Below are 56871 nucleotides of genomic sequence, written 5' to 3'. Positions count from 1 at the left end.
TCATTGTTCAGGCTAACACATATATAGCCTCTATTTTGGCGATTACTGCAAATAATTTAAAACCTGTTTTGGTTGAACCCTCAATAGAAAGTTATAACCTCAGCAAGCAAAACATACTTGATGCGATAACTGAAAAAACAAAGGCTATTTTACCTGTACATTTATATGGGCAAATATCACCAATGGAAGATATTATGTCCATTGCAAAAAAATATGATCTTATAGTACTCGAAGATTCTGCACAGGCACATGGGGCATCTATCAATGGCAAACGAGCAGGGGGCTGGGGAAATGCCTCTGGTTTTAGTTTTTATCCAGGAAAAAATTTGGGCGCTCTAGGTGATGCCGGTGCAATAACTACAAATTGCGATGAATTCAATGCTGTGATCAAGGCGCTGCGAAACTATGGTTCTAATAAAAAATATCATAACTTATATGATGGAGTGAATAGTCGTCTTGATGAAATACAAGCGGCAATACTAAACGTTAAACTGAAATACTTAGATAATGAAACTAATATTCGACGGGAAATTGCTAATTATTACATCAATAATATTGATAATAAAAATATTATCATGCCGTCTTTAAAAAACGAAGAAAATCACGTTTGGCATTTATTCGTTATTCGATGTAAAAAAAGAGAGTTGCTGATTAAACATTTAATTGAAAATGGGGTTCAAACATTAATTCATTATCCCATTCCACCTCATAAGCAAAATTGCTTTAGGTCTTGGAATAATTTAGTTCTCCCTATTACTGAGATGATTCATGATGAAGTTCTGTCTATTCCATTAGATTCAACATTAACACAAAAGGATGTCGAAAGAATAGTTTCTTCAATAAATTCTTTTAAATCATGAAAAAAATACTAAGCATTTCTTTACTTTCCGGTATCATGACACTTATAAAAATGGTTATGGGGTTTGCTATTTCAAAAATAGTTGCAGTGTATGCAGGAACCAGTGGAGTTGCTCTTCTAGGACAAATGCAAAGTGTTATTTTAAGTTTAAACGGGATTATAAATTCACCCGTAGGTAATGGGGTTATAAAATTCACATCAGAAAATAGTCATGATTTTGAAAAATGCTCGCCATACTGGCGAGCATCAATCTTATATGTTATGTGTTTCTCTACAATTATAATTATAGTCGGATGTTTTTATGCGCAGGAGATATCCTTACTTCTTTTTGGACATAGTGATAATTACTGGATCGTTTTATTAATGGTATTTGTAGCTCCTATAACATCTATAGGGACGCTAATTAATTCAATATTGAACGGTTTAGAAAGCTACAAGCAGTATGTTTATACAGGCATTATAGCTTCTGTACTTTCAGGTCTAATAATGATCTTTGTGATTGTTAATTTCGGTATAGTTGGCGCGTTAGTTGGTGCTTCACTTCAATATGCTTTAATAGGAATTATATCTTTCATTATTAATATATATCAGCCTTGGCTGAAGATTGGCTATTTAATAGGTAAAATTAGCACAGATGTTAAGAAGAATATAGCAGAATATATATTTATGGCTATAGTTAGTGCTGTATCGTTACCATTAGGTATGATTTTAATTAGAGGCTTTTTAATAGAATATACCGGTTGGAAAAATGCTGGGGAGTGGCAAGCTGTTTGGAAAATATCTGAGGCTTATTTGAGTGTAATTACAATGGGGCTATCAGTTTACTATCTTCCAAGACTCAGTTCTTTATATGATCATAACTCTTTGGTTCGTGAAGTAAAATCTGTCGCATCAATTGTATTACCAATAGTTTCATTGATGGCTGTTGCGGTATATATCCTAAGGGATTTCTCAATTTCATTATTGTATACTGAACAGTTCAGAGAGGCAAGGGAGTTATTTAAAATCCAATTAATAGGTGATGTTATAAAAGTTATTAGCTGGGTATACGCCTATCCAATGATAGCAAAAAAATCAACAAAACTATTTGTATTTACCGAGATTGTGTTCACCATAACCTTGGTTCTTTTAAGTTATTTTTTTATAAAAAAATATGGCGTACATGGAGCTAATTTAGCATATGTACTAAATTATATATTATATTTCATATGTGTATATATTCTACTGAATAAAGCTATAAAAAATTAATCTTTATTATTGAAGGGGGGGCTGTGATAACCTTAATAGTTTTATCGTATAATCATCGCGAGTTTATAGTAGAAACACTAAACTCTGTATATAATGTAAATTTGCAAAAAAAAGTGATCATTATCGATGATGGGTCATCTGATGGATCATGCGAGATTATTGAAAAATATATTGAAAGATATAATTATCAATCTATCACTAGGTTTTTCAGAAAGGAAAATGCCGGTTTAGTAGACTCTTTAAATATGTCGCTTAAGCTTATTGATACAGAGTATGCATTCTTTATCGCATCAGATGATATTATTAACCCTTATGGATTCACTTCAATGTTTCAGACAATGCTGGCACATGAAAACATGAATATAGCAATTGGAAATGCTTACGTGTTATATACTGGAAAAACACCCGAGCAAAAAGTTTATGGAAAAGAACATTTTGACTTCTTCTCTAAAAAAGATAGCGAGATCAGGAAGGATATTTTTATAAATTTCCCCAAACCGTTGCTGTTACAAAGCACTATTTTTAAAACGGCTTGTTTGAGAGATGTTGGAGGATGGGATTCCAAGCTTGTATGGGATGATTATCCGATGTTTGTTAAATTATTTATGAGAAATTCTTTTGATAGGGGGAATATATTTTTTTTTGCTGATCTTGTTGTTTCTTTCTATCGGCAGCATCAGTTTAATACATACAAAAATTTATTAAAACAATTGTCTATGGTTGAAGAAACATTTAAATCAATAGTCCCACTAAAGTATTATAAAGATGCGATTTCAAACCAGTATGCTTTCTACTTTTTACTATCTTTACGCGAAAAAAACAATAAAGCAATAAAGAAAATAATTAAAGTTATTGTTTGTGAAAAGTTATTTTTTTATTTTGCAAAGTATTTCTTCGTACATATAATTAAGTGGATTTCTCGGAGATTATCAAAGTGAGGGATTATCTCTTTTTTGATTTCTTATTCGACAATAGCTTGGAGTTCTTGATATACTTATTCACTATTTGTATATTGTTATTTCTTTTATCAAAAAAGACAGTGGGTTATATTCTTGATCCTTTCCATTTTTATTACACATTTACATTTGGCACATCATACGCAGTTATTTTACTTTTATACATACATGACTATATTCCAGACGATTACTTTTCATATCTATTAATCAGCAATGTTGTTTTTTTTGTGAGTTATAGTCTATCATCAATAAGAAGAAGTAAGCATGCAGGACTATTTATTAGATTGGGTTATTCCATCCGATATAATGAAAGGTTTATACTTCAGTTATTGTGGTTTATATATTTCGCTATGCTGCTGATTTACTTATCAAAGGTATCAATAGCTGGTCTCCTATTGTCACGATTTGACGCGAATAAAGGTCTTGGCCCAATTGTGAGAATAATGGATGCCTTGAGACTAATAATTGCAGCGTGGATGTATATAAATTACATTAGGCTTGGGAAAAAGAAGTACCTTATTATTGCATTAGTTTTTTCTTGTGTTTCGGCATTTTTTTCTGGCGCTAAGTTTGCTTTGCTTGAGCAAATGTATGTTATGTTTGTTGCTGGTTTTGTTGGGGAAAGGATAAAAATTAAATTACATTTGAAAACTATAGTGCTGGCTGGTGTATTTTTGGTTGCGTTATTTTTATTTATTTTATTTATGTTGCAAAAATTATCAGATGGAATAGGCTACCAGAATTCGCAATATATTCCAGGTGCGCCTGTTACATTAGAACTTTTTATATTGCGCATCTTGGCGAATGGGGATTCCTACTATTTATCTCTTACCCAGCGGGTTCTTGATGATATAAATATCAATTTCCCTGTGCTTCAGTTTTTTTCCAATGTTTTTGGAAATTCATTTATGAGCCGATTATTTGGGCAAGATTTCTCAAATGGAGATATTGGTCGCCAAATATGGCTATATTGGTACCCGGATGATGATATAATGCGTGGTCCCACTGCACATTTCGATATAGCGGGGCTTGTTTATTTTGGTTATATAGGTGGCGTGATTTTTTCTATTGTTATAGGCGTGGTTTTAGGTTCGCTTAATAAATTAAAATATTCTTGCTATCATGCGCCGACTGTAATTGTTGCTTTTGTATCTGCGTTATATTGTCGCTCATTACCTTTAATGCTTAATCCATCTGTTGGGTTAGCGTATATCGTTGACATATATATGCTGTTATTTTTATTATTAGTTCTTTCAACATTATCTCGTAAAAGGATTGGGTAATGAGTGTTCTAGCTGTGATTGTTACGTATAATTCTGATTTGCAGAAGTTGAAAAAAATTTTTAATATAGTATGTATTGATGCTGATATAATAGTGTCTGATAATTCAACAGAACAGAACACACGTGAAAGAATACAAGAATTATGCGAGATTCATTCAGTTAAATATATATCAATGGGCGGCAATGTAGGTATAGCAAAAGCACAGAATGATGGTATTAAATTAGGATTAAACATGGGCTATGAGGACATATTGCTTCTTGATGATGATAGTCTTCCTCATCCGACTATGATTAGTTCGCTTTTAATAGTTAGGGGTTTTGTTACTGAAAATATTAAATGTTTGCCTGTAATATGTGCAAATCCTTGTGATGCAAAAGGAAACTCTTTAGCAAAATATGATAAGAAACTTTTTGATTTCATATATAATTGCCGTGATGTTACAAGTTCGGGCACTTTGATAAATAAAAGCCACTTTGATTTAGTTGGTTTACACGATGAAAAATTATTTATTGACTGTGTTGATTTTGAATGGGGCTGGCGCGCGATATCAAAGGGCGTGCAAATAGTACTGTCTCAAAAGGCCATATTAACACATCAACTTGGTACTGGGAGGTTAAATATAATAAATGCTGGTTATGGCGCACCTATCAGACATTATTATCAATTTAGGAATGTGCTTAATATGTGCATTCGTGAATATACCCCTTTCCCTTGGAAGATATCGCAGATTTTCAAACTTGGGATAAAATATTTTATTCTTATTCCTTTTTTCTTTGATAATAAGGTGTTAAGATTAAAATATGCTACGCGGGGGGTTCTAAGTTTTATTCGCGGGAAATATGGTCCAATAAATTAGATTATTATCTTATTAGGGATACTCATGAAAATTAAAGCAAAAATAATCTATGGTTATACTATTGACTTGGTTAATGCTTGTGAAAATGATGCCGAATTTATTCTTTCGTTACGTACAAATATCTCTAAGTCAAGATTTTTATCAAAAACAAGTACGGTTTTAGAGGACCAAAGAAAATGGCTTGCTACATATAGCCGCGATAACAAACAGGCCTACTTTATTATAAAAAACAAGAGAGGGGAGGATATTGGGACTGTAAGGATATATGATTTGCAGGGATTATCGTTTTGTTGGGGGTCATGGATACTCAGCGACAAGGCACATTCTAATGCCTCGATTGAGTCGGCTCTTATAATATACCAATACGCGTTGATGCGTGGATTTAAATCCGCCCATTTCGATGTGAGAAAAGGGAATAAATCGGTTTGCAAATTTCATGAAAGATTTGGGGCATTTAAAGTTGGTGAAACTAAAGACGATTTTCTTTATGACATAGATGAAGATAATATTATACAATCTTTGCATCGTTACAAGAGGTTTTTGCCTAATTCTATTGTTTTTGAGGAACTGTAATTTCAAGCTGTATTTATTTTAGTCATGCGCATTCATTATTTGTATATTCAGATTATTAATCTCCCCCCTGACAGGAGTAAACAATGTCAAAGCAACAGATCGGCGTAGTCGGTATGGCAGTGATGGGGCGCAACCTTGCGCTCAACATCGAAAGCCGTGGTTATACCGTCTCTATTTTCAACCGTTCCCGTGAAAAGACGGAAGAAGTGATTGCCGAAAATCCAGGCAAGAAACTGGTTCCTTACTATACGGTGAAAGAGTTTGTTGAATCTCTGGAAACGCCTCGTCGCATCCTGTTAATGGTGAAAGCAGGTGCAGGCACGGATGCTGCTATTGATTCCCTCAAGCCATACCTCGATAAAGGTGACATCATTATTGATGGTGGTAATACCTTCTTCCAGGATACCATTCGTCGTAACCGTGAGCTTTCTGCCGAAGGTTTTAACTTTATCGGTACCGGTGTCTCCGGTGGTGAAGAAGGCGCGCTGAAAGGTCCTTCCATTATGCCTGGTGGCCAGAAAGATGCCTATGAACTGGTTGCGCCGATCCTGACTAAAATCGCCGCAGTGGCTGAAGACGGTGAGCCATGCGTTACCTATATTGGTGCCGATGGCGCGGGTCACTATGTGAAGATGGTTCACAACGGTATTGAATACGGTGATATGCAACTGATTGCTGAAGCCTATTCTCTCCTGAAAGGCGGCCTGAATCTCTCTAACGAAGAACTGGCACAGACCTTTACCGAGTGGAATAACGGTGAACTGAGTAGCTACCTGATCGACATCACCAAAGACATCTTCACCAAAAAAGATGAAGACGGTAACTACCTGGTTGATGTGATCCTGGATGAAGCGGCTAACAAAGGTACCGGTAAATGGACCAGCCAGAGCGCGCTTGATCTCGGCGAACCGCTGTCGCTGATTACCGAGTCTGTGTTTGCACGTTATATCTCTTCTCTGAAAGAGCAGCGTGTTGCCGCATCTAAAGTTCTCTCTGGCCCGCAAGCGCAGCCAGCTGGCGACAAAGGTGAGTTCATCGAAAAAGTTCGTCGTGCTCTGTATCTGGGCAAAATCGTTTCTTACGCTCAGGGCTTCTCTCAGCTGCGTGCGGCGTCTGAAGAGTACAACTGGGATCTGAACTACGGCGAAATCGCGAAGATTTTCCGTGCTGGCTGCATTATCCGTGCGCAGTTCCTGCAGAAAATCACCGATGCCTATGCCGAAAATCCGCAGATCGCTAACCTGCTGCTGGCTCCGTACTTCAAGCAAATTGCCGATGATTATCAGCAGGCGCTGCGCGATGTCGTCGCTTACGCAGTACAGAACGGTATCCCGGTTCCGACCTTCGCCGCTGCGGTTGCCTATTATGACAGCTACCGCGCCGCTGTTCTTCCTGCGAACCTGATCCAGGCACAGCGTGACTATTTCGGTGCACATACTTATAAGCGCATTGATAAAGAAGGTGTGTTCCATACCGAATGGCTGGATTAATCTGATTTAACCAACAATAAAATTGAGGCCCGGCGTATATTGCCCCGGGCTTTTTTTTTGCCAATTATCTTATAGACTAATTTTCACTGCTTAATATTAACTTAATAAATATCAGCTATTCTTATAAAGAAAATCTGAATTGTTTTTCGTTGCGTTGACCATCGAACAACGTAGCGTTAAAACTTTTAGCTCTTATCAGGATGCTAAAAACATCATGATTCACAGTTAAGTTAATTCTGAGAGCATGAAATGAAAATCACCATTTCCGGTACTGGCTATGTAGGCTTGTCAAACGGGCTTCTAATCGCTCAAAATCATGAGGTTGTGGCATTAGATATTTTACCGTCACGCGTTGTTATGCTGAATGATCGGATATCTCCTATTGTTGATAAGGAAATTCAGCAGTTTTTGCAATCAGATGAAATACACTTTAATGCCACATTAGATAAAAATGAAGCCTACCGGGATGCTGATTATGTCATCATCGCCACTCCAACCGACTATGATCCTAAAACTAATTATTTCAATACATCGAGTGTAGAATCAGTAATTAAGGACGTAGTAGCGATAAATCCTTATGCGGTTATGGTCATCAAATCAACGGTACCCGTTGGCTTTACCGCAGCGATGCATAAGAAATATCGTACTGAAAATATTATTTTCTCTCCGGAATTTCTCCGTGAGGGTAAAGCCCTTTACGATAATCTCCATCCTTCACGTATTGTCATCGGTGAGCGTTCAGAACGTGCAGAACGTTTTGCTGCGTTGTTACAGGAAGGCGCGATTAAGCAAAATATCCCGACCCTGTTTACCGATTCGACCGAAGCAGAAGCGATTAAACTTTTTGCAAACACCTACCTGGCGATGCGCGTGGCATACTTTAACGAACTGGATAGCTACGCAGAAAGTTTAGGTCTGAATACTCGCCAGATTATCGAAGGCGTTTGTCTCGATCCGCGTATTGGCAACCATTACAACAACCCGTCGTTTGGTTATGGTGGTTATTGTTTGCCGAAAGATACCAAGCAGTTACTGGCGAACTATCAGTCTGTGCCGAATAACCTGATCTCGGCAATTGTCGATGCTAACCGCACGCGTAAAGATTTTATTGCCGATGCCATTTTGTCACGCAAGCCGCAAGTGGTCGGTATTTATCGTCTGATTATGAAGAGTGGTTCAGATAACTTCCGTGCGTCTTCTATTCAGGGGATTATGAAACGTATCAAGGCGAAAGGTGTTGAAGTGATCATCTACGAGCCAGTGATGAAAGAAGACTCATTCTTCAATTCTCGCCTGGAACGTGATCTCGCCACCTTCAAACAACAAGCCGACGTCATTATCTCTAACCGAATGGCAGAAGAGCTTAGGGATGTGGCAGATAAGGTCTACACCCGCGATCTCTTTGGCAGCGACTAACATCTTGTTATCAGGGCTATTTACGCCCTGATTGTCTTTTGTTACCTCCGCAATAATTCATTATTTTTATCGCTTATCCTATAGCATTCACGGGGATTATCGCTAAACTATGCGGACTTGGAAATTTCCGTCAGTTAGGGTAATGATGAGAGTAGAAAATAATAATGTTTCTGGGCAAAACCATGACCCGGAACAGATTGATTTGATTGATTTACTAGTGCAGTTGTGGCGTGGCAAGATGACAATCATCATTTCCGTCATTGTGGCTATTGCCCTGGCTATTGGATATTTGGCAGTAGCGAAGGAGAAATGGACGTCAACAGCAATTATCACTCAGCCCGACGTGGGGCAAATTGCTGGCTATAACAATGCCATGAATGTTATCTATGGTCAGGCTGCGCCGAAAGTATCGGATTTACAGGAAACGTTGATTGGTCGCTTCAGTTCTGCCTTCTCTGCATTAGCAGAAACGCTGGATAATCAGGAAGAGCCAGAAAAGCTTACCATCGAACCTTCTGTTAAGAACCAGCAATTACCATTGACTGTTTCTTATGTTGGGCAAACTGCAGAGGGCGCACAAATGAAGTTGGCCCAATACATTCAGCAAGTTGACGATAAAGTGAATCAAGAGCTAGAAAAGGATCTCAAGGACAACATTGCTCTGGGACGGAAAAACTTGCAGGACTCTTTAAGAACGCAGGAAGTGGTTGCGCAGGAGCAGAAAGATCTGCGTATCCGTCAGATTCAGGAAGCGTTGCAGTATGCGAATCAGGCGCAGGTGACAAAGCCGCAGATTCAGCAGACACAGGACGTAACCCAAGATACTATGTTCCTTTTGGGGAGCGAAGCGCTGGAGTCGATGATTAAGCACGAGGCGACTCGTCCGTTGGTGTTCTCATCAAACTACTATCAGACTCGTCAAAACCTGCTGGATATCGAAAGCTTAAAAGTTGATGATCTTGATATTCATGCTTACCGCTATGTGATGAAACCGACGTTACCTATTCGTCGCGATAGCCCGAAAAAGGCAATTACCTTGATTCTGGCGGTGCTGCTGGGCGGCATGGTTGGCGCGGGGATTGTGTTGGGGCGTAATGCTCTGCGTAATTACAACGCGAAGTAATCTTTGCAGCTTTAAAGAAAACGGGCAGGGTGGTGACACCTTGCCCGTTTTTTTTGCCGGATGCGACAACAACATCGCATCCGCTTACCCCGCAACTCACTGATGCCGTTTACGCAGGTTCTCAATTACTGTCGTTAAATCCAGATCCTGATCCTGCAACAGCACCAGCAGGTGATACATCAAATCAGATGCCTCGTTGGTCAGCTCAAAGCGGTCATGTACAGTCGCGGCCAGTGCGGTTTCCACGCCTTCTTCGCCCACTTTCTGCGCAATGCGTTTGGTGCCGCTGGCATACAGTTTGGCAGTGTAAGAGGTTTCCGGGTCGGCAGATTTGCGTTCGGCGAGCAGTTGTTCCAGTTGATAAAGGAACAGCCACTGGTGAGCGGTGTCGCCGAAGCAGCTGCTGGTGCCTTTGTGGCAGGTCGGGCCGATGGGATTCGCCAGCAACAGTAACGTGTCGTTGTCGCAGTCCGGCGCAATACTCACCACATTGAGGAAATTGCCAGACGTTTCGCCTTTGGTCCACATTCGCTGTTTAGTGCGCGAGAAGAAGGTGACTTTGCCGCTTTCGATGGTTTTATCTAAGGCTTCCGGGTTCATATAGCCCAGCATTAACACTTCGCCGGATACCGCGTGTTGCACAATCACCGGCATCAGTCCGTCGGTTTTTTCCCAGTCCAGTTCGCGACGTTGTTGTTCTGTTAACATATCCTGATCTCCACGCCCTGTGTTGCCAGGTACGCTTTTAATTCACCAATATTGATTATTTGTTTGTGGAATACGGAAGCTGCCAGCGCGCCGTCAACGTCGGCATCACGGAAGGCTTCGAGGAAGTGTTCCATGGTGCCCGCGCCACCGGAGGCAATCAGCGGGACGTGGCAAACTTCACGCACTTTTTTCAGCTGCTCGAGGTCGTAACCGTTACGCACGCCGTCCTGATTCATCATGTTGAGGACGATTTCTCCGGCACCGCGTTTTTGCACTTCCTGTACCCAGTCGAGCGTTTCCCACTGAGTGACGCGGGTGCGGCTTTCATCGCCGGTATATTGATTCACATGATATTTCCCGGTTTCGCCGTCGTACCAGGTATCAATACCGACCACAATACACTGCACGCCAAAACGATCCGCCAGGCGAGTAATTAACGTCGGGTCCGCCAGCGCAGGAGAGTTGATGGAAATTTTATCCGCGCCAAAGGAAAGAATTTTCGCGGCATCTTCCAGAGACTTAATCCCACCCGCCACACAGAACGGAATGTCGATGACTTCCGCCACGCGAGATACCCAGCTTTTATCTACCACACGGCCATCGCTGGAAGCTGTGATATCGTAGAACACCAGTTCGTCTGCACCTTCTTCAGCGTAGCGTTTTGCCAGCGGCACGATATCGCCAATGATTTCATGGTTGCGAAACTGTACGCCTTTCACCACCTGACCATCACGAACGTCGAGACACGGAATTATGCGTTTTGCCAGCATGCGATGGCCTCCTTCACGGTGAATTTACCTTCCAGTAATGCACGACCAACTATTACGCCGCGCACGCCAGTACCACGCAGGGCAGCAACATCGTTAATGTCGCCAATACCGCCGGAGGACTGAAATGCCACCTGCGGGTATCTGGCGCACACTTCTTCATATAAAGAGACGTTAGAGCCTGCCAGCGTGCCGTCGCGCGAGATATCGGTACACAGCACATGTTTCAGGCCGACGGGCAGATAGGTTTCCACCAGTTGTTCCAGCGACACACCCGAATTCTCTTGCCAGCCGCTGACCGCTACCTGCTTGTTGCCTTGCTCGTCAATACGGACATCCAGCGCCAACACTAAGGCATCGGCACCGAAACGTTCAAACCAGCCTTTCACCCTTTCTGGTGATTTCACCGCGGTGGAACCGACCACCACACGCGCAACGCCCGCTTCCAGTAACGCCGCCACGTCATCTTCGCTACGCACGCCGCCGCCAACCTGCACCGGAACGTTAACGCCCGCCACCAGAGTTTTAATCAGCGGGATTTGACGTTTAGCCGGATCTTTTGCCCCGGTCAGATCCACCAGATGCAGCACTTCGGCACCGTGCGCGGCGTAATCCTGTAAGCGCGGCAGCGGGTCGTTACCGTAATCGCGCTGTTTGCCGTAATCGCCCTGATGGAGACGCACCACGGTGCCGTCGATTAAATCTAATGCCGGAATAATCATCACATCTCCAGGAAGTTTTTCAGCAACTTAGCGCCAGCGGCACCAGAACGCTCCGGGTGGAACTGCACGCCGTAGAAGTTATCTTTTTGTACCGCCGCGGTGAACGGTTCGCCGTAATTACACTGGGCGATGGTCCACGGATTGACTGGCATTGCGTAGCTGTGAACAAAGTAAAAGTACGCTCCGTCTTCAATCCCCTGAAACAGGCGGTTGCCTGCCTGCGGGTAAACGCGGTTCCAGCCCATATGCGGCAGCGGTAGACCAAAGTCGGTCATTTTCGGCACATCTTCGTCGATGATGCCCAGCAAATCGACGCCGTTGCTCTCTTCGCTGCGCCGCCCCAGCAGTTGCATCCCTAAGCAGATGCCCAGCACCGGTTGGGTACAGGCTTTGATGAGATCAAACAGCTCGCGCTCACGCACCTGATCCATCGCTGCTTGTGCAGTGCCAACGCCGGGTAAAAATAGTTTATCGGCCAGCAACACGACGTCCGGGTCACGGCTGACTTTGGGTTCATAACCGTGACGCGCAATGGCAGACTTCACCGAGTTCAGGTTGGCGCAGCCAGTATCAAGGATCACCACGTTCATTACAGCACTCCTTTTGACGAGGGCAGGGTGTCGCCTTCCACGCGGATGGCCTGGCGCAGGGTGCGACCAAAGGCTTTGAACAGGCTCTCTACACGGTGATGATCGTTTTTACCTTTGGTTTTCAGGTGTAGCGTCACGCCCATGGTGTATGAGAGCGAACGGAAGAAGTGCTCGATCATTTCAGTGCTGAGATCGCCCACGCGCTGGTAGGTAAATTCAGCTTTATATTCCAGGTGCGGGCGACCAGAGATATCCAGCGCGCAGCGGGCAAGGCATTCGTCCATCGGCAGCACAAAACCGAAGCGGCAAATACCGCGTTTGTCGCCAAGAGCAATTTTTAACGCTTCGCCCAGCGCCAGGCCGGTATCTTCGACGGTGTGGTGATCGTCGATATAGAGGTCGCCTTTGACGTTGATTTCCATGCGGAAACCGCCGTGGGTGGCGATCTGATCCAGCATATGATCAAAGAAGCCAACGCCGGTGTTAATCTTGCTGCCACCTTCGCGATCCAGCCACACCTGGACGTCAATTTGCGTCTCTTTGGTGTTGCGCACTACATGGGCGTAACGGTCTCGTTTAGTGAGTTGCTCGCCAATCATCGGCCAGTTCAGGATTTCGCGGTCGTAGCGTAAACCATTAATGCCCATGTTTTCCGCCAGTTGAATGTCGGTCGCGCGATCGCCAATCACATAACTGTTAGCGCGATCCATCGCTTGCTCAGCCAGATAACGTTCCACCAGTTTTACTTTCGGCTTACGGCAGTCGCACTCATCGGCGGGCAGGTGCGGACAAATCAGCACTTCATCAAACTGTACGCCTTGCGAGGTGAAGATCTGCATCATCAGGTTGTGCGGGCCATCGAAATCCGCCTGTGGGAAACTTTGTGTTCCCAGACCATCCTGATTAGTGATCATCACCAGCTTGTAGCCCGCTTTTTGCACCTTCAGCAGTTCCGGGATCACGCCCGGTTCAAAGGCGAGTTTATCAAAACGGTCCACCTGAAAATCACCCGGCGGTTCGCTAATCAGGGTTCCATCGCGATCGATAAAAAGATACTTCTGACTCATCAAACTTGCTCCGCACGTAAGGCGTCAATGACGCGCTGGCTTTCTTCACGGGTTCCGACGGTAATTCGCAGGCAGCCGCTTAAAGAGGGTTGTTTATTCTGATCACGTAAGATAATGCCCTGATCCCACAAAGATTTAAACACTGCACTGGAGGCTTTAAAGCGCGCCAGAATGTAGTTGGTTTCAGAGTCAAAAACCTGCTCCACGCAGGGGATCTCTTTCAGTGCGGCAATCAGGTATTCGCGTTCTGCAATAATTTGCGCCACCCGCTCACGCATGGCGATAATTCCCTGCGGGCTTAACGCCTGGGCCGCAATGTCGGCAACCGGCGTCGAGAGCGGGTAGGGGGCAATCACTTTCATCAGCAGGTTGATGACTTCTTCGTTTGCCAGCGTAAATCCGCAACGAAGCCCCGCCAGAGCAAATGCTTTCGACAGTGTGCGTAAAATAGCCAGGTGCGGATATTCCGCCAGCCAGCCAGCCAGCGATGCCTGCGGGCAAAACTCGATATAGGCTTCATCGGCAACCACAATCGCCTTACCGCGCGTTAACTCCAGCAGGGTGCGAAAATCCTGCGGATTGATCAGTTGCCCGGTTGGGTTGTTGGGGCTGCAAACATAGACCACTTTTACGCCGTCCAGCTTGTCGGAAATGCCCTGTAAGTCCAGTTGCCAGTTTTCCAGCGTCGGCACTGTGCGGCACTCGATGCCAATGGTTTCAGCGCTGACGCTGTACATGCCGTACGTTGGCGGGCAGTAGAGGATGGCGTCTTTACCCGGTTCGCAAAAAGCGCGAATCAGTAGTTCAATACCTTCGTCCGCGCCACGGCTGACCAGCACCTGTTCCGGTTTTACGCCTGCATATTGCGCGTAATTTTCAATCACCGCTTTCGGCTGGCATTCCGGGTAGCGGTTGAGCGTTTGCTGAGTAAGCTGAAACTCCACGGCTGTGGGATATTCGTTGGCGTTCAGCCAGACGTCGCCATTACCGCCCAGACGACGCGCCGACTGATACGGCGTCAGGTTGCGGACGTTTTCACGCGCTAAATCGGTAATAGTCACGGTGCTCATGCTTGCTCCTTAAGGGCGTTAACACGCAAAGTAACGGCATTTTTGTGGGCGGTCAGGCGCTCGGCGGCGGCCAGTGTTTCAATGGTCGAAGCCAGCGCGGAGAAACCTTCTTTCGACAGTTCCTGCACGGTCATACGCTTCTGGAAATCCGCCAGGCCGAGGCTGGAACAGGTGGCGGTGTAGCCGTAAGTCGGTAGAACATGGTTGGTTCCGGAGGCGTAATCACCTGCCGATTCCGGTGACCAGTCACCAAGAAATACCGAACCGGCGCTGGTGATGCCATCGACCAGGTCGCGGGCGTTGCGGGTCTGAATGATCAGGTGCTCCGGGCCGTACTGGTTGGAGATCTCTACGCACTGTGCTAAATCGTTGGTCACAATAAGGCGGCTGGCGCTCAGTGCCTGGCGTGCGGTTTCGGCACGCGGCAGTTCTGCCAGTTGGCGTTCGACGGCCTCGGCAACTTGATGCGCCATATCAGCAGCGGGCGTCAGTAAAATCACCTGTGAGTCCGGGCCGTGTTCAGCCTGAGAAAGCAAATCAGAAGCCACGAAATCCGGCGTAGCGCCGCTGTCGGCAATGACCAACACTTCCGACGGGCCTGCGGGCATATCGATCGCCGCACCGTCCAGACGCTGGCTCACCTGACGTTTCGCTTCGGTGACAAAGGCGTTGCCTGGCCCGAAGATTTTGTCAACTTTCGGCACAGATTCCGTACCAAACGCCAGTGCGGCAATGGCCTGTGCGCCGCCGACGTTAAACACGTCCTGCACACCGCACAACTGCGCCGCGTAAAGGATCTCATCGGCAATCGGCGGCGGTGAGCACAGCACCACTTTTTTACAGCCCGCAATACGCGCCGGAGTCGCCAGCATTAATACCGTTGAGAAGAGCGGGGCGGAGCCGCCAGGAATATACAACCCAACTGAAGCGACCGGGCGCGTGACCTGCTGGCAACGCACGCCTGGCTGCGTTTCTACATCTACCGGCGGCAGTTTTTGCGCAGTGTGGAAGGTTTCAATATTCTTCACTGCCACCGCCATCGCCTGTTTTAGCTCGTCGCTCAGGCGTTCGCTAGCGGCGGCAATTTCCTCAGCAGACACCTTCAGCGCGGTAACCGTGGTTTTATCAAACTTCGCGCTGTATTCCCGCAGGGCCTCATCGCCACGCGTTTTCACGTTATCGAGAATATCGTTAACGGTGCGGGTAATGCTTTCAGAAGCGGAGATCGCCGGGCGCATTAACAGCTGGCGTTGTTGCTCCGCAGTACAGCTATTCCAGTCAATGATTGTGTTAAAGCTCATGGCGATCACTCCATCATCTTCTCAATCGGCAGGACCAGGATTGAACTGGCACCCAGCGCTTTCAGTTTTTCCATCGTTTCCCAGAACAGGGTTTCGCTACTGACCATGTGCATCGCTACACGCTGTTGGTCACCCGCCAGCGGCAGAATGGTTGGGCGTTCGGCACCTGGCAGCAGGGCGATGACTTCATCCAGACGTTCGGTCGGTGCGTGCATCATGATGTATTTTGATTCGCGCGCCTGGATCACACCCTGAATACGGGTCAGCAGTTTGTCGATCAGTTGCTGTTTGGATTCTTCCATTTCGCCATCGCGCTGGATCAGGCAGGCTTTCGAGCGGTAGATAACTTCGACTTCGCGCAGGCCGTTTGCTTCCAGCGTGGCACCGGTGGAAACCAGATCGCAAATCGCATCCGCCAGTCCGGCACGCGGGGCGACTTCAACAGAACCGTTCAGTAAGCAGGATTTAAAAGAGATGCCTTTCTGGTCGAGATAACGCTTGAGCAGGTGAGGATAAGAGGTGGCGATACGTTTACCGTTTAAGGAGAGCGGGCCATCCCAGGCTTCATCAACCGGCGTTGCCAGCGAAAGACGGCAGCCGCCGAAATCCAGACGACGCAGGGTAAAGTAGCGTGGATCTTCACCCTGGGCGCGGCGGTTAAGCAGCTCTTCTTCCAGCACGTTTTCGCCGATAATCCCGAGGTCAACCACGCCGTCCATTACCAGACCGGGAATGTCGTCGTCACGCACGCGCAGAATATCAATCGGCATGTTTTCTGCCATCGCGATCAGGCGCTGGGTGTGAAGATTGATTTTAATGCCACAGCGCGCCAGCAATTCACGTGAGTCATCACTTAAACGGCCGGATTTCTGCATAGCTATGCGTAAACGAGTGTTGTCTGTCATTTTCTTATTCCTCTTTAAACCTGTCTGAACCGTTAGCAACCGCGCAATAAAAAAGCCCCCGGAAGGTGATCTTCCGGGGGCTTTCTCATGCGTTCATGCACCACTGGAAGATCTGAATGTCTTCCAGCACACATCGCCTGAAAGACTAGTCAGGATGATGGTGATGATGGTGGTGTTTAAATTGAACGCGTGTCATAAAAGTCTCTGTGAATGTTTATTCAACTGATGTCTTTTAACCTAAACCACTTTCACGTTAGAAAGCAAGGGCTTTTTTATATATTTTATGGCAATGGATTTGTTTAATGAATGAGCGGGGAAAGGAGGGGGCCTGGAATGACTACGTTAGAAAAGTAATCGTGAAAATATGTCTTTAAAACCCTCAAGAACATTGTGTTCTGTAACTAAAGTGGGCTTTGTTCCTGCCGGATGCGGCGTGAATGCCTTATCAGGTCTACAAATGTTGCCTAAATTCAATATATTGATGTTTTTGTAGGACTGATAAGCGGAGCGCATCAGGCAATTGTATATTTGCTAACAGTTTCGATTTCATTCATAGAATGAATTGTCAGTTTTGATACGCTAGCGTAGCCTTATAGATCTAAGGTGTATCAGGAGATAACGGATGAAAAAGGTCGCAATTGTCGGGTTAGGGTGGTTAGGCATGCCGCTGGCGATGTCACTTTCAGCGCGAGGCTGGCAAGTCACCGGGAGTAAAACCACACAAGATGGTGTCGAAGCGGCCCGAATGAGTGGCATTGATAGCTATCTGCTTCGCATGGAGCCTGAGCTAGTTTGCGATTCTGACGATCTGGATGCCCTGATGGATGCCGATGCGCTGGTCATTACGCTTCCGGCACGTCGTAGCGGCCCCGGCGATGAGTTCTATTTACAAGCGGTACAAGAGTTAGTGGATAGCGCGCTGGCCCATCGTATTCCCCGAATTATTTTTACCAGCTCAACATCTGTCTATGGCGACGCGCAAGGCACGGTCAAAGAAACTACCCCGCGTAATCCGGTAACCAATAGTGGACGAGTATTAGAAGAACTCGAAGACTGGCTGCACAATTTACCTGGTACTTCGGTCGATATTCTGCGTCTTGCGGGGCTGGTCGGACCGGGACGTCATCCCGGACGCTTCTTTGCCGGAAAAACCGCGCCTGATGGTGAACATGGTGTTAATTTAGTCCATTTAGAAGATGTTATTGGCGCTATCACTCTGTTGTTACAGGCACCTAAAGGCGGACACATCTATAATATATGTGCGCCAGCTCACCCTGCGCGTAATGTTTTCTATCCGCAGATGGCCCGTTTACTGGGGCTGGAGCCTCCGCAGTTCAGAAATAGTCTGGACAGCGGCAAAGGTAAGATTATTGATGGCAGTCGGATTTGTAATGAACTGGGATTTGAATACCAGTATCCCGATCCGCTGGTAATGCCGCTGGAGTAAACGATCACGCCAGCAGGACGCCGCATGCACTGCAAGGGGGCGTGTATGAAACCACTGCTGGATGTGTTGATGATCCTCGATGCCTTAGAAAAAGAAGGCAGTTTTGCGGCGGCGTCGGCCAAACTCTATAAGACGCCGTCCGCTCTGAGTTACACCGTTCACAAGCTGGAAAGCGACCTTAATATTCAATTGCTTGATCGTAGCGGTCACCGCGCTAAATTCACCCGTACCGGAAAAATGTTATTAGAGAAAGGGCGGGAAGTTCTGCATACCGTGCGAGAACTGGAAAAGCAGGCGATCAAACTGCATGAAGGCTGGGAAAACGAGCTGGTTATTGGCGTGGACGACACGTTTCCTTTTTCTCTGCTTGCGCCACTGATTGAAGCTTTTTATCAACATCATAGCGTGACGCGCCTGAAGTTTATCAATGGCGTACTCGGTGGTTCCTGGGATGCCCTGACTCAGGGGCGAGCGGATATTATTGTTGGCGCGATGCATGAGCCACCATCTTCCAGTGAGTTTGGTTTTTCACGGTTGGGCGATCTGGAACAAGTCTTTGCGGTCGCGCCTCATCATCCGTTAGCCCTGGAAGAAGAGCCGTTAAATCGTCGTATTATTAAGCGATATCGGGCGATTGTGGTGGGGGATACTGCGCAGGCAGGCGCTTCTACGGCCTCACAACTTCTCGACGAACAAGAAGCCATTACCGTTTTCGATTTTAAAACCAAGCTGGAGCTGCAAATTAGCGGCCTCGGCTGCGGCTATTTACCCCGTTATCTGGCGCAACGGTTTCTCGATAGTGGCGCGTTAATCGAGAAGAAAGTGGTCGCCCAAACTCTCTTTGAACCCGTCTGGATTGGCTGGAATGAACAGACCGCAGGGCTTGCCAGCGGCTGGTGGCGGGATGAAATTTTAGCAAATAGTGCGATCGCCGGTGTTTATGCAAAATCTGATGACGGAAAATCAGCCATTTAAAGAAAAATTATTATGACAAGCCTCTCATTCTCTTGTCATTTCCCCCCCATTTAGGCACAATGCGCCGCTGTCAAAAAATGACTAAAAACCGACGTTTCATCAGCGTCGGTTATTTTTTGCTTCAAACCAATCATTCATACCAAGAGGCCGGGCTTCGTACCGGATAGATATTTACTAAAAATCGACAGTTGTTGTCGCTGAGGAATCCAAAAAAATGGGGCAATTTTTTGCTTACGCGACGGTTATCACCGTAAAGGAGAATGACCATGTCGCATAACGTTACTCCAAACACCTCTCGCGTGGAATTGCGTAAAACGCTTACGTTAGTTCCGGTTGTAATGATGGGTCTTGCCTATATGCAGCCGATGACGCTGTTTGATACTTTTGGTATCGTTTCAGGCCTCACGGATGGTCATGTGCCGACAGCCTATGCGTTCGCATTGATTGCGATCCTGTTTACGGCTCTGAGCTACGGGAAGCTGGTTCGCCGCTATCCTTCTGCTGGCTCTGCATACACTTACGCCCAGAAATCCATTAGCCCGACTGTCGGCTTTATGGTGGGTTGGTCTTCTCTGCTCGACTATCTGTTCGCGCCGATGATCAACATTCTGCTGGCGAAAATCTATTTTGAAGCTCTAGTGCCTTCCATCCCATCGTGGATGTTTGTGGTGGCGCTGGTGGCCTTTATGACCGCCTTTAACCTGCGTAGTCTGAAATCCGTAGCGAACTTCAACACTGTAATCGTCGTGTTGCAGGTAGTGCTGATCGCGGTGATTCTGGGCATGGTTGTTTATGGCGTATTTGAAGGTGAAGGCGCTGGTACGCTGGCGAGCACTCGTCCGTTCTGGTCTGGCGATGCGCATGTTATCCCGATGATTACCGGGGCGACAATCCTGTGCTTCTCCTTTACCGGCTTTGACGGCATCAGCAACCTGTCGGAAGAAACCAAAGATGCAGAGCGCGTGATCCCGCGTGCGATTTTCCTGACCGCGCTGATTGGCGGCATGATCTTCATCTTTGCAACTTACTTCCTGCAGCTGTACTTCCCGGATATCTCTCGCTTTAAAGATCCGGATGCGTCACAGCCTGAAATCATGCTGTACGTTGCGGGTAAAGCGTTCCAGGTTGGCGCGCTGATCTTCTCCACCATTACCGTACTGGCGTCCGGTATGGCGGCGCATGCAGGCGTAGCGCGTCTGATGTACGTAATGGGTCGTGACGGCGTATTCCCGAAAAGCTTCTTCGGTTATGTACACCCGAAATGGCGTACTCCGGCGATGAACATCATCCTGGTTGGCGCGATTGCCCTGCTGGCAATCAACTTCGACCTGGTAATGGCTACAGCGCTGATTAACTTTGGTGCGTTGGTGGCGTTCACCTTCGTTAACCTGTCGGTCATCTCGCAGTTCTGGATCCGTGAGAAGCGTAATAAGACGCTGAAAGATCACTTCCAGTATCTGTTCCTGCCGATGTGTGGTGCGCTGACCGTTGGTGCGCTGTGGGTTAACCTGGAAGAAAGCTCAATGGTTCTGGGTCTGATCTGGGCGGCTATCGGTCTGATTTACCTGGCTTGCGTCACCAAGAGTTTCCGTAACCCGGTTCCGCAGTACGAAGACGTAGCGTAATCATCTTTTGTAATAATAAACCGGAGTCGAATGAATATTTGGCTCCGGTTTTTTTATTCTTTTTTATCGACATCCTCATTAATAACCATTTGTTCTAATTTAGAGAATTTGGTTATTGGTCTGCATTCCACCAGTCATGAATAATTTCCCTATTAACATTCATCTGGTTAATTAATTTATGTTTTCAATGATATTAAGCGGGCTAATTTGTGGTGCTCTGCTGGGATTTGTCATGCAGCGTGGGCGTTTTTGCCTGACAGGTGGTTTTCGCGATATGTATATCGTGAAAAATAATCGCATGTTTTACGCCTTGCTGATTGCAATTTCGGTACAAAGCGTGGGGGTTTTTGCGTTAATTCAGGCGGGCCTACTGACTTACGAAGCCGGGGCGTTCCCGTGGCTTGGTACTGTTATAGGTGGGTATATCTTCGGGCTGGGAATTGTTCTGGCGGGTGGATGTGCCACCGGGACCTGGTATCGCGCGGGTGAGGGATTGATCGGCAGTTGGATCGCGCTTTTCACTTATATGGTGATGAGTGCGGTGATGCGTTCTCCACATGCCAGTGGTTTAAATCAAACCTTGCAGCACTACAGTACTGAACATAACTCTATTGCTGAGACTTTTAATTTGTCTGTGTGGCCGTTGGTTGCCGTTTTGCTGGTGATAACGCTCTGGGTGGTGATGAAAGAGTTGAAGAAGCCAAAACTCAAAGTCGCGACCTTACCGCCGCGCCGAACCGGGATCGCTCATATTCTGTTTGAAAAACGCTGGCATCCCTTTGTCACTGCTGTACTCATCGGTTTGATTGCGCTTTTAGCCTGGCCCCTGAGTGAAGCAACCGGACGCATGTTTGGGTTAGGAATCACTTCCCCAACGGCCAATATTCTGCAATTTCTGGTCGCGGGTGACGTGAAATACATTAACTGGGGCGTTTTCCTGGTGTTAGGGATCTTCGTGGGGTCATTTATTGCAGCCAAAGCGAGCCGTGAGTTCCGCGTTCGCGCAGCTGATGCACAAACAACATTACGTAGCGGGTTAGGTGGTGTACTGATGGGCTTCGGTGCCAGTATTGCAGGTGGTTGCTCTATCGGTAATGGACTGGTTATGACTGCAATGATGACCTGGCAGGGCTGGATTGGCCTTGTATTTATGATTCTCGGAGTCTGGACTGCGTCCTGGCTTGTGTATGTTCGACCGCAGCGTAAGGCGCGACTGGCAACTGCTGCGGCAAATTAAGTAAGGTGTAAAGATGGCAATTAAAAAGCTGGATGTGGTGACGCAGGTCTGTCCGTTTCCACTCATAGAAGCAAAAGCAGCACTGGCAGAAATGGCCAGCGGCGATGAGTTGGTAATTGAGTTTGATTGCACCCAGGCAACTGAAGCAATCCCACAGTGGGCGGCAGAAGAAGGACATGCCATCACCGATTATCAGCAGATTGGCGATGCAGCGTGGAGCATCACCGTTCAAAAAGCCTGACTCAACATTGTCCTCCGCCGTACCAGCGGCGGAGGCTTCAAATTAGACGATCTCTTCCGCGTACTGCCAAAGCGCTTTTAACAGCGCCACTTTCTCTTTGTCATCGGCATATTGTTGTGCCAGCATCTGCAATTCATCTGCATAACCCTGTAAAAACTCTGGCGTGAAGACCTGGCGGCGGTGCTCCAGCCAGCGTTGCTGCTCGGCATAATCCAGCGTCCCCGGGAAGTTGCGCGCCCGATAATTGAACAACAGCTTTTCAATCCGTTTATCGACAAAAGTGATATCCAGTGCCGGTAAATTACGCGGCTCGGTTTCCAGCACAATTTTCATTGCTGCACGATCGGCGTCACTGAAAAAGCCGTTATAAAGCTGTGCATCCACGTTATCTGAAGGCGTAAACGGTTCGGCTTCCGCGAATATCGCCACCACTTTTTCGCGCACTTGCGGATTTTCACGCAGAATTTTCAGGTTATCGAGGCAATGCTGACGATTAATTCCCAGTCGGTCGGCATCTTCCGGGCGTAGCGTATTCGCCTGGGCCAGCACCGGACATTTATTGATATGCACCAGCTTAACCGGAACGGCGGCGTTATCGCCAAGATCGGTTTTTGCGGTATATAAACGCTCGCGCAATGTGTCGCTATCCAGTTCCAGTAATGGCGAAATGTCTCCTGCCAAATCCACCATAATTACGGCATTGCGATTTTCAGGATGCCACGCCAGCGGTGCCACCCAGCTGGTATTGCCGCGCCATGCTCCAAACATTCCGGAAACGTGCACCAGGGGTTTCATCTGCGGAACATCGATCAACGCCATCAGTTTGTGTTTATTACGATGGGTAAAGAGATAATCAAACAGGCGTGGCTGACGCGTTTTTACCAGCTTTGCCATCGCAATAGTGGCGTACACATCAGCCATCGCATCGTGGGCGTTGCTATGTTCAATACCATTCGCTTTGGTTAAATGCTCAAGGCGAAAGCTCGGTAGACCGTCATCATTTTCAGGCCAGTGTATTCCTTCCGGGCGCAGGGCATAACAGGCACGCATAACATCCAGTAAATCCCAGCGCGAGTTATCATGCTGCCAGCTCCAGGCGTAAGGATCGTAGAAATTACGATAAAAAACGTTGCGTGTGACTTCGTCGTCGAAACGCACATTGTTGTAGCCCAGAATACAGGTCTTCGGTACGGTAAAAAGCGAGTGAATACGGGCGGCAAACGCGGCTTCGTTTTCTCCTTTCGCCCGTGCTTCCTGCGGGGTAATACCGGTAATTAATACTGCTCCAGGCTGGGGTAAATAGTCATCCGCGGGCTTGCAGTAAAAGACTTCGGGTTCGCCGATGACATTGAATTCGCTATCGGTGCGAATGGCTGCGAACTGTGCAGGGCGATCTAACGCGGGGTGCGTGCCAAAGGTTTCGTAATCGTGAAACAAAAAGGTAGATTGTTGCTTACCGTCATTCATCATTAGGTTAAATCCGTTATTTCTGCTGTCTGCCAGAGTATCAAATATCACCGTGCTAATCAGCTTTAGCGCGACAATTTGACAGCGAGTGGCAACAGATCATGTCAGATAAAAATGAGAGAGTAGTCACATTTTCTTGCACTTTATTCCAGCCAGTTCATAAGTATTTCCGTAAAAAGAACAGCTATTTGAAACTCCTGAGGGTTTGCTGTTGAAACGCCGTCTTATTATTGCTGCTTCTTTGTTCGTTTTTAACTTATCGTCTGGTTTTGCGGCGGAAAACATTCCTTTTTCACCTCAGCCTCCACAGATTCAAGCCGGGTCCTGGGTACTGATGGATTACACCACCGGTCAGATTCTCACCGCGGGTAATGAGCATCAACAGCGCAATCCCGCCAGCCTGACAAAGCTGATGACGGGCTATGTCGTGGATCGCGCTATCGATAGTCATCGCATTACGCCAGACGATATTGTCACCGTGGGGCGCGATGCGTGGGCGAAAGATAATCCGGTGTTTGTCGGTTCTTCACTGATGTTTTTGAAAGAGGGCGATCGCGTATCGGTACGTGATTTAAGCCGTGGTTTAATTGTTGATTCCGGAAATGACGCTTGTGTTGCTCTGGCTGACTATATTGCCGGTGGGCAACGGCAGTTTGTTGAAATGATGAACAACTATGCCGAGAAGCTGCATCTCAAGGATACGCATTTTGAAACAGTGCATGGCCTGGATGCGCCAGGTCAGCATAGCTCGGCTTATGATTTAGCTGTGCTTTCTCGTGCTATCATCCACGGCGAGCCCGAGTTTTATCATATGTACAGTGAGAAAAGCCTCACCTGGAACGGTATCACCCAGCAAAACCGTAACGGGTTATTGTGGGATAAAACCATGAATGTTGACGGCCTGAAAACGGGTCATACTTCTGGTGCCGGGTTTAATCTCATTGCTTCGGCTGTAGATGGGCAGCGTCGTCTCATTGCAGTGGTAATGGGTGCTGACAGCGCAAAAGGTCGTGAGGAAGAGGCAAGAAAATTACTGCGTTGGGGGCAACAAAACTTTACTACGGTGCAAATTTTGCACCGTGGGAAAAAGGTCGGTACGGAACGCATCTGGTATGGCGATAAAGAAAATATCGCCCTGGGAACGGAACAAGAGTTCTGGATGGTGCTACCGAAAGCCGAAATTCCACATATCAAAGCCAAATATACCCTTGATGGTAAAGAACTCACCGCGCCAATTAGCGCCCATCAGCGGGTAGGGGAAATTGAACTTTACGACCGTGATAAACAGGTGGCGCACTGGCCGCTGGTTACCCTGGAATCTGTCGGGGAAGGCAGCATGTTTTCTCGCCTGAGTGATTATTTCCACCATAAGGCCTGACCTTTCTTTTGCAGCAGACTGGCAGGAGTGCGAGTCTGCTCGCATAATCAACACTCATTCCTTGTGGTTTTAATATTGCAACTATACTGTATATAAAAACAGTATTAATGGAGGCGTCATGAACTACGAGATTAAGCAGGAAGATAAACGTACCGTTGCAGGTTTCCATCTCGTTGGCCCGTGGGAACAGACGGTAAAGAAAGGTTTTGAGCAGTTGATGATGTGGGTAGATAGCCAAAATATTGTGCCGAAGGAGTGGGTTGCTGTCTATTACGACAATCCAGATGAAACACCCGCCGAAAAATTACGCTGCGACACCGTCGTGACGGTACCGAATAACTTTACGCTCCCCGAAAACAGTGAGGGCGTCATTCTGACAGAAATTTCAGGTGGTCAGTATGCGGTTGCGGTGGCTCGTGTAGTCGGTGATGATTTTGCTAAACCCTGGTATCAGTTCTTTAATAGCCTCTTGCAGGACAGTGCTTATGAAATGTTACCAAAGCCCTGCTTCGAGGTTTATTTGAACAATGGCGCGGAAGATGGGTACTGGGATATCGAAATGTATGTTGCGGTGCAGCCAAAACATCACTAATTCATCTCAGGGCGGTGTGTTAACGCGATGACCACTCTTTTTTTTGAAAGCGAAAAGAGTAAGATGCGCCTTTCAAATTTTTCGCTCCTGCCGGGAAATTACACTGTTCCCGGTTTGTCCGTCGGATAATTCAGAGGCGCGCCTTCTGGCCGACAGATGAGTTATGAGCGCTTTTAATCTTCATTACGGAGTTTCTGCGTGCGTGCCGATAAGTCATTAAGCCCGTTTGAAATCCGGGTATACCGCCATTACCGCATTGTGCATGGTACTCGGGTCGCGCTGGCATTCCTGCTCACTTTTCTCATTATCCGCCTGTTTACTATCCCGGAAAGTACCTGGCCGCTGGTCACCATGGTGGTGATTATGGGGCCAATCTCGTTCTGGGGTAACGTTGTCCCTCGCGCCTTCGAACGTATTGGCGGTACGGTGTTGGGTTCGATATTAGGTCTTATCGCTCTGCAACTGGAGTTAATCTCGTTACCGCTGATGTTAGTCTGGTGCGCGGCGGCTATGTTTCTTTGCGGTTGGCTGGCGCTGGGCAAGAAACCGTATCAAGGATTATTGATTGGGGTGACGCTGGCAATTGTTGTTGGTTCCCCGACAGGTGAAATTGATACGGCGTTATGGCGAAGCGGCGATGTGATCCTCGGCTCTTTACTGGCAATGTTGTTTACCGGTATCTGGCCACAACGGGCGTTCATCCACTGGCGCATTCAACTGGCGAAAAGTCTGACCGAGTATAATCGGGTCTATCAATCTGCATTCTCACCGAACTTACTCGAACGCCCACGTCTGGAAAGCCATCTACAAAAACTCCTGACCGATGCCGTGAAAATGCGTGGGCTGATTGCGCCCGCCAGCAAAGAAACCCGTATTCCAAAATCGATATATGAAGGTATCCAGACCATTAACCGCAATCTGGTTTGTATGCTGGAGTTGCAAATCAATGCGTACTGGGCCACGCGCCCCAGCCATTTCGTGTTATTGAACGCGCAAAAACTTCGTGATACCCAGCACATGATGCAGCAAATACTGCTGAGCCTTGTTCATGCGTTGTACGAAGGTAATCCGCAGCCGGTTTTTGCCAATACGGAAAAATTGAACGATGCTGTGGAAGAGCTGCGTCAGTTGCTCAATAACCACCATGACCTGAAGGTTGTGGAAACACCAATCTATGGTTATGTGTGGCTGAACATGGAAACGGCACATCAGCTTGAGTTGCTATCGAATCTGATTTGCCGGGCCTTGCGCAAATAATTCCTGAACTTCAGAATCATCTTGCTGCTGCTTCGATTCAGCAAGGATAAAGGGTATGATAGTGAAAAGGGATAAAAGCATTGTCATCTGCGGCAGCTATGAGTAATGTTGGCCCTAACGAATAGCGGTTGCTTAAACGAATCCGACTCTCACATTATCAGGGGTATAAAAATGGAAACTACCAAGCCTTCATTCCAGGACGTACTGGAATTTGTTCGTCTGTTCCGTCGTAAGAACAAACTGCAACGTGAAATTCAGGACGTTGAGAAAAAGATCCGTGACAACCAGAAGCGCGTCCTGCTGCTGGACAACCTGAGCGATTACATCAAGCCTGGGATGAGCGTTGAAGCAATCCAGGGCATCATCGCCAGCATGAAAGGTGACTATGAAGATCGCGTTGACGATTACATCATCAAAAATGCCGAGCTCTCCAAAGAACGCCGCGATATCTCCAAAAAGCTGAAAGCTATGGGCGAAATGAAAAACGGCGAAGCGAAGTAATTCCCGTTTTATTCAATGAGGGTTGCCCGGCAACCCTCATTGCTCATTGATTCTTATCTGTGTATCACCGTCATCATTCTCATCTGAGAACCAATCGAAATTAACAACAGCCTTCTTCTGTATGCAGCAAGGCAAAAAGTTCTGTAACTCCATTGTTATTAACTGCACTGGTTACTAACACGTTGTGCGCTCCAGCTTCCCGTAACCAACTTTTCACCAAAGATATTTGTTCCATGCTGGCTAAATCTGCTTTGGTTACTACTCCAATGACCGGGTGATTCATGGCCCGGTAGGGCGTTTTTACCTCTAATTCCTGCTTCAGCACTGAGATTCCTGCTTGTTGCCGGAAAAGCAGGCACCTGCCGTCTGAACGGTATCGATCCGGAAGCGTATCTGCGCCATATTCTGAGCATACTGCCGGAATGGCCCTCCAACCGTGTTGACGAACTCCTGCCATGGAACGTAGTTCTCACCAATAAATAAGCGTCAATACGGTGCTCCGTTGACGCTTACTTTAATCCGTTTTCTGAGCTTAGATTTTTCTGTTCCTACCCAGACCGTGGATTTGGAATTCATTTTTTGTCAGGTCAATGCTAATCGTTAAAACGGCCATAACGCACCTCCACTGGAAGGTTTATCAGTAATATCCTACCGTTGCTTCATGGTCGGGGCGTCCATTCCATTATTATCGGTTTTCCTTTCTGTTTATAAATGAAAACGCCAGCTGTATTCAGGCTGGCGTCAGGGGAAATGAAGCCTGTTGAGTGAGATTCACCGGTTCTGGTGCAGAAGCTGCAGATGGCGCAGGGTAAGGACATCTTCTCTTGCCTGCTTAATACAGGACAACAGTGCTGTTTCTGTGGTTAATGGCACTATACCCTGCATCACTGCATTGTCTTACAGCAACTGGTGAGGGCTGGCATAAGTTGCCGGTGTTTCGGTAGAGTCACGGTCATCCACCACGCGGAGTGAATAACCGTTTTCAGCGGCCTTATTAATCAGTTCAGTGATATTAACACCATCAATGTCAACGACAATGTGCCCCATATCCAGCGCCTGTACGTTAACGCTGTCGGCTTCCAGTATCATCATTTCGCCTCCGGATACTTACCCAGGGTAATGTTATTTACCGTTCTGTAATTGTCGCGGGTCATCAGGCCGGTCGCCCTGCGAGCCCGGAGGATATCGATGCTGTTTATTAACTGAGAGCGGGTACAGGCGCTGAATCCCGGCTGGTCGGTAGCACCAGCGCGTATTTTTCCACGAGAAAGTTCACCGCATCACACAGTGAAATGCCTGCCTCAATATGCTGCTCAATCACACGTTCATCGGCAAAAGGTGTGTCATTCAGTGTGAGGCCATAGTGCTGGTCCAGCAGTCGGGACAGCAGTATCTGCCAGATTTCAACAGGAGACGGGCGAGAACTGGCCGCCTGCCCGGGTAATACAGGTAATGTTTTCATACTGAAGATTTTCCTGATATGCAGATATAAAAATGGAAAAGTGGCGTGGTGAAAACACCAGGCCGTAGCAGAAGGCTATTCTGGAGAGTTAATTTTTCATTTCGGGCGTCGGATAAACAGCCAGATAAACGTAACCACAACTGCTGAGGGTATCGGCTTTGCAGGTCAGCCCTTTTGCATACAGCGTGACGGTATGCTGATGGCGGGGATTCAGTTCACCGCTGGTGAGCATGAGTTCCAGTTGTTTCATCAGCAGCGGAAAGGCCTGGTCCAGGTGGTACGCATCTGCATCGCTGAACAGGCCTCTGATACCGGCGCGGTCGGCAAGGTAATGCAACCGGTTACCCTCCTGCACCAGACGTGCCCCGAAACAGGGCGTCACGGTGCAGGGCAGCCCCCACCAGGGGCGGTCGTGATTGTCGTCGGGAAGTGTTGTCCCGGGGAGTGTGTCTGACACGATAAAATCCTTACAGAAAATCGGCTAAGAATGGTCCGGTAGTGGCGATAATTCTGCTCATCAGAATTCCCACTCAGTTCAGGGTGACGCTCATCAGCCGGACATACGGACCAAAACTGTCCTTACGGCGTTCAGCAAACACGGCCAGCACACCGGGAATATCCTGCACTTCACGACCGGTATACGCTTCAGCACTGCCGTGCCAGCGGTATTTACCGGTACAGAACGGAAAAAGACGGGATGTCGGATGTTGTTGGTGAATACGCATGGCTTCACCACGGGTGATAATTTTCATAATGGGATACCTCTGAAGACAGAAGATAAAAGTGAAAACAGGTGTGATGTGGTTGTGAAGGGTTAAAGCAGACCATGTTCGGCAAAGGAGAAAACCTGGTTGCCACCGACTATCAGATGGTCCGGCACCCGGATATCCACCAGGCCCAGTGCCTGTACCAGACGTTCGGTGATAAGCCGGTCTGCCTTACTGGGTGTGACTTCACCGGACGGGTGATTGTGTGCCAGTACCACGGCAGCGGCATTGTGGTACAGGGCGCGTTTAATCACTTCCCGGGGATGGACTTCCGTGCGGTTGATGGTGCCGGTGAAGAGGGTTTCACCGGCAATCAGCTGATTCTGGTTGTTCAGATACAGCACCCGGAATTCTTCACGCTCCAGTCCCGCCATGTTCAGAATCAGCCATTCCCGTGCTGCACGGGTGGAGGTGAAGGCCACGCCGGGTTCATGAAGATGGCGGTCCAGGGTTTTCAGGGCCCGCTGAATGAGGCTGCGCTCGCCGGGCGTCATCTCTCCGGGCAGAAAGGAAAGTTGTTGCATTGTGCTTCTCTCCATTCAGTCGATGATGCGCATAATGGCGCTGCATTCCGGATGCTGCAGGGCGTAATCCCGCAACCGGTAATAATGGACCGTCATGGCATAATTCTCCGTACGACAGGCATGATGACTGTACGTCATCAGACAGGCGGCAATACCGGCGGCTTCCGGGCTCATTTCTGCGCGGTTACCGTTCATGGCATTGAACAGTACCCATGTTTCGTCATCATCGTCATCCGGTTCGGGTGCCATAAATGCCCCGCCGTTGTTCAGGGTGTACAGATTCCAGATACCACCGCAGTAGTCTTCGCACAGACGGTCCATCCAGCCGAAGACACGGGGCTCCAGGGTCACCCACTGTGGAATGAGGCCAAAATGCTGCGGCCAGAAGCTGATGCGCTGTTCATCAGGGACGAGGCTGGCAACCAACTGAGGCGGATTATTCTCTGGTGTTGTAGCTGAATAAATTGTGGGGGTATTCTGAGAAACGGTTTTCATGAGATAACTCCTTAAATAACAAATAAATGTGTGTTTTTCAGGAACGAAAGCTGAATGATTCCCTCACTCAGGGAAACGGCATCAGCGCAGGCTCTCCAGCATCGTTTCTGCCATCACCCACAATGCGCGATTGAGCTTAATGTCGGTATCAATGCTGTGAATGGCCCGGGTATGGATACGTTTTCCTTTTGCACTGCGACCGGAAATCCCGCCTTTCAGCATATTCTCCTGGATGGTCTGATATGCGCTCCACAGGTCCTTACCGTAATCCTCCCGGCGTCGCGGCGTCAGAATGTCGGCGGTGGTGACGGGCTGATGTTCGTCACCATAACGGTAAGTCAGTGCCGCCTGTGCCAGCGCCTGGCGTGCCGGTGGCGGCAGGACCAGCGACTGCATGGCATCACGCTTCTCCTCTATCCGGTCAAACACGCCCACCACCTCGTAAGCCCCTTCGATAACTTTCTCCACTACATTTCCCCGGTGTGGAACACGCACTTCCCCCAGAGACTGGCCACAGACGCACCCGTTCTGGCAGACGAACCTGAAGTAACCCGGCAGCATCTGGTAGCTGGAGGTACCGTCATGAGAGTTGAGCAGAATAATTTCAGGGACATGTTCTCCGTTTATCTCTCCGGCCCGCCGCAGACGCAGCATGTGTTTTGTGTATCCCCGGCGGCCCGGGTCGCGCACACGGGTCTGGCAGGCGAAGAACGGCTGAAAGCCTTCCCGCTGCAGATTTTCCAGGACGGTAATGGTGGGAATGTACGCATACCGTTCACTGCGGGAGGTGTGCCGGTCTTCCCCAAAAATACTGGGTACATGGCGTATCAGTTCTTCATGTGTCAGCGGACGGTCACGGCGTATCTGGTTTGCAGCATAACCAAAACGACTGGCTAATCGCATACTTTGCTCCTTATCGGTGGTTAAGATTTACTGGTGCAATAAATGAAAAAAGCCGCGTCTCCCGGAGAAGACGCGGCCTGACGGGTGAAATGAATAAGGTTTATTGTCTGAGAGGCCTTTCACTGGCGAGCCACGCATTAAGCGGCTTTCCGGTAACAATGGCTGGGGCTGTATTTACCTTTGATATTAATAATGTGCAGAGAAACGCATGGTTTACTCCTTAGATTTTAAGTTTGTCCTGGGCTACAACGACAGGTTTTCCGGATGTGTCGATGACTCCTACCGTCGGTACGCCATTTTTGATTTCGAAGAACGGTTTGTTGCTACCTGAGCACAGTTGATTGTCCCCGTATTCAATCATTTGTGCTTTCCCGGTTTTCAGGTTAACTACCGAGACAGTGTAGTCGTAGCACCAGGCACCACCACGTTCAAGCACGAAAACATAGCTGTTATCTTTATAGTTGAACTGATTCTTTGTCTGGCAATTCATACCGTCAATTTCGGTACAGGAAAACGCTTCTGTAGTATTAACGTATTTGATGTTATTTGGCAGTTTTACTTGTTTCGCAGTAGCGAAGACAGAGAACAGAATAGTTACAGCAACGAGTAAAGTTTTGATAAACGTTTTCATGATAGACTCCTTAAATTAGTTAACCGTAGCTACGTAGTTTTTCACCAGATACGCGAATTCATGCACGCCAATTTCGCCGAACCAAACCAGGTAGGCCGGGTCATCTAAACCAAAGTAACGGTAGCCAACGACTTCATGGGTTTTTGGGTTATAGAGTGTTACGATAAAGTCCCAGCCACAAGTGTGGGCTTTGCAACCGTCACCCTGGAGCCAGACTGTACCGTTAATATTTACTGGCGTGATACCACCACCAGGGCCATCCATATACCCGCCTTTACCGAACATACCACTCAGTCCAACCGGTTTTAATGCTTTGTCGATAGCAGCTTTGTAGGTAGCGTCACCTTCGTACAACTCGTACGTTGATGGACACACTCCAGGTTGTTCAGCCCAGGCTTCCGGGTTACAGCTAAGTGCTTGTTTCACGGTAGCCGCTTCTGCGTTAAAGTTAAAGCCCGTGAACAGAACCGCCAGAAATAACATCAGGGTATGTAAACGTTTCATTGTAAATATTCTTCCGTTGTAAATGGCGCTGGAAAATTTCTCATCAGTGAAACCTTCCGGAAGTTTCCCCCACTTGTATGATGTATATCGCCAGTATTTTATTTCATCCCGGCTGTAATTTTTATATTCCCCGGCACGTGCAATAACGCTGACCAGAGATATAAGGCTCATTAATAACTTTACAGGTAATTTCATAATTAAATTTCCAGTGAGTGAATTGACAGGTGAGGGGTAAAACTTTCTCTCAGGTAATATATATCTGAAAATATTTTCAATAACACCAGACAGGAAAAACACCACCACAGGCGGTGGCGTTTCTTTGGGGCGTCTTTATTTAATCCGGGCCATCGCGTTTCTCAGTGCCAAATCTGCCTCTTCCGTTATATCCAGGCTTTTCTGCAATACCGCCTCTGACCGGGTCAGTGCCTGACGTGCTGCCAGCGGTTTCCGGATATGCTCCATCGTCAGCATCGTGTCTTCATAGCCCTGCTGACGCCAGGTGTCGGTATGTGCCGATGTAAAACTGAGCAGACCGCCACTTTTGCCTTCTTCCCCTGTTTGTTTCAGCTTTTTCCGGGGACGGATTTCAAGGATTGTGGTGTCCGGAAAAGCCCGGCGATCCCATAAAGAACCGTCACTCAGATGCGACACAATCACCATATTGCATCCGGCATCCACCAGTGGCGTCACAGGGGTATTCCCCTGCATATTTTGCCATCCGCCCATACCACCATCACCGTACATTTTTCCCTGTACCTCACGGGGACGGAACAGCAGGGGCAGTGCTGCTGACGCCAGTAAGGCTTCTTTCTGCTGCCCGCGGGGCAGGCTCTGGATATGCTGAAAAACGGAGTTTTTTGTAGTTCCGGCACCCAGTTCAGCACGAATGCAGTCGATAATATCCTGCACTCCCCCTTCCGTGGGGTACAGCGACACATACAACGGTAGCCCGTCTGACAGAGCATCAGTATCAAGATAATGATCCATCAGCCCTGTCAGGGGTCCATCTGACAACAACGGCTGAGCCATCGGATTTTCGAACCCGTTGATTGTCGATATATGGCGAAGAAGCGTCGTAAGCAGTACTCCTGCACGTCCGGGGATCTGGCAGAGGTTCATTGCCTGGAACAATTTTTTCAGCAATGAAAAGTAAACCGATCGGTTTACCGACAGAACCTGATTCTCTCCCAGATACTTCCAGAGCGCCTCCAGGCGTGCGGCGGCTTCTGACAGATCGGGAGAGGCCGCGATAATGGCACCATTGAGAGCCCCGATACTGACTCCTGAGACCATACTGATCTGTGCGCCGCACTCTGCCAGAGCCTTAACCACACCTGCCTGATAAGCGCCCACCGCCCCGCCACCGGACAGCACCAGCCCCGTTTTCATTTCTGTACTCATGCCGCCCCCTTCTGAAATATTTCATCAACCATACTTTCAGAGAGGCGCTCTGCAGAGCAGAGACGGGGCATACGAACCGGTAAGTGTTCTGCAGCCTGCGTGGTTGACCAGATCACCGGATGCCGCTCTTCACTGCACCAGTCCCCCAGCCAGTTAATCGCGTCATGCCACTCGTTATCTGCCTGCTCCCGGACCTGACCACCAAGCCAGTCCAGAGTGTTCAGACGCACGGTTGCACTACCGCCACTCTCCTGTGCCATCTGCGTTAATGCTTTATGTCTGAGAATATCCAGTAGCTGGTTAACCTGCCCTGTTTCGCCCTGACGTATCACATCACCAAACGCGCCCCATCGAAGCTCTTCAAGCGCCACATAGCAGCGTCCGGCAGGGGAAAAGGACGCATATCGCCCGGCACTCCACCATGAGAATATCTGCTCAAGATGTAACTGTGCCCGCTGAACCTGGTCAACACGGTGGAGTTTTTCTTCAAGATGATTCAGTTTCTGGTGAACCTGATCGGCCAGGGTGAGTAACTGCTCCCGCGTATCTGCGGAATAATGCGCCAGCCTGGCAGTATCACTGACCAGTGAACTGACCCTGTCGTTTACCCGGGTAATCGCGTAGTTTGTGGTGGCAAGTGACGTTGTCATCTCCGTCAGCCAGCGCAGGGACGCCTCAACGCCCTGTGCAAGCGACGCATTGATGGCATTCTGCCGTGCAGCGCCTTCGCCGGTCAGCCCCTCTTTTAAACGCCGGAAGAACGTGCGCTCTCCGGCCGTGCGGATATGCTCCTGTGCAACATCGATTCCGTTTGCGAAATCAACCACAAATTTTTCAGGAAGACAGGTGAGTACCTGACATACCCGGTTATCAGCAATTTGTTGAATAAATGGTGAAGTCACAGCATTGTCTCCAGCTCTTCCCTCAGCGCCTTACTGTCAGTAATGAGCTCAGGAACCCTTTCATTTAATGCCTGAAGTCGCCCGGTAAGCCGTTCCTGCGCCTGCTGATCGCGTTTATGATCTTCAGAGCTCTGAATCAGCGTGTTACGCAGTTGTTCAACTTTCTCCCTGAATGCGCAGAAAAAGGCATCGATTTCCTGGCGGACGGGCTGGTTAATATCCTGCTCAATGGATGCCTGCAGCTCCCCGAAATATGCCCGGGTCAGTGACATAACTTCCTCTCTGACCTTGTTGATATTGATCACGCTGCGACTCACATCCTCGTCATAGTTTTCCCAGCCCAGGTCACTGGTGCCAAACCATCGACAAACGGTTCCCCATACGCCACTCTGCCGACGGCGACGGGTGACGGTCTCCGTTCTTTCCTCCATAAGCGCACTCAGATTTATTTTTACCGCGAGCCGGGTCTGTAACTGGCTGACTGCCGGAAAACTGATTTTTACGGTAAAGCCCTCATCCTCCAGGCGGGCATTGATGCGACCGGCAATGTTTTCTGTGGCGTACAGGGCCGTGCCACGAAAACCTGTTTCAATCCCGCTGACGATTTTCTCCAGCTCAGGCCGGAACTGTGCTTCAGCCTCACGGTGCAGGCTGGTCACGGTCGATTCGATTTGCGTCATCAGTTCAAGGGCTTCCCTGCGATCACTGAATTTTATTTCGGGGCTGTCCGGGGCAAAATCTCGTTTCCTGTAATCCTCCCGGCCCTGGTTGTTGATACCGGACCATTGAGAAATTTTCCCCCATAATCCGGACTGAGACCTTCGTTGTTCTGCGTCTTCTTCCTCCAGCATTTGCTGTTCTTTGCGTTTACCGCTTCTGAAATAGTCATTCAGCTCCTCTTCCAGTGAGGTGCAGACCCCCGTCAGTAATTCCCGGGTTTTAGTATCGATCTCCTCCATGGCCATTCTGACATCAGTGGTCATCTGCTCCTGACAGTCCGCGATTTCCCGGATATCCGCAAGCAGGCTGGTGATATGCGCCTGCAGTGACTGAATGCTTTGCTGTAGCCCCTGATGGCGTAACAACAGGTATTCACTGATATTTTCTGCATTCTGCATCAGTTTTGCGGCGGCAGAGTCAACCGCCAGTGCCGCAGCTCTGGAATGTGAGCTCTGTATGACTTCCGTTATCAGTTGATCGATAAGTGAGCCTTCCCACAGGTCTGTCGCCCCTTCAGTTGCCAGTTCACTGTCTTTACAGACGTATTCTTTTTTCATGCAACCGAAGGCACCTCTGATAAAATCATCGACCCAGGCTTCATCAACAGGAAGGGTTCCGTTTTTCCGTAACTCATGAAGCGCACGGTTAGCCAGGTATGCCTGGCGTGAGGATCCGGGATAAACGCGGGAGGCGGGCAGCACATCGCTGTTCAGCATTGCCGGAACTTTCTGGCGTACGGCATCTGCCCCATCGCCATTGCGGTCTTTCTCATCAAATTTATTGACCAGTACAAACAGGCGGCCGGCTGATACGTCAGCAATGGCATTAAGCTCTTTACGGACGTCTTCATCCGCTTTTGAGTTCATCTGGGTGTAATCCATCACAGCCAGAACCGCAGAGGCTTTCTGCAGTTGATCCCGCATCATCACTTCCATCTGCGGTTGTCCGGCCTCATTAGGGCCGGGGGTATCCAGCAGTGTGAGTGTTCCCTGGCATGCATCCATCCCCACCAGATGGCTGAATTCCACGTCGATCACCGGCAGTTTCTGCACTTCTGCGTATTCATCAAAAGGAAATTCAGTCCCCATTGCCGCAGCAAGACGAACCAGATCGTTTAACGATGCCAGTCCGGTAAAGATTTCCTCCTCCCCGTGGTATTCATTTTTGAGCCAGCCATCATCCGTCAGAATATCCAGCAGTTCGCGGGTATCCCCGGTTTGCTGCAGGGTCTGTGCGACCTGCTGTCCTGCCGGGGTGGCGAGTTTTTCCTGCAGTGTGATTAATAAATTGCGGACAGGCTGAATATGTTCCAGATGGAGAACCGGCTCAGTTTTTCCGGGAACGTGGCGGATGAGCGTCGGTACAGAGGTCATGGGGCGGTTACGGTTAGGCAGAATTTCCTGCCCCACAATGGCGTTGATGGTGGTTGATTTGCCTGCTTTCATCGTGCCGACAACAGCCAGCACCATCTCCCTGCGGGCGGTTTTGATTTGTTCGCCCTCCAGCTCCTCAATTCTTTTCAGTGCTTTCTGTTTATCAAAAAGCAGTCTGTTTTCGTTCTTACTGTCAGATAACACATCTGGCTCCTCAACCATTTGCCGGAGCAGATTAATGTTCAGTTGCAAAAGTCGGTCGGCTTCATCACAAAGCAGGGCGATGTTCTTTTCGTGCATTATTTAACCTTCCTAAGACGCATTTTCATGACAACCACGGAGGAGGTCATTTACTACAAACGATCGTTTATAACGATCGATATGATAGTAACGATCGATGTATTCTATTAACTTGAGAAACACAACGCAAGGGGACAACCCGGGTATGGCTGCGTTTGCATAGTGTTTTCATGGAGTTAAAAATCTGTAACAACAGCCTGGTACATCACCACCGGGTTCAGAAGAAAATCCAGTTCCATACCGCGCGGGCAACAGAGACCACCGAGTCACGGACGGCGCGCAGAACCGTGCGTGCAACAGAGGCAATGCAGACGCTCTCCGCCGTGTCAAATATCCGGTCCACCGCACCGGTAAACTGTTCACGGGCCTGAGACCGGACAGACTCCGTGCGCAGCTCGTCCTGCAGGCGGGTCATCAGGGGACTGGCGGCATGGTCGGGAAGTGCTGTCATGAGCGCACTGACCAGCGTATCCAGTTCCCAGCCGGTGCGGGCCGATACGGCAACAACCCGATGTACGGGCCGGAACAGACGGAATACCGCCTCCGTTTTTTCGCGAATGTTCTGTGCCTGTGCGGGAGAAGGCTGAATACCGGCCATATCCCATTCATGGCAGGGCTCCGTTTTATCGGCCTGCATCACCACAAACAGTACCCGCTGATGTCCCCGGTGCAGGATGTGTCGCCAGAAATACTCATCCACAGACAGGGCACGGTCATCGGCTTTAATCAGCCACAGTACCAGGTCCAGTTCGAGCAGAATGTCACGGTACAGGGCTTCATACTCTGCATCCCTGTCCCGGCTCTCGCCCACCCCGGGCAGGTCAGTGATAACCATGCTGTGACCATGGCCATTCAGACGGAAGCGCTGCACTTCCCGGGGGCCGGCGTGAACATCACTGACCGGGGTGACCTCCCCCTGAAACAGCGCATTACAGAGTGAGGATTTACCGGCCCCGCTTTTACCCATAATGCCAGGCACGGGTTCGTGACTGGTGAGTTTGCGCAGATGTTCCAGGATGTGACGGGAAAGTGAGTAAGGCAGGGAGGAGAGCGGTTTTTCAATTGCCTCAATGGCATCAGACGGATTCATACATGTATTCCCGGTGAAAAAAGACAAAACCCCGCGCACCGGAAAGGTGGCGGGGGATTCACGGAAATAATATCTGTCTGAAATTATCTGGAATCGATTTGGCTGTTCTGCCTGGTTGCCACCAAATCATGGTACGCCTGCTCAATCATTTCATTCAGCAGTTTTTTTGGGAGGACACCACGACTTCGGGCAATACTTTCAAGCTGTTTGTGGATTTTTCCGGACAGTTTCAGAGGGACGGAACCATCAGCACGTTCATCACGCCTTTTTTGTTGCTCCCGGGCACTTTTCAGCTCATCAAGAAGAATCGCTTTATGCTGAATCCTGGGGGCCTGGAAGGAGACCTGCGTAAACTTCGCTCTGTTCCGTCTGGGATTACTTTCCAGTAAAAACTGTACCTGTTGCTCATTCCAGCCCTCCCAGTTATCAAACGTGGCGCAGGCAAACCAGTATTTCTGCTCCGGGGTAAGGGGATTCAGCGGGGTTCCCACACACCGGACCTGCATGGCGTTCCATAACCAGTCACACTGTTCACTGTCCCTGCTGTCCACCCACGAAAAGGGGGAGGGGTAATCATTGTTTATGCTGGCCCATTCAGAGAATACTGAGTTGATAATCGTCCTCGTAGCCTCTGGTCCGGATTTCAGCAGGTAACTGGAGCAGAACCATATAATTTCACGGTAGATTTTATCCGGATGCACGGTGCGCATCGGCTTTTCTCTGGGACCGGCAATCTTCGGTTGCGATGGAAACCCCGTGGCAAACCGCAGATGTTCCGGGGGCATTCCTGAACGTTTTTCAGGAATGGGTGTGAGTCCTGCGTTTCTGGTCTTTTCCGCTTGTCCGGTATTGCCTCCGGCCGGAGTGTTGTCGGGAGTATCTTCCGGAGGCGAGGTGTTTTCATTAGTTGGGGGAACAACAGCAGAACTGTCCATCTCCGGAATGGGTTGAGGGGCATAATCACTGTGGTAGCCAGGGGAAAGCGTTAAGTCCCGAAGGGTGACATCAGGTTCCGGGCAGTGAGTGCCACCGGGAGTGAACGGGAGTTGTTGCTTTTGGGAGAAAAATGTATTGTGAATGCGGGTATACAGCTGGAACAGAAAAAAATAAGATGCCCGTGGTTCTTTTTTTAACCACTGTGTATATTCCTCTATGGCACCGAGCTGTTGTTTGTGCCGTTTTACAGCATCGATATACGGACAGCTGGTGCAGATATCATCCAGTTCCTTTCCCACAATACACCTCACCTGCTTTTCTCACATTTGCAGATTTTAAAAAAGCAAACAAAAACCTCCGTACATGATGTACAGAACAATCTACCAGGTAGTGGCGTCAGAAAACCTCCGGGCCGCCTGCACTTTCCGGAATGCGCCGGTTATGAAAAACCGGAAATTCAGTCTCTGTTGTAAGATGTACCCTCTGATACTACGTTTTCTCTGTGTATTTAACTCACTGTATTTATTGTCTTTTTAAGCTTGACTGATATTCTCCGGTCATAGTGTGCCGGATATACATCCCGTAAACTTCTCATTTTTATATAAAAATACTTGCACTCTCTTCAGCGCATCTGTCTCCTTTAAGTAAAAAATGTTTTCACGTATTGCTGTAAATTCATTTTAAATCAGTATATTACCTTGATATTGCTGTCTCCTGGTTTGATGCGTAATCGTTCTGCCTTTCTGGATGATTCTGGTGCTTCCGGGTGCATTCTCCTCTGCACATGCAACAGTTCGTCATCGCCACGCTCCCAAAAAGCATATAAAAACGAATCGAATTTGATATTTTTTTCAATCGTTTTTCATAGGAATTTCGTAGGGTATTCTCCGCTATAACCTCCATATTTGCTGTCTTTTTCTTCATAAATCGTATGCAATATAGCCTGTCTGTCAAGACCTCTTCTCTGCTGTTGAGGAGACGATCTCATTTTTGGTCTTTTCCGGGAGAGAGGCTGTCAGATGAGCGAGCCGGATATACTGTCAGAGGTACACCCCGTAGCAGACCTGTGCTCCCATTTCCGCGATCCGGAACCAACAACACCCTACGGTTAATACCATTTGAAGCGTCAGGTACTGCAGGAAGTTCCCCCCTGCGCGGACATCGGTTCCTGCCGACATCTCACAATACGGCCAGACTGTCATGCAGTAACACCCGCATGCGGTCTGCGGTTTTAAGCGCACTCTCCCGTTTTCAGTGCACCGATAATGCGTCATAGTAAGTCTGGGGGAAGTTACGGAATGCCTGTTAAGTGGTGCCGTGGGTGGAGACAGCTTACTTTTCTACAGCAACTGCAGTCATTCAGGATGATCAGGAGATATTCTGTCAATGTCACGATCCTGCCATTTTCGTACCCGCTAAGATACTTCCGTTACTGATGCTGTCCGCTTTTCACCATTTCATCCTCACTGACAGGCGTTGCGTTTTGGGTCATCACCACAGCTTTACGTTTCTCTTTTAACCGGTAACGCTCTCCTTTGATATTCAGCGTGGTTGAGTGATGCAGCAGTCAATCCAGGAGCGCTGTTGTCCGGCAACCACCATATCAACTTCTTCCCGGGTGTGGCGGAGAGGTGGTATCCTGGCTGAGTTTCGAAGCGAACCGTTCTTTTTGACGGGCGCATTTTACGTCCGGGCTGAATGTAGTAACGCGGCATGGAACGTCGGCCCGTATACCATTGCCTTAATCTCCGCAAAGATAACCTCGTCATTCCGGACATTCTCTGTAAGCGTCGTCTGAGTACCGTCTGGTCCCGAATCCAGGATCCTGTAACTTAAGCACCCACTTATTTTGCAGGTGGACACCTCATGCGCGCTAAAGAAAGACTTCCCCGGAAACACTATTCCCCTGAATTCAAAATGGAACTGGTCAGGCTGGCTCTTGAAGAAGAAGGCAGTATTGCCGCACTGGCCCGGAAACATGACGTCAATGATAACCTGCTCTTTAAATGGATAAGGCTCTGGCAGCGTGAAGGGCGGGTCTGTCGGCCCCGAAAAAACTCATCGTCGCTTCCTGCCCTGATACCCGTGCAGCTTCAGGCGGGCTCTTCTCTCCCAACCTTCGAACTACCATCCTGCTCTCCTCCCGCTACCTGCCACATAAAATGTCGGGGAGGAGAAATAACACTGACTCATCCCTCTGCTGAACTCATGAGCACTGTCCTGCGCGAACTGATGCGGGGGCCTGTATGATAAATCTTCCCGCAGGCACAAAAATCTGGCTGGTTGCCGGTATCACCGATATGCGCAACGGCTTCAATGGCCTCGCCGCAAAGGTGCAGACCGCGCTGAAAGATGACCCGATGTCCGGCCACGTCTTCATCTTCCGGGGACGCAGCGGCAGTCAGGTAAAACTGCTCTGGTCCACCGGCGATGGTCTGTGCCTGCTGACAAAGCGACTAGAACGTGGTCGCTTCGCCTGGCCCTCAGCCCGCGATGGCAAAGTGTTCCTGACGCCGGCGCAACTGGCGATGCTGATGGAAGGTATCGACTGGCGACAGCCAAAGCGGTTACTGACATCCCTGACCATGTTGTAGCGCTCTTTATCCTGGTTGTCGCAGAATAAGCCTGGTAAAATACAGGCTTATGAACGACACCTCTTCTGACGACATCCTTCTGCTGAAACAGCGCCTGGCCGAACCAGGAAGCGTTGATCCACGCCCTGCAGGAAAAGCTGAGCAACCGGGAACGCGAAATAGACCATCTGCAGGCGCAACTGGATAAGCTGCGCCGGATGAACTTCGGCAGTCGTTCCGAAAAGGTATCCCGCCGTATCGCGCAAATGGAAGCTGACCTGAACCTGCTGCAGCAGGAAAGCGATACGCTGACCGGCCGGGTGGATGACCCGGCAGTGCAGCGCCCGCTGCGTCAGACCCGCACCCGCAAACCGTTCCCTGAGTCACTCCCACGGGATGAGAAGCGGCTGCTGCCGACTGAGCCGTGTTGCCCGGAGTGCGGTGGTTCGCTGAGTTACCTGGGTGAGGATGCCGCCGAACAGCTGGAGCTGATGCGCAGCGCCTTCCGGGTTATCCGGACAGTCCGTGAAAAGCATGCCTGCCGTCGGTGCGATCGCATCGTTCAGGCCCCGGCTCCTTCGCGCCCCATCGAACGGGGGATCGCCGGACCGGGGCTGCTGGCCCGAGTGCTGACCTCAAAGTATGCAGAGCACATACCGCTGTATCGCCAGTCGGAGATCTATGCCCGCCAGGGTGTAGTGTTGAGTCGTTCTGTACTGTCGGGCTGGGTGGATGCGTGTTGTCGTCTGCTGGCACCGCTGGATGAAGCCCTTCAGCACTATGTCCTGACCGACGGCAAACTCCATGCTGACGATATGCCTGTCCCGGTGCTGTTGCCGGGCAATAAGAAGACGAAGACCGGGCGCTTATGGACGTACGTTCGAGACGACCGCAACGCCGGATCAGCGCTGGCCCCCGCAGTGTGGTTCGCTTACAGCCCGGACAGAAAAGGTATCCACCCTCAGACCCATCTTGCAGGCTTCAGTGGCGTACTGCAGGCTGATGCCTACGCCGGGTTCAACGAGCTCTACCGCGACGGCCATATAAAGGAAGCCGCGTGCTGGGCCCATGCCCGCCGAAAAATCCACGATGTTCACGTCCGTACCCCGTCAGCCCTGACGGAGGAGGCGCTGAAACGGATCGGCGAGCTGTATGCCATCGAGTCGGAGCTCAGAGGTAAAAGAGCAGAGGAACGGCAGGCAGTCCGGCACCAAAAAGTGCTGCCGCTGCTGGCGTCACTGGAGGGGTGGCTGCGGGAGAAACAGAAAACCCTCTCAAGGCACTCAGAACTGGCGAAGGCGTTCGGGTATGCGCTGAACCAGTGGCCGGCGCTGACCCGCTATGCAGAAGATGGCTGGGTGGAGGTGGATAATAACATTGCCGAAAACGCCCTACGACTGGTCAGTCTGGGGAGAAAAAACTGGCTGTTCTTCGGCTCGGATCATGGTGGTGAGCGCGGTGCGTCACTGTACAGTCTTATCGGGACGTGCAAATTAAACGGCGTGGATCCGGAACGCTATCTGCATCATGTACTTGATGTCATCGCCGACTGGCCTGTGAACCGGGTGGGTGCTCTGCTCCCGTGGCGGGTTACTCTGCCCGCCTGACCAGCTTCACTTCGTCAATACGGTTCTCACTGCACGCTTACCATTCTCTGCCAGGCATATGTCGATGTAATCCATAAACGATTTCAGCTTACCCCTTTTGTGGCCAGTCTTTCTGGCTGGCGGTTCAGGGGATGTTTTCTGGTTATCGTGTACCACAAAGCAGGGATATTGCCCCGATAGTCACATTTCAGATTGATCGCGGTCTGAAGATGTGGCACTGAGGTAACGTGCTGGTGTCACTGGTATTGCTGAAGTTATGGTTTTTCGGGGTCAGGTGAGCCTGTTGTGTGTATGCTTTTTGTTCAGGTCAGAGGGGGACTGTGTGGACAGCGGCTTTTGTCTCCGGGCATTCACGCCTGAACGATGAATGCGATTTTCAGCAATATTTGTCTTTGTGACACTCTCTGGTTGAGAAGCTAATGCGCGCCCCTGTTTCCACAGAGAATGAGGCTTGCCATCAGCCGAAACATCAGTATTCCACGCCATACAGACGGCGCCTGACCATGTGCTGATGCAGGTAAAATGTTTCACTACAACTGTTCGGGTTGCTATGCAACGAAACAGCGATTCTCACGATCTTTAACTGCAACGTTTTTCCGCCTGAAAGCTGACTGCCTCCTGCTGAGGTGGGAGGCTATGATTCAGTGCGTTTATAGTCTCCGGGGTATGCATGTACCGGAGCATACCATTTCTGGTGGATAACAAGCCGGCACATTCAGACTGCAGTGAAGATGGAGGCACCTGGTTGTGAAGAACGTTTCTGCCCGTGGCTGCTTCGCATCATCAATGGTATTCATACCCGCTCAGAAATGACCGGGTGCTGAAGCCCTCCGTTATCGCGCAGTATAATGACGTATATGATCTGTGGACGAGTGAGCGGCGTGCCTGATGTACGCCGCTATTACTGTATTTTACCACAGGGCTGGTTTTCTGCTGCCAGCCCTGTGGTTCTCAGACATCAACTGTGAGCGGCATCAACCGATGTACGGTATGCCATAAGCACGTACTGATCCATCAGATTTGTCAGTGGTTCACTCTGACCCTGACGTGCAATGATCCATTGCTCCAGATCTTTTTCTGATTTGTGTTTCAGGTTTTTCGTCCAGTCGTCAAGGCTGTTTCCGGTCATTAAGTCAAGCCAGCAGAGCCAGACCAGTTTGAGACGTAACTCCGTGCCGCCAAACTGACGGAAGAGGCTGATCAGTTTGTTTGCCAGAGAATGTTGCTTCAGGCGCTCACATTCAGACAGCAGGATCCCTTCCAGCATCGGATGATGAACCAGCAGGTGTTCGCTGGTGCATAAATTCACCACCAGATCATCATCCAGGGACGGGGAGCTCCGTTTGTCCGGACCATAAATCAGCCGGTGCAGACTCTGGGGAACGATGGCAATCTCCGGTTTTTCGCCATTGAATGACACCCACCCGGGCGTCAGATTATGGAAATAGTAGATATTCGGATGACACACGCCCCATGATACGGCGTGCCGGGTGAAGCCGGTCAGCCATTTCTGGTAGTTTTCATGGAGCAGCTCGTAACGGGTCTGATACTGTTGTTTCATTTTCATATTCCTCACGGGGGATAACAGGCAGCAGAGCGCCGCCGGCAGGCCGGAGATTGCGTCTGCTGTGGGCGAAGGGTTAGTGGTTAAAAATTACAGACGGGACTGTGCAATACGCGCCTGCAGCCAGGCTTCCACTTCACTTTTCAGCCAGCGGGAGCTGCGCCCCATTTTGATGGGCGCAGGAAAGCCCCCATCTTTGATGAGTTTGTCAAACCACTTATCGGTAAGGCCGGTCAGTTGAGTGATAAACGCCATGTCGACCATCTGGTCATCCATCAGCGAAACTGGGGTAGCCATGAGAATGTTCCTCCGGATGTTGTTAAACCAGCCGGTGTGGTCATGAAAACAGCGCGCCACCTTCACCGGCATAACAACCGGGGAGAAACGTAAAAAATAATCGGGAATGTGGCTGTCCGGAGATAAACGGGGGGATTGCGATGGCAGAGCCGTAGCGGAATCCCGGGGGGGGGGGGTTGCGAAAAGATGCTTCCGCACGCACGCGCGATAAAGAGGGGATAGTTTTCGTGAGGACAGGGAGAGAAGCAGGCGTTCTGATAATTGCAGAGTTGTTTTCGGAGGTGGTTACAGTGAGTCAGCCCGTTCCTGGCGAGCAGGAGACTGATATCACCGATGGGATAAGGTTGTCTGATTGGTATTATAAATATAAGAAGTCATCAGAGAGTAACGTAAAGGATTTGCCAGAATAACCTAAGAGAGTAAATCTCTCCGGTAACAGAGCGCTGTGAAGCATTCTGTATTAGAGTGCAGATACATGAACGCTGATGCGTAAAATCAGCAGTGACACGCCAGCTCCCCCTATGCCCATTCCTGTATAAGACATGAACTGAGTGTATTAATGCTTCTGCCCTGAGACTGAGCCGGTGAGTGAGGGGCTGAGAAATCCCTCTTGACACAGCTCTAACCAGAAATACTTCCCCGGTTGTTGCGGTGCGTCCGGATCCCCGATAACGGAACACTAAGGCTGTATTGCGGGACACCGGGTAAGTAGCAGCCCGTAAGGCGTTCTGTCAACGCCAGAAAAAATGATTTCCCACACGCGTTATAGACTCACTCCTGTGGACCTGGAAGCCCGTAACTCTGCGGTTGCCCACTGACTGACGGAACTGACCGCAAATTTTACGAGTGCGTGCTGGGCTTCAGTCTGGTCACCTGAGCGTTCGGTAACGGAGGCGCGGGCGGTAATAGGCTGATTTTCAGGTATTACCGGCTTACAGCGTGTGGTTGATATTGAGGGGCTGTGAGTTTCGCGTATTTGTCAGAAACCCAGACGAGTTTTCCTGTATGGGACGAAATAAGGCAGCGGCAATACCTGGAAAAATTTAATATGGTATGAAGGAGAACCTGTCGGTTACGCTTAATATACCCGGTACACTGTCAGCTCAGGGGATACATGAACCGTTATCTCACCAGCTACACAGTATATACACACTGACGCTGACAGTAGTCAGCAGGACCACAATAATCAGTGCCAGCAGTATGGTAACGATACGGTCTGTATTCCGGTAATAGCCGAAGGGGTCGACAGAACCACAATACGGGCAACACACTGTATTATGAGTAATCGCGTTTCCACAGTCCCTGCACTTCTTTTTGCGTATCACCATCACTCCCTCCTCACAGCCTTACCCGTAACCGGTTTTTTACATTAAAAAAACAACGCTGAAAATTCAACCGTCAGTCCGGAGACGACCGTTCGGGTTATCACAGAGTGCCTGAGACAGTGTCCTGCCGGAGGTCACTTCAGGGACTCTGCGCATTTTTTACGACGTGGCTATTCCGTATGAACCATACGGAGATTTAACCATGACCTACAAATACAACCCCTTCTGGCAGCAACGTATTCGTGAGACGGTGCGGCACGCACTGAATGTTCATCCCCGCCTGACGGCATTGCGGGTTGACCTGCGTTTCCCGGATGTACCGGCAGCAACGGACGCAGCTGTGATATCCCGCTTCATCAATGCCCTGAAAGCCCGAATCGACGCTTACCAGAAACGTAAGCATCGGGAAGGTAAACGCGTGCATCCCACAACCCTGCATTACGTCTGGGCCCGGGAGTTTGGGGAGTGCAAAGGTAAAAAACACTATCACCTGATGCTGCTGGTTAACCGGGATACCTGGTGTCGTGCCGGTGATTACCGTGCTCTGGGATCACTGGCCGGGATGATTAAACAGGCGTGGTGCAGTGCCCTGGGAGTGGATGTCGGGTGCCATGCCACGCTGGTGCATTTCCCGGCCTGGCCGGCGGTGTGGCTGGAACGCGATGATGACACTGGCTTTCAGCAGGTGCTGGAACGTGCTGACTATCTGGCGAAGGAACATACCAAAGCTCACTGCACCGGTGAGCGCAATTTTGGCTGTAGCCGGAGTTGAGCACGACTGGCGCGCCAATACCCGGCAAACCAAAAGTATGGGTTGTTGTCTGGCGGCAACGATGTATCCACTCGCCCACTGACTGTTTTTTACGTCAGTGTTCCATTGTGTGACAACCACAGTGCTGTAACAGCAACCAGCCTGCTTTACCCAAACTCCAGTCCAGATTTTAACTGAACCGCCATTCACACCCTGACCACGCTGCCCGTACCGGGACGGCTGTTGCCTGCGTGTCGTCTGGCGGCTGAGGAATATGACTATGTACGCAAAATCCTTTATCGCTCTTGATGGCAACGGACGTCTGACGGGCGCCCGTACTGCACAGGCCGCACCTTATGCTAACTACACCTGCCACTTGTGTGGCAGTGCACTCAGATACCATCCGCAATACGACACTGAACTTCCCTGGTTTGAACACACTGACGACAGGCTGACAGAGCACGGTCAACAGTGCCCTTATGTCAGGCCGGAGCGCAGAGAAATACAGTTGATTAAACGTCTGCAGCAATTCGTACCGGATGCCTTACCCGTGGTGCGTAAAGCCAGCTGGCACTGCAGACAATGTCACCACGATTATTATGGGGAGCGGTACTGCACACACTGCCAGACCGGAGGATTCAGTATTCCCCGGACAACTCAGGAGGAAATATGCGAATTCTGAACTGTTATATGGCGAATGACAGCAAAGGCCATTTTGTTACGGCGAAAGAAGCAGCGAAGCACAACCGCCAGGACGTTTTGTGCTGTGTGTCCTGTGGATGCCCGTTAACACTTCAGCGGGGCAATGACGGACAACCACCGTGGTTTGAACATGACCAGATGACTGTCGCTGAGAAAATCCTGCTGCGATGCACCTGGCTTGACCCGGCAGAGAAAGAGGCCCGTCGTTTGCATCTGCAGGGTATGACGGTTCCGGATTATACGGTGAAGGTGAGAAAGTGGTTTTGTGTGATGTGTGACGAAAATTATGAGGGGGAAAAGTGCTGCCCGAGTTGTGGTACCGGGGTATACAGCAGGGAGGGGGGGCAGGAGGGCAACTGGAAGGATAGGAACTGAGCGGTTCAGTCGCGGAAATCAGTTGCAGAGCTGTAATGATATCTCCGGGAGTGCTGCGTTGGTAGGGGCATCCCGGGATAGAGAAATTTTAGCACTTTGCCCTGAATGATTGTAGACGTCCCGAGTACTCGTACCGGTCTGAGTTATTACAGTTAGATATTCACTTTTTCTCCCGCATACTTCACATCTGTCAACGACGGATGAAAAGTGGTTCTTCCGCAACCTGGGTGGAAGAAAATGGATGAAACTTTCTGGCGAACAAGGATCTAAGCTGTTTTAAGTTATGGGCAACGCAATGCACTCTCTTAAGACACTTCTACAGTTACCTTGCGGATGGCGATGCAGTCGACAAATTATTAGCTCTGACGGTATAACCCTCCATCTCCACGGAAAACGCAAAACAGCACAATGTCCTGAATGCTTTAAGCGTAGCGACTCTGTTCATAGTTGTCGTCGGCGCCGGATACAGCATCTACCCTGCTCAGGGCAGACGCTATGGCTTGTATTTTCCGTCCGCCACTGGTACTGCCGTAACCCGGCTTGTTCACGTAAAATTTTTGCCGAGTCGCTTGCTCCCTTCGCCAGTTCACACCAGCAGTCTTCACAGGCGTTACAAAATTAACAACGTCAACTGGGATTAATAGCTGGAGGTGAGGCTGGAAAACGGGCTGCAACGGCAGTGGGTCTCCGTTGCAGTGCTGATACTCTTCTTCGCAGGCTTATCAATACCCCGGAGACGAAACAGTCAGGCGCGCCTCATGTCGGTATTGATGAGTGGGCGTGGCATCGGGGCCACTGCTGCGGTATGTTAATAGTCAATCCTGATACTCACCGTCCCCTCGTCCTGCTTCCCGGCCGTGATCAGCGTACGCTGGCGACCTGGTTCAGAAAATATCCGGAAATACAGGTTGTCTCGCGTGATCGCAGTGGAGTCTATGCGACAGCAGCACGTGAAGGTGCACCTCAGGCCAGACAGGTGGCCGATCGATGGCACCTGCTAAAAAATATTGGTGATGAGCCTGAACGAATGATGTACAGACATATGCCTCTGATACGTCTTGTTGTCAGAGAGTTATCACTGAAGAAATCACCTGAGCCAGAAATATCTGTGCCTGTAGCATCGCTCCGTCGTCTGGAACGCCTTAAACAGCACATCCGCAAAAAACGGCATCAGCGTTGGACAGAGGTTATGGCCCTGCATAACAAGGGATGTAGTTTCAGGGAAATATCCCGTATTACAGGCCTGTCGCGAGTGACAGTCAGTCGCTGGGTGGGTTCAGGAACATTCCCTGAAATGTCAACCAGGCCTCCAAAGCGAGGGCTTCTGGACCCATGGAGGGAGTGGTTAAAAGAGCAACGAGAATGTGGTAATTATAACTCCGGCCGGATATGGCGGGAAATGGTGGCCAGGGGGGTTACAGGCAGTGAAACCATCGTCAGGGATGCTGTTGCCAAATGGCATAAAGGCTGGATCCCACCGGTTACTACTGCCGCAAGACTTCCTTCAGTGTCCCGGGTAAGCCGCTGGTTGATGCCCTGGAGAATAATCAGGGGTGAAGAAAATTATGCTTTCCGATTTATTAGTCTGATGTGTGAAAAAGAACCGGAGTTGAAAATAGCGCAGCAACTGGTACTCGAGTTCTACCGTATTCTGAAAACCTAAAATAAATCACAGCTAAGCAGCTGGTTCACTCGGGTCCACGAAAGCGGCTCAGCAGAACTTCGGTGCGTAGCTGCGGGGATGGAAGCTGATGCTGCGGCTATATGTGAGGCAATCAGCAGTCGCTGGAGTACTGGTGTTGTCGAAGGTCATGTAAATCGCCTGAAGGTGCTGATACGCCAGATGTATGGTCGAGCCGGACTTGAACTACTTAGGCGGAGGGTAATGAGTCCACTGGCATGAAAATCTTCACCTAGGTTGAGGAAGAGCCACTTTTGCACTGTTCGTGACAGTATGGCCTTTATGTACTCACTTTGTTACCGGTAGCTGGATCATCACTACCGTGCCGCAAATGGTGGTGAACAGCATCAATTGTGGAATGAATGTTGCCGAAGCGACCAATGCGCCTCGTTTCCACCATCAGTGGTTGCCGGACGAGCTGCGTGTTGAAAAGGGTTTAGTCCGGATACGCTCAAGCTGCTGGAAGCAAAAGGTCAGAAAGTGGCGCTGAATGAGGCGATGGGCAGCACGCAAAGCATTATGGTTGGGTCGGATGGTGAGTTGTACGGCGCATCCGACTCGCGCTTGGTGGATGATTTAACGGCGGGGTATTAATTGACATCCCCCGGCGCAATGTGCCGGGGGATAATGGTTTTATGCGGTCAATAATCGTCCGGGATTATCGATACAGAGTTTTTTGAGGATCGTTTTATCGACGCCGCGCTCCGCCAGATAGGCCAGAAAAACATCTGGAACAAATCCCCAGCCATTACCGCCATTTTTAGCCCACATTTGTTTAAGGAAGACATCGTGGCTGAGAACAAGCTGATCGGCGTATCCCAACTCAATGAGATGAGCGACGGCATCGGCAGTCTCCTGCACCCCTGGCGCTATTCCCTCTTTCGGGAAGGTAATGTCTAGGCCAATCATGTCGAATTCCAGCCAGACACCTTTATCAAGCATTTTCCGCTGATACGCCACGTCTTTTCCTGACGGATCCGAGTGTGCGAGAGAGACTTTATTTGGCGAGACGCCCATTTCACCTAACACAATGTCGAGTACTTCATCACCGCGACGAAGCCAGCCCGGCATGTGAATATTCATCGCCACATGAGGATTGTTAATCTGTGCCAGCGAGGCAGCCCGCAAGCTGTTATGCTCGGCTTCGGTAAATGTCGGTGAGACACCTATTTCACCGATCATTCCGGCACGAATATCCGTATCGCCAATCCCTTGATTCAATTCTTTATCGATCGTTGTCGCTAGTTCATCAACCGTTTTATGAATTCTCTGGCTTTCAAATTTTTCCAGGTAGGGACCGGAGGAAGCAACAATATTCAGACCTGTTTTTAATGCGACTTCTCGTAATGCCTGCGCATCTCGTCCGATAGACTCAGACCCTGTGGCATCAACAATGGTGCGACCACCGAGCGAGATAAAGTTATTAATTTCGAAGATCACATCTTCAATAGGTTTGCGGTCCATATTATCAGCGCAGCAATAAGGATCGTGTTTTAATGCCCACTGGATTTCTGCCGTGACTTTTTTATCAACAAGCCGTTGTGAAAAAGGATAGCAAGGAGCATCCACAACAGAGGAAAGATCGTTGAACAGATGTTCATGAGGAAGTGTTAGCCCCATATCTTCACGGGCGACGGGGCCCGTCACAGTTTGTAGATAATCTTTCATGATTATACCTCCATTTTCTTCATTGTTTTCGAGGCTCTGTATTCCGGAATAGTGGTAACAATTGCACCGACCAGTGCAAACAGTGTTCCGATGATCGTGACCAGATAAACGGTATTGCCCAGCGATGGAATTAATACGTCAATCAATACTGATCCCAGTAACTGGCCCGCCGTTGAAGCAACCCCCAGCATCAGTAACCCAAGACCTCTGACCAAAATGGCCATTAAACCGATAGACATTAGTCCAAGCGGGCCGCCAAGATACATCCACCAGACATCTGGTAATTGAACAGTGACGTGCCCTAATGCGACACGAATAGCTAGCGCTGTGCCTAAAACACAAAATCCAACGATGAAATTCCAGGTGATTGAAACCAGCATGGATCCCGTAGCTTCAGCTACTTTTGCATTTCCAGCGGGCTGCCATCCTGCAAGCAAACCAGCTAAGAACGGAAGAATGGCAAGTAAAATGAAAGAGGTAGAATGCCACTGCGGTGACACAACAAAAATCGTAGCAATAACCGCAAATAATGCACCGATGATGCGATAAGGGGTAAAGTATTTTTTCTCGTCGACACCGATACCAAAGCGATCGCAAAGTAAACCAGACAGCAATAGCGCGGAGATCAGTGCGGTCTGAAACGTTGCGACCCCGAGTGCGCTGGCTGATGCGCCTTCAGAAAATACCACCATCGCTCCACAGAGACCGGCAAACCAGTTCCAGAGAGGAACTTTTCGGTTTTTAATCAGAGAAGGAATTGCCGCAAATTGTTGCCGGGTTTCTTTTCGCGCCATAATAATAAAAAACATCACGACTAAACCACTGGCAAAGGAGATAACTGCGCATGCATTACCGTCCTGTAACCAGTGACCTAATTGACCATTCACCGCTGATTGCATAGGGGAGAGCATACCCGCAAGAATCGTGGCAAGCATCCATAAGGGAGTTGAGTACTTATTCTTTTTCATACATCAATCCTTCTATTATAGTAAATGGAGTAACTGGTGTTACCCCATTATTATTATTATCTTGCAATATGAGTCAGTATATTTACCCACAACGCGGTATAGAACGGCCAGGACATAAACTGCTGTGTACCCCAGTGCGGTGAACAGTCACTCATAAAGCAGGCTATTTTCCCGTTGTGATAGTTACCAAAGACCAGTAATGGATCGTTGTTTATTGTTAATACCACCTCAGCATTTTCTTTAGCGATCGCCCGGTTATAACCTAGGAAAAAAGGATATTCAGAGAACCCTTTAATAACCGGATGGTCAGGTTGTGATGGCTGTGCAATAACCCCCTCTGGTTTTTCGACACGATCGTCACCATCTAACATCGTAACCGGGAGCACATCAGCCAGAACTGTATTTTTATAATTGGCTTTTGCTTCAATTCCCATGAATGAGAGATAGCCGCCAATCATCAATAACCCACCACCGTTATTCACATATTCTTTAATCAGTTCGAGAGCGTTTGGTTTTATGCGAAGCTGATAAAAAGTATCATTTTGTAGCAGGAAAGTATTACTACCAATATCACTAATAACGATGGCATCATATTGTTCTAACTGTGCCACATCTTCAGGGAAGGCAATTTGTACCGTATGTGCCGGCATATAGGTGACATCTACCTGACTATTTTTCAGACATTGGAGTAACCAGGTCGCACCTTCTTCATATTTACTTGAGGTAAAACTGTCATATCCTTTTGAATGAATCATATGAATATGCCAGGATTCTCCAATAAAGAGCACCTTTAGTGATTTTTTGGTGTTATTCATTCTCTGTCCCTTCTTAATGCGTAAAAATAGTTTGCTGATAATGTATACTCTGAATTCGATGTATCACAGATTCATGTTCAGGCATGTCGGAAGCATTGCTTGTCTCCACCGCCAGGGATGCAAAGGCGCTGGCATAACACAGTGCTGATTCCAGTGATTTTCCTTTCGCAAGTCCTGATGCCAGAGCGCCGTTAAAAGCATCCCCGGCTCCTGCCGTATTTTTAACGACCGCTGGAAACGCTGGCGAATGAATGAATTTTTTGCCATCAAATGCGAGTGAGCCCTTGCTACCGAGCGTGATAACCGTGTTTTTTACCCCTTTATTGTGGATAGCTTCTGCAGCTCGTTTAGCTGATTCAAGATCGTGTACGTCTATGCCGGACAGTAAACCAGCTTCTGTTTCATTGGGGGTGATATAATCAACATCCTGAATAAGTTCGTTGACGATATCATTATAGGGTGCCGGGTTAATAATGACCGGGATACTGTTTTTTTGCGCCAATGTGATCGCTTGTTGCAGAGCGGTATAATTTGTTTCGAGCTGCAGAAGTATGACATCAGAATTAATAATCGCTTCTTTCTGAATAGTTATTTCATCGGACGACATTGTCATGTTGGCACCGGGATAGATCGCAATAACATTATCGCCAGTACCTTCATTAACAAGGATCGTGGCAGTTCCGGTTTGCGTTTCTTTCGTTTGATAAATTATACTTTTATAAATCTTAGACGAATTCATAAAGTTGATCGCATAATCACTAAAGTGATCTGTACCTACTTTTGTTATGAAATAAACATCAGTATCGGCAAAGCTTGCTGCCAGCGCCTGGTTACAACCTTTTCCCCCCGGTGAAAATATAAAATTACTTGCCAGAAGCGATTCTCCGATAGTGGGAAGCCTCGGCAAATAACTGATGATATCAACATTAAACGAACCAATAACGCATACTTGACTTTTCATAGTTGAGTGGCCTTTTTTTATTCCCTGGGCTGTATCATAATTTTCAAGCGCATAAGCGATTTCATTTTTCGCAATAGTATCAAGCGAGTCTAGGACGATAAAAGCACCACCATGACATCGAGTCAGATAGCCAAGTCTGGCAAGTTCATTAAGATCTGATCGAATAGTTTCTTTCGTTACATTGAGGCTATTGGACAGATCGGATACTTTTACAGAACCGAATTTACTGAGTCGTTTCAATATTTCATGATGGCGTTCAAATTTCATGCTTCACCTCACTTCAGTTACGTTAATATCTGTCGATGTATATTGATGTGATAATCACCATAAAGTGGCGGGGAAAAGCAAAAAAAATCAAAAATAGCCGGAGAAAAGGTAAGCGTTAATGGAGAATCATATTGATGCTTATTTATTGGTGAGAACTACGTTCCATGGCAGGAGTTCATCAATACGGTTGGAAGGTTATTCCGGCAGTACGCTCAGGATATGGCGCAGATACTCTTCCGGATCAATGTCGTTCAGAAGGCAAGTGCCGATAAGCCGATACAACAGTGCACTGCGCTCGCCGTCGAAGAACATAAAGTTTTTATTTCCGAGACAGATGGCACAAAGGGCTTTTTCCGCGGCATTATGTCTGCCTCCGCCTGACCGTCAACACTGTAATAACAGAGTGCGCCCCACTGATTCAGTACACAGCTGAACCATTCTCCCAGTCTGGATTTTTGGACAGCGTGGCATTTTTCTCCACCATCCACGCATGCAGTGAGTCCAGTAACAGTTTGCTCTTCCTCTGCCTGACCACAAGATGTTCTGGTTCTGGCATACTGAATTTGGCCACCTGAGCATAGGTAATATGCTCACCTTAGAACAACACAGATGCTCCAATGAAAAAAGGAAATTTCAGCGCAGAGTTTAAACGCGAATCCACTCAACTAGTTGTTAACCAGAACTTTACGGTGACAGGTACCATCCAAAGCTATGGATGTCGGTCTTTCCACAATGACAAGATAAGTCAAACAACTGCGTGATGAGCATCAGAGCAAAACACCAAAAGCCTCTCTGATGACACCAGAACAAATCGAAATACGTGAGCTGAGGAAAAAGCGGCAACGTATTGAAATAGAGAATGAAATATTAGAAAAGGCTACGGCGCTCTTGATGTCAGACTCCCTAAACAGTTCTCGATAATCGAGAAGCTCAGAGCGCATTATCTGGTGATCGCACTTTGCCATGTGTGCAGGATTCATCGAAGCAGCTACAGAGATTGGAAAAACCGTCCTGAAAAAAAGACGGTAGACGGGCTGTATTACGTAGTCAGGTAATTGAGCTTAATGGCGGAGCAAGGAACATCGCCACAATTGCAACCCGGAGAGACTACCAGATGGGACGCAAGCTTGCTGGCAGTCTCATGAAAGAACAGGGGCTGGTCAGCTGTCAGCCGTTGACCCTCCGGTACAGGCATGGCAGTCATGAACTTGTAGCTATCCTAAGAACTTGAAGGGCGCTTAGCTGTGACACAGCTAAATCAAGTATGGTGACGTGACCTATATCTGGACTGGTAAACGATGGGGATACCCGCTTACGCGAGAGCAATAAGTGGCTGGCCACCATTCTCGATACAAAACTCTGCTGAATAGCAGCGATTTTCCCAGCGTGGTGCGTCTTTTGCATTTTACTGGTTCTGAGTTATCAATTATCTGTTCACTAATGACTACTCTAAAAAGTTGTATCAATTTAAGTGATATAGGGAGTCTGGAGATTCAGGGGGCCAGCCTAGGAACATTGGTTACATTTTTAGTTTCCAAACATTTTATTGTTCGAACTTCGGAGCAATCAGATTATCCAGATTGAATGTCTTCTCCCATTCTTCCTGTGTGAGTAGCTTACGTTCGACAACCACTATCTGATGGAGGGATTTGCC

The 56871-nt window shown here is 48.6% G+C and carries 55 protein-coding genes, 10 pseudogenes and 1 other annotated feature (1 of these 66 only partly in view); of the genes and pseudogenes, 29 read left to right on the top strand and 36 right to left on the bottom strand.

What is annotated here, in order from left to right; genetic code table 11:
* The 9 genes from ACJHW7_RS20985 to wzzB form a co-directional block, all read left to right on the top strand.
* Nucleotides 1-860, top strand: partial view of a DegT/DnrJ/EryC1/StrS family aminotransferase gene (locus tag ACJHW7_RS20985; RefSeq protein WP_410233576.1) — the 3' portion only. 244 nt of this gene lie to the left of the window's left edge; 860 of the gene's 1104 nt are visible here — the last part of the coding sequence; the start codon falls outside the window, past its left edge; it ends in the stop codon at nt 858-860.
* Complete coding sequence (locus ACJHW7_RS20980; RefSeq protein WP_061356320.1) at nt 857-2107, top strand: O-antigen translocase; 1251 nt, start codon at nt 857-859, stop codon at nt 2105-2107. Before ACJHW7_RS20985 ends, ACJHW7_RS20980 begins: the two co-directional genes overlap by 4 nt.
* 23 nt (nt 2108-2130) lie before the next feature.
* Complete coding sequence (locus tag ACJHW7_RS20975) at nt 2131-3045, top strand: glycosyltransferase family A protein (RefSeq protein ID WP_061356319.1); 915 nt, start codon at nt 2131-2133, stop codon at nt 3043-3045.
* A 413-nt stretch (nt 3046-3458) separates the two neighbouring features.
* Nucleotides 3459-4346 carry a hypothetical protein gene (locus ACJHW7_RS20970; protein WP_130559371.1) on the top strand — a complete coding sequence of 296 codons (888 nt, stop codon included), beginning with the start codon at nt 3459-3461 and terminating at the stop codon, nt 4344-4346.
* The gene (locus ACJHW7_RS20965) at nt 4346-5203 is read left to right on the top strand and encodes a glycosyltransferase (protein ID WP_410233575.1); all 858 of its coding nucleotides are present in this window, start codon (nt 4346-4348) and stop codon (nt 5201-5203) included. The genes ACJHW7_RS20970 and ACJHW7_RS20965 overlap by 1 nt, the downstream gene beginning before the upstream one ends.
* Before the next feature lie 24 nt (nt 5204-5227).
* On the top strand, nt 5228-5776 hold the full coding sequence (locus ACJHW7_RS20960) for a GNAT family N-acetyltransferase (RefSeq protein WP_000692618.1): 549 nt from the start codon (nt 5228-5230) through the stop codon (nt 5774-5776).
* 83 nt (nt 5777-5859) lie between these two features.
* Nucleotides 5860-7266, top strand: coding sequence for an NADP-dependent phosphogluconate dehydrogenase (gndA, locus tag ACJHW7_RS20955; protein WP_000043445.1), 1407 nt, complete (start codon nt 5860-5862; stop codon nt 7264-7266).
* 249 nt (nt 7267-7515) lie between these two features.
* The gene (gene ugd / locus ACJHW7_RS20950; RefSeq protein ID WP_000704903.1) at nt 7516-8682 is read left to right on the top strand and encodes a UDP-glucose 6-dehydrogenase; all 1167 of its coding nucleotides are present in this window, start codon (nt 7516-7518) and stop codon (nt 8680-8682) included.
* 145 nt (nt 8683-8827) lie between these two features.
* Complete coding sequence (gene wzzB, locus ACJHW7_RS20945) at nt 8828-9805, top strand: LPS O-antigen chain length determinant protein WzzB (RefSeq protein ID WP_001400314.1); 978 nt, start codon at nt 8828-8830, stop codon at nt 9803-9805.
* A gap of 96 nt (nt 9806-9901) precedes the next feature.
* On the opposite strand, the gene hisIE is transcribed toward wzzB, so the two are convergent.
* The 9 genes from hisIE to hisL form a co-directional block, all read right to left on the bottom strand.
* The gene (hisIE, locus tag ACJHW7_RS20940; RefSeq protein WP_000954905.1) at nt 9902-10513 is read right to left on the bottom strand and encodes a bifunctional phosphoribosyl-AMP cyclohydrolase/phosphoribosyl-ATP diphosphatase HisIE; all 612 of its coding nucleotides are present in this window, start codon (nt 10511-10513) and stop codon (nt 9902-9904) included.
* A complete protein-coding gene (gene hisF / locus ACJHW7_RS20935; protein WP_000880193.1) occupies nt 10507-11283 on the bottom strand; it encodes an imidazole glycerol phosphate synthase subunit HisF in 777 nt (258 codons plus the stop codon). The genes hisIE and hisF overlap by 7 nt, the downstream gene beginning before the upstream one ends.
* A complete protein-coding gene (hisA, locus tag ACJHW7_RS20930) occupies nt 11265-12002 on the bottom strand; it encodes a 1-(5-phosphoribosyl)-5-[(5-phosphoribosylamino)methylideneamino]imidazole-4-carboxamide isomerase (RefSeq protein WP_000586417.1) in 738 nt (245 codons plus the stop codon). The genes hisF and hisA overlap by 19 nt, the downstream gene beginning before the upstream one ends.
* On the bottom strand, nt 12002-12592 hold the full coding sequence (gene hisH / locus ACJHW7_RS20925; RefSeq protein WP_001103560.1) for an imidazole glycerol phosphate synthase subunit HisH: 591 nt from the start codon (nt 12590-12592) through the stop codon (nt 12002-12004). Before hisH ends, hisA begins: the two co-directional genes overlap by 1 nt.
* Nucleotides 12592-13659, bottom strand: coding sequence for a bifunctional histidinol-phosphatase/imidazoleglycerol-phosphate dehydratase HisB (gene hisB, locus ACJHW7_RS20920; RefSeq protein ID WP_410233574.1), 1068 nt, complete (start codon nt 13657-13659; stop codon nt 12592-12594). The genes hisH and hisB overlap by 1 nt, the downstream gene beginning before the upstream one ends.
* Nucleotides 13659-14729 (bottom strand): histidinol-phosphate transaminase, encoded by a 1071-nt coding sequence (gene hisC, locus ACJHW7_RS20915; protein ID WP_198440972.1) that lies wholly within the window; start codon nt 14727-14729, stop codon nt 13659-13661. The genes hisB and hisC overlap by 1 nt, the downstream gene beginning before the upstream one ends.
* Entirely contained in the window at nt 14726-16030 is a 1305-nt protein-coding gene (gene hisD, locus ACJHW7_RS20910) for a histidinol dehydrogenase (protein WP_029397757.1), read from the bottom strand. The genes hisC and hisD overlap by 4 nt, the downstream gene beginning before the upstream one ends.
* A 5-nt stretch (nt 16031-16035) precedes the next feature.
* Nucleotides 16036-16935: an ATP phosphoribosyltransferase gene (gene hisG, locus ACJHW7_RS20905; RefSeq protein ID WP_000131782.1), complete on the bottom strand. Its 900-nt coding sequence runs from the start codon at nt 16933-16935 to the stop codon at nt 16036-16038.
* A 46-nt stretch (nt 16936-16981) separates the two neighbouring features.
* Nucleotides 16982-17105 (bottom strand) — a sequence feature (His leader region).
* Complete coding sequence (hisL, locus tag ACJHW7_RS20900; protein WP_001364200.1) at nt 17081-17131, bottom strand: his operon leader peptide; 51 nt, start codon at nt 17129-17131, stop codon at nt 17081-17083. Its footprint overlaps the feature before it by 25 nt.
* Nucleotides 17132-17557: 426 nt before the next feature.
* On the opposite strand from hisL, the gene ACJHW7_RS20895 reads away from it, so the two are divergent.
* The 6 genes from ACJHW7_RS20895 to tsuB all read left to right on the top strand — a co-directional run bounded on the left by ACJHW7_RS20895 (nt 17558) and on the right by tsuB (nt 22460).
* Nucleotides 17558-18382 (top strand): SDR family oxidoreductase, encoded by an 825-nt coding sequence (locus ACJHW7_RS20895; RefSeq protein ID WP_000754737.1) that lies wholly within the window; start codon nt 17558-17560, stop codon nt 18380-18382.
* Nucleotides 18383-18427: 45 nt separating this feature from the next.
* Entirely contained in the window at nt 18428-19357 is a 930-nt protein-coding gene (locus tag ACJHW7_RS20890) for a LysR substrate-binding domain-containing protein (protein WP_000803351.1), read from the top strand.
* A gap of 214 nt (nt 19358-19571) precedes the next feature.
* A complete protein-coding gene (gene yoeI, locus ACJHW7_RS20885; RefSeq protein WP_010723108.1) occupies nt 19572-19634 on the top strand; it encodes a membrane protein YoeI in 63 nt (20 codons plus the stop codon).
* The gene (plaP, locus tag ACJHW7_RS20880; RefSeq protein ID WP_000019197.1) at nt 19624-20982 is read left to right on the top strand and encodes a putrescine/proton symporter PlaP; all 1359 of its coding nucleotides are present in this window, start codon (nt 19624-19626) and stop codon (nt 20980-20982) included. The genes yoeI and plaP overlap by 11 nt, the downstream gene beginning before the upstream one ends.
* A gap of 178 nt (nt 20983-21160) precedes the next feature.
* Nucleotides 21161-22219 carry a thiosulfate utilization transporter TsuA/YeeE gene (tsuA, locus tag ACJHW7_RS20875; protein WP_000492340.1) on the top strand — a complete coding sequence of 353 codons (1059 nt, stop codon included), beginning with the start codon at nt 21161-21163 and terminating at the stop codon, nt 22217-22219.
* Nucleotides 22220-22232: 13 nt separating this feature from the next.
* Complete coding sequence (gene tsuB / locus ACJHW7_RS20870; RefSeq protein ID WP_000985273.1) at nt 22233-22460, top strand: thiosulfate utilization sulfurtransferase TsuB/YeeD; 228 nt, start codon at nt 22233-22235, stop codon at nt 22458-22460.
* Between the two features lie 42 nt (nt 22461-22502).
* On the opposite strand, the gene sbcB is transcribed toward tsuB, so the two are convergent.
* Entirely contained in the window at nt 22503-23930 is a 1428-nt protein-coding gene (gene sbcB / locus ACJHW7_RS20865; protein WP_000980593.1) for an exodeoxyribonuclease I, read from the bottom strand.
* Nucleotides 23931-24138: 208 nt separating this feature from the next.
* Between sbcB and dacD the strand changes: the two genes are divergently transcribed.
* The 4 genes from dacD to ACJHW7_RS20845 all read left to right on the top strand — a co-directional run bounded on the left by dacD (nt 24139) and on the right by ACJHW7_RS20845 (nt 27655).
* The gene (gene dacD / locus ACJHW7_RS20860; RefSeq protein WP_001514310.1) at nt 24139-25305 is read left to right on the top strand and encodes a serine-type D-Ala-D-Ala carboxypeptidase DacD; all 1167 of its coding nucleotides are present in this window, start codon (nt 24139-24141) and stop codon (nt 25303-25305) included.
* 118 nt (nt 25306-25423) lie between these two features.
* A complete protein-coding gene (gene sbmC, locus ACJHW7_RS20855) occupies nt 25424-25897 on the top strand; it encodes a DNA gyrase inhibitor SbmC (RefSeq protein ID WP_001105398.1) in 474 nt (157 codons plus the stop codon).
* A 198-nt stretch (nt 25898-26095) separates the two neighbouring features.
* Complete coding sequence (locus tag ACJHW7_RS20850; protein ID WP_001200891.1) at nt 26096-27154, top strand: FUSC family protein; 1059 nt, start codon at nt 26096-26098, stop codon at nt 27152-27154.
* A 171-nt stretch (nt 27155-27325) separates the two neighbouring features.
* Nucleotides 27326-27655 carry a DUF496 family protein gene (locus ACJHW7_RS20845; protein WP_000450409.1) on the top strand — a complete coding sequence of 110 codons (330 nt, stop codon included), beginning with the start codon at nt 27326-27328 and terminating at the stop codon, nt 27653-27655.
* Nucleotides 27656-27755: 100 nt separating this feature from the next.
* Here the strand turns inward: ACJHW7_RS20845 and ACJHW7_RS20840 are convergent, their stop codons facing one another.
* Entirely contained in the window at nt 27756-27938 is a 183-nt protein-coding gene (locus tag ACJHW7_RS20840; RefSeq protein ID WP_001016348.1) for a EutP/PduV family microcompartment system protein, read from the bottom strand.
* Between the two features lie 62 nt (nt 27939-28000).
* Between ACJHW7_RS20840 and ACJHW7_RS20835 the strand changes: the two are divergent.
* Nucleotides 28001-28138: pseudogene (locus ACJHW7_RS20835) on the top strand (transposase domain-containing protein); the annotation flags it as partial.
* Nucleotides 28139-28426: 288 nt separating this feature from the next.
* On the opposite strand, the pseudogene ACJHW7_RS20830 reads toward ACJHW7_RS20835, so the two are convergent.
* From ACJHW7_RS20830 to ACJHW7_RS20750, 17 genes and pseudogenes are all read right to left on the bottom strand, one after another.
* A pseudogene (locus ACJHW7_RS20830) lies at nt 28427-28519 on the bottom strand (DUF957 domain-containing protein); the annotation flags it as partial.
* Nucleotides 28520-28552: 33 nt separating this feature from the next.
* Complete coding sequence (locus ACJHW7_RS20825) at nt 28553-28747, bottom strand: DUF5983 family protein (RefSeq protein WP_410233573.1); 195 nt, start codon at nt 28745-28747, stop codon at nt 28553-28555.
* A pseudogene (gene cbtA / locus ACJHW7_RS20820) lies at nt 28744-29117 on the bottom strand (type IV toxin-antitoxin system cytoskeleton-binding toxin CbtA). The gene ACJHW7_RS20825 and the pseudogene cbtA overlap by 4 nt, the downstream one beginning before the upstream one ends.
* An 88-nt stretch (nt 29118-29205) precedes the next feature.
* A complete protein-coding gene (gene cbeA, locus ACJHW7_RS20815; protein ID WP_001285585.1) occupies nt 29206-29574 on the bottom strand; it encodes a type IV toxin-antitoxin system cytoskeleton bundling-enhancing antitoxin CbeA in 369 nt (122 codons plus the stop codon).
* 73 nt (nt 29575-29647) lie between these two features.
* Nucleotides 29648-29869 (bottom strand): DUF987 domain-containing protein, encoded by a 222-nt coding sequence (locus tag ACJHW7_RS20810; protein ID WP_000692323.1) that lies wholly within the window; start codon nt 29867-29869, stop codon nt 29648-29650.
* A gap of 62 nt (nt 29870-29931) precedes the next feature.
* Nucleotides 29932-30408, bottom strand: coding sequence for a RadC family protein (locus tag ACJHW7_RS20805; protein ID WP_001186773.1), 477 nt, complete (start codon nt 30406-30408; stop codon nt 29932-29934).
* Between the two features lie 15 nt (nt 30409-30423).
* On the bottom strand, nt 30424-30903 hold the full coding sequence (locus ACJHW7_RS20800) for an antirestriction protein (protein ID WP_000860076.1): 480 nt from the start codon (nt 30901-30903) through the stop codon (nt 30424-30426).
* 81 nt (nt 30904-30984) lie between these two features.
* Nucleotides 30985-31806: a DUF932 domain-containing protein gene (locus ACJHW7_RS20795; protein WP_001234530.1), complete on the bottom strand. Its 822-nt coding sequence runs from the start codon at nt 31804-31806 to the stop codon at nt 30985-30987.
* Nucleotides 31807-32026: 220 nt separating this feature from the next.
* Nucleotides 32027-32437: a hypothetical protein gene (locus ACJHW7_RS20790; protein WP_000846713.1), complete on the bottom strand. Its 411-nt coding sequence runs from the start codon at nt 32435-32437 to the stop codon at nt 32027-32029.
* 15 nt (nt 32438-32452) lie between these two features.
* The gene (locus ACJHW7_RS20785) at nt 32453-33136 is read right to left on the bottom strand and encodes a hypothetical protein (RefSeq protein ID WP_001514307.1); all 684 of its coding nucleotides are present in this window, start codon (nt 33134-33136) and stop codon (nt 32453-32455) included.
* A gap of 135 nt (nt 33137-33271) precedes the next feature.
* The gene (locus ACJHW7_RS20780; protein WP_000102624.1) at nt 33272-34342 is read right to left on the bottom strand and encodes a patatin-like phospholipase family protein; all 1071 of its coding nucleotides are present in this window, start codon (nt 34340-34342) and stop codon (nt 33272-33274) included.
* Nucleotides 34339-35244, bottom strand: coding sequence for a diguanylate cyclase regulator RdcB family protein (locus ACJHW7_RS20775; protein ID WP_410233572.1), 906 nt, complete (start codon nt 35242-35244; stop codon nt 34339-34341). Before ACJHW7_RS20775 ends, ACJHW7_RS20780 begins: the two co-directional genes overlap by 4 nt.
* Nucleotides 35241-37637 (bottom strand): dynamin family protein, encoded by a 2397-nt coding sequence (locus tag ACJHW7_RS20770; RefSeq protein WP_410233571.1) that lies wholly within the window; start codon nt 37635-37637, stop codon nt 35241-35243. The genes ACJHW7_RS20775 and ACJHW7_RS20770 overlap by 4 nt, the downstream gene beginning before the upstream one ends.
* Nucleotides 37638-37854: 217 nt before the next feature.
* Entirely contained in the window at nt 37855-38727 is an 873-nt protein-coding gene (locus ACJHW7_RS20765; RefSeq protein WP_001069811.1) for a GTPase family protein, read from the bottom strand.
* 83 nt (nt 38728-38810) lie between these two features.
* Nucleotides 38811-39962, bottom strand: coding sequence for a hypothetical protein (locus ACJHW7_RS20760; RefSeq protein ID WP_000514100.1), 1152 nt, complete (start codon nt 39960-39962; stop codon nt 38811-38813).
* 1130 nt (nt 39963-41092) lie between these two features.
* Nucleotides 41093-41230, bottom strand: a pseudogene (locus ACJHW7_RS20755) (AAA family ATPase); the annotation flags it as partial.
* A gap of 14 nt (nt 41231-41244) precedes the next feature.
* A pseudogene (locus ACJHW7_RS20750) lies at nt 41245-41451 on the bottom strand (IS21 family transposase); the annotation flags it as partial.
* 78 nt (nt 41452-41529) lie between these two features.
* On the opposite strand from ACJHW7_RS20750, the gene tnpA reads away from it, so the two are divergent.
* The 3 genes and pseudogenes from tnpA (at nt 41530) to tnpC (ending at nt 43843) form a co-directional block, all read left to right on the top strand.
* Nucleotides 41530-41913, top strand: a complete 384-nt coding sequence (tnpA, locus tag ACJHW7_RS20745) for an IS66-like element accessory protein TnpA (RefSeq protein WP_001201739.1) — start codon at nt 41530-41532, stop codon at nt 41911-41913.
* Nucleotides 41910-42257 carry an IS66 family insertion sequence element accessory protein TnpB gene (gene tnpB / locus ACJHW7_RS20740; RefSeq protein ID WP_000609174.1) on the top strand — a complete coding sequence of 116 codons (348 nt, stop codon included), beginning with the start codon at nt 41910-41912 and terminating at the stop codon, nt 42255-42257. The genes tnpA and tnpB overlap by 4 nt, the downstream gene beginning before the upstream one ends.
* Before the next feature lie 49 nt (nt 42258-42306).
* Nucleotides 42307-43843, top strand: a pseudogene (gene tnpC, locus ACJHW7_RS20735) (IS66 family transposase).
* Nucleotides 43844-44801: 958 nt separating this feature from the next.
* Here tnpC and ACJHW7_RS20730 read toward each other — a convergent pair.
* The 3 genes from ACJHW7_RS20730 to ACJHW7_RS20720 all read right to left on the bottom strand — a co-directional run bounded on the left by ACJHW7_RS20730 (nt 44802) and on the right by ACJHW7_RS20720 (nt 47032).
* Nucleotides 44802-45404: a hypothetical protein gene (locus ACJHW7_RS20730; RefSeq protein ID WP_000813432.1), complete on the bottom strand. Its 603-nt coding sequence runs from the start codon at nt 45402-45404 to the stop codon at nt 44802-44804.
* Between the two features lie 93 nt (nt 45405-45497).
* The gene (locus ACJHW7_RS20725; RefSeq protein ID WP_000235213.1) at nt 45498-45704 is read right to left on the bottom strand and encodes a helix-turn-helix transcriptional regulator; all 207 of its coding nucleotides are present in this window, start codon (nt 45702-45704) and stop codon (nt 45498-45500) included.
* Nucleotides 45705-46831: 1127 nt separating this feature from the next.
* Nucleotides 46832-47032: a hypothetical protein gene (locus tag ACJHW7_RS20720; RefSeq protein ID WP_001297900.1), complete on the bottom strand. Its 201-nt coding sequence runs from the start codon at nt 47030-47032 to the stop codon at nt 46832-46834.
* A 199-nt stretch (nt 47033-47231) separates the two neighbouring features.
* On the opposite strand from ACJHW7_RS20720, the gene ACJHW7_RS20715 reads away from it, so the two are divergent.
* From ACJHW7_RS20715 to ACJHW7_RS20695, 5 genes and pseudogenes are all read left to right on the top strand, one after another.
* A complete protein-coding gene (locus ACJHW7_RS20715; RefSeq protein ID WP_367077375.1) occupies nt 47232-47801 on the top strand; it encodes an inovirus Gp2 family protein in 570 nt (189 codons plus the stop codon).
* A gap of 259 nt (nt 47802-48060) precedes the next feature.
* Nucleotides 48061-48462 (top strand): putative zinc ribbon protein, encoded by a 402-nt coding sequence (locus ACJHW7_RS20710; protein WP_000270974.1) that lies wholly within the window; start codon nt 48061-48063, stop codon nt 48460-48462.
* Entirely contained in the window at nt 48450-48857 is a 408-nt protein-coding gene (locus tag ACJHW7_RS20705; protein WP_001221623.1) for a zinc-ribbon domain-containing protein, read from the top strand. Before ACJHW7_RS20710 ends, ACJHW7_RS20705 begins: the two co-directional genes overlap by 13 nt.
* Nucleotides 48858-49140: 283 nt before the next feature.
* A pseudogene (locus ACJHW7_RS20700) lies at nt 49141-50760 on the top strand (ISL3 family transposase).
* Nucleotides 50761-50839: 79 nt separating this feature from the next.
* Nucleotides 50840-51132: pseudogene (locus tag ACJHW7_RS20695) on the top strand (gamma-glutamyltransferase); the annotation flags it as partial.
* 39 nt (nt 51133-51171) lie between these two features.
* Here the strand turns inward: ACJHW7_RS20695 and ACJHW7_RS20690 are convergent.
* The 5 genes and pseudogenes from ACJHW7_RS20690 to ACJHW7_RS20670 form a co-directional block, all read right to left on the bottom strand.
* A complete protein-coding gene (locus tag ACJHW7_RS20690; protein ID WP_000656352.1) occupies nt 51172-52206 on the bottom strand; it encodes a phosphotriesterase-related protein in 1035 nt (344 codons plus the stop codon).
* 2 nt (nt 52207-52208) lie between these two features.
* Nucleotides 52209-53174: a DMT family transporter gene (locus ACJHW7_RS20685; RefSeq protein WP_000739816.1), complete on the bottom strand. Its 966-nt coding sequence runs from the start codon at nt 53172-53174 to the stop codon at nt 52209-52211.
* 56 nt (nt 53175-53230) lie between these two features.
* Nucleotides 53231-53989 (bottom strand): glutamine amidotransferase, encoded by a 759-nt coding sequence (locus ACJHW7_RS20680; RefSeq protein WP_001066367.1) that lies wholly within the window; start codon nt 53987-53989, stop codon nt 53231-53233.
* Between the two features lie 13 nt (nt 53990-54002).
* The gene (locus ACJHW7_RS20675) at nt 54003-55217 is read right to left on the bottom strand and encodes a PfkB family carbohydrate kinase (RefSeq protein WP_000667429.1); all 1215 of its coding nucleotides are present in this window, start codon (nt 55215-55217) and stop codon (nt 54003-54005) included.
* A 195-nt stretch (nt 55218-55412) separates the two neighbouring features.
* Nucleotides 55413-55773: pseudogene (locus ACJHW7_RS20670) on the bottom strand (transposase); the annotation flags it as partial.
* Nucleotides 55774-55834: 61 nt separating this feature from the next.
* On the opposite strand from ACJHW7_RS20670, the pseudogene ACJHW7_RS20665 reads away from it, so the two are divergent.
* Nucleotides 55835-56525 (top strand): annotated as a pseudogene (locus tag ACJHW7_RS20665) (transposase); the annotation flags it as partial.
* Nucleotides 56526-56871 lie beyond the last annotated feature (346 nt).

Source organism: Escherichia sp. WS1152 (assembly GCF_046487665.1).
GTDB classification, from domain to species: Bacteria; Pseudomonadota; Gammaproteobacteria; order Enterobacterales; family Enterobacteriaceae; genus Escherichia; species Escherichia coli.
This window is presented reverse-complemented; position numbering and strand designations above follow the sequence as displayed.

What these genes read in the sequence shown, in the direction of transcription:
- ACJHW7_RS20980 (WP_061356320.1), top strand. Translation starts at nt 857, where the DNA reads ATGAAAAAAATACTAAGCATTTCTTTACTTTCCGGTATCATGACACTT.
- ACJHW7_RS20965 (WP_410233575.1), top strand. Translation starts at nt 4,346, where the DNA reads ATGAGTGTTCTAGCTGTGATTGTTACGTATAATTCTGATTTGCAGAAG.
- ACJHW7_RS20960 (WP_000692618.1), top strand. Translation starts at nt 5,228, where the DNA reads ATGAAAATTAAAGCAAAAATAATCTATGGTTATACTATTGACTTGGTT.
- gndA (WP_000043445.1), top strand. Translation starts at nt 5,860, where the DNA reads ATGTCAAAGCAACAGATCGGCGTAGTCGGTATGGCAGTGATGGGGCGC.
- ugd (WP_000704903.1), top strand. Translation starts at nt 7,516, where the DNA reads ATGAAAATCACCATTTCCGGTACTGGCTATGTAGGCTTGTCAAACGGG.
- wzzB (WP_001400314.1), top strand. Translation starts at nt 8,828, where the DNA reads ATGAGAGTAGAAAATAATAATGTTTCTGGGCAAAACCATGACCCGGAA.
- hisIE (WP_000954905.1), bottom strand. Translation starts at nt 10,513, where the DNA reads ATGTTAACAGAACAACAACGTCGCGAACTGGACTGGGAAAAAACCGAC.
- hisF (WP_000880193.1), bottom strand. Translation starts at nt 11,283, where the DNA reads ATGCTGGCAAAACGCATAATTCCGTGTCTCGACGTTCGTGATGGTCAG.
- hisA (WP_000586417.1), bottom strand. Translation starts at nt 12,002, where the DNA reads ATGATTATTCCGGCATTAGATTTAATCGACGGCACCGTGGTGCGTCTC.
- hisH (WP_001103560.1), bottom strand. Translation starts at nt 12,592, where the DNA reads ATGAACGTGGTGATCCTTGATACTGGCTGCGCCAACCTGAACTCGGTG.
- hisB (WP_410233574.1), bottom strand. Translation starts at nt 13,659, where the DNA reads ATGAGTCAGAAGTATCTTTTTATCGATCGCGATGGAACCCTGATTAGC.
- hisC (WP_198440972.1), bottom strand. Translation starts at nt 14,729, where the DNA reads ATGAGCACCGTGACTATTACCGATTTAGCGCGTGAAAACGTCCGCAAC.
- hisD (WP_029397757.1), bottom strand. Translation starts at nt 16,030, where the DNA reads ATGAGCTTTAACACAATCATTGACTGGAATAGCTGTACTGCGGAGCAA.
- hisG (WP_000131782.1), bottom strand. Translation starts at nt 16,935, where the DNA reads ATGACAGACAACACTCGTTTACGCATAGCTATGCAGAAATCCGGCCGT.
- ACJHW7_RS20895 (WP_000754737.1), top strand. Translation starts at nt 17,558, where the DNA reads ATGAAAAAGGTCGCAATTGTCGGGTTAGGGTGGTTAGGCATGCCGCTG.
- ACJHW7_RS20890 (WP_000803351.1), top strand. Translation starts at nt 18,428, where the DNA reads ATGAAACCACTGCTGGATGTGTTGATGATCCTCGATGCCTTAGAAAAA.
- plaP (WP_000019197.1), top strand. Translation starts at nt 19,624, where the DNA reads ATGTCGCATAACGTTACTCCAAACACCTCTCGCGTGGAATTGCGTAAA.
- tsuA (WP_000492340.1), top strand. Translation starts at nt 21,161, where the DNA reads ATGTTTTCAATGATATTAAGCGGGCTAATTTGTGGTGCTCTGCTGGGA.
- tsuB (WP_000985273.1), top strand. Translation starts at nt 22,233, where the DNA reads ATGGCAATTAAAAAGCTGGATGTGGTGACGCAGGTCTGTCCGTTTCCA.
- sbcB (WP_000980593.1), bottom strand. Translation starts at nt 23,930, where the DNA reads ATGATGAATGACGGTAAGCAACAATCTACCTTTTTGTTTCACGATTAC.
- sbmC (WP_001105398.1), top strand. Translation starts at nt 25,424, where the DNA reads ATGAACTACGAGATTAAGCAGGAAGATAAACGTACCGTTGCAGGTTTC.
- ACJHW7_RS20845 (WP_000450409.1), top strand. Translation starts at nt 27,326, where the DNA reads ATGGAAACTACCAAGCCTTCATTCCAGGACGTACTGGAATTTGTTCGT.
- ACJHW7_RS20840 (WP_001016348.1), bottom strand. Translation starts at nt 27,938, where the DNA reads ATGAATCACCCGGTCATTGGAGTAGTAACCAAAGCAGATTTAGCCAGC.
- ACJHW7_RS20825 (WP_410233573.1), bottom strand. Translation starts at nt 28,747, where the DNA reads ATGATGATACTGGAAGCCGACAGCGTTAACGTACAGGCGCTGGATATG.
- ACJHW7_RS20810 (WP_000692323.1), bottom strand. Translation starts at nt 29,869, where the DNA reads ATGAAAATTATCACCCGTGGTGAAGCCATGCGTATTCACCAACAACAT.
- ACJHW7_RS20805 (WP_001186773.1), bottom strand. Translation starts at nt 30,408, where the DNA reads ATGCAACAACTTTCCTTTCTGCCCGGAGAGATGACGCCCGGCGAGCGC.
- ACJHW7_RS20800 (WP_000860076.1), bottom strand. Translation starts at nt 30,903, where the DNA reads ATGAAAACCGTTTCTCAGAATACCCCCACAATTTATTCAGCTACAACA.
- ACJHW7_RS20795 (WP_001234530.1), bottom strand. Translation starts at nt 31,806, where the DNA reads ATGCGATTAGCCAGTCGTTTTGGTTATGCTGCAAACCAGATACGCCGT.
- ACJHW7_RS20790 (WP_000846713.1), bottom strand. Translation starts at nt 32,437, where the DNA reads ATGAAAACGTTTATCAAAACTTTACTCGTTGCTGTAACTATTCTGTTC.
- ACJHW7_RS20785 (WP_001514307.1), bottom strand. Translation starts at nt 33,136, where the DNA reads ATGAAATTACCTGTAAAGTTATTAATGAGCCTTATATCTCTGGTCAGC.
- ACJHW7_RS20780 (WP_000102624.1), bottom strand. Translation starts at nt 34,342, where the DNA reads ATGAGTACAGAAATGAAAACGGGGCTGGTGCTGTCCGGTGGCGGGGCG.
- ACJHW7_RS20770 (WP_410233571.1), bottom strand. Translation starts at nt 37,637, where the DNA reads ATGCACGAAAAGAACATCGCCCTGCTTTGTGATGAAGCCGACCGACTT.
- ACJHW7_RS20765 (WP_001069811.1), bottom strand. Translation starts at nt 38,727, where the DNA reads ATGAATCCGTCTGATGCCATTGAGGCAATTGAAAAACCGCTCTCCTCC.
- tnpA (WP_001201739.1), top strand. Translation starts at nt 41,530, where the DNA reads ATGCGCGCTAAAGAAAGACTTCCCCGGAAACACTATTCCCCTGAATTC.
- tnpB (WP_000609174.1), top strand. Translation starts at nt 41,910, where the DNA reads ATGATAAATCTTCCCGCAGGCACAAAAATCTGGCTGGTTGCCGGTATC.
- ACJHW7_RS20730 (WP_000813432.1), bottom strand. Translation starts at nt 45,404, where the DNA reads ATGAAACAACAGTATCAGACCCGTTACGAGCTGCTCCATGAAAACTAC.
- ACJHW7_RS20725 (WP_000235213.1), bottom strand. Translation starts at nt 45,704, where the DNA reads ATGGCTACCCCAGTTTCGCTGATGGATGACCAGATGGTCGACATGGCG.
- ACJHW7_RS20720 (WP_001297900.1), bottom strand. Translation starts at nt 47,032, where the DNA reads ATGGTGATACGCAAAAAGAAGTGCAGGGACTGTGGAAACGCGATTACT.
- ACJHW7_RS20715 (WP_367077375.1), top strand. Translation starts at nt 47,232, where the DNA reads ATGACCTACAAATACAACCCCTTCTGGCAGCAACGTATTCGTGAGACG.
- ACJHW7_RS20710 (WP_000270974.1), top strand. Translation starts at nt 48,061, where the DNA reads ATGTACGCAAAATCCTTTATCGCTCTTGATGGCAACGGACGTCTGACG.
- ACJHW7_RS20705 (WP_001221623.1), top strand. Translation starts at nt 48,450, where the DNA reads ATGCGAATTCTGAACTGTTATATGGCGAATGACAGCAAAGGCCATTTT.
- ACJHW7_RS20690 (WP_000656352.1), bottom strand. Translation starts at nt 52,206, where the DNA reads ATGAAAGATTATCTACAAACTGTGACGGGCCCCGTCGCCCGTGAAGAT.
- ACJHW7_RS20685 (WP_000739816.1), bottom strand. Translation starts at nt 53,174, where the DNA reads ATGAAAAAGAATAAGTACTCAACTCCCTTATGGATGCTTGCCACGATT.
- ACJHW7_RS20680 (WP_001066367.1), bottom strand. Translation starts at nt 53,989, where the DNA reads ATGAATAACACCAAAAAATCACTAAAGGTGCTCTTTATTGGAGAATCC.
- ACJHW7_RS20675 (WP_000667429.1), bottom strand. Translation starts at nt 55,217, where the DNA reads ATGAAATTTGAACGCCATCATGAAATATTGAAACGACTCAGTAAATTC.